General features: G+C 30.7%; 54 protein-coding genes and 1 CRISPR repeat array (1 of these 55 running past the window's edge). Of the genes, 2 read left to right on the top strand and 52 right to left on the bottom strand.

Going from position 1 to position 57,671, the window contains the following annotated elements:
• A CRISPR array of direct repeats spans positions 1 to 1,375; the repeat unit is 32 nt; unit sequence ATTTCAATCCACACTCCCATATAGGGAGCGAC (it extends 7,705 nt beyond the left edge of the window).
• A 167-nt stretch (positions 1,376 to 1,542) separates the two neighbouring features.
• From cas2 to ppk1, 45 genes are all read right to left on the bottom strand, one after another.
• Positions 1,543 to 1,833 carry a CRISPR-associated endonuclease Cas2 gene (gene cas2, locus CLVI_RS08070; protein WP_106059613.1) on the bottom strand — a complete coding sequence of 97 codons (291 nt, stop codon included), beginning with the start codon at positions 1,831 to 1,833 and terminating at the stop codon, positions 1,543 to 1,545.
• A gap of 8 nt (positions 1,834 to 1,841) precedes the next feature.
• Complete coding sequence (cas1c, locus tag CLVI_RS08065) at positions 1,842 to 2,873, bottom strand: type I-C CRISPR-associated endonuclease Cas1c (RefSeq protein ID WP_106059612.1); 1,032 nt, start codon at positions 2,871 to 2,873, stop codon at positions 1,842 to 1,844.
• Positions 2,870 to 3,535 carry a CRISPR-associated protein Cas4 gene (gene cas4, locus CLVI_RS08060; RefSeq protein ID WP_106059624.1) on the bottom strand — a complete coding sequence of 222 codons (666 nt, stop codon included), beginning with the start codon at positions 3,533 to 3,535 and terminating at the stop codon, positions 2,870 to 2,872. The genes cas1c and cas4 overlap by 4 nt, the downstream gene beginning before the upstream one ends.
• Entirely contained in the window at positions 3,525 to 4,382 is an 858-nt protein-coding gene (gene cas7c, locus CLVI_RS08055) for a type I-C CRISPR-associated protein Cas7/Csd2 (protein ID WP_106059611.1), read from the bottom strand. The genes cas4 and cas7c overlap by 11 nt, the downstream gene beginning before the upstream one ends.
• 1 nt (position 4,383) lies before the next feature.
• Positions 4,384 to 6,291: a type I-C CRISPR-associated protein Cas8c/Csd1 gene (cas8c, locus tag CLVI_RS08050; RefSeq protein ID WP_106059610.1), complete on the bottom strand. Its 1,908-nt coding sequence runs from the start codon at positions 6,289 to 6,291 to the stop codon at positions 4,384 to 4,386.
• A complete protein-coding gene (gene cas5c, locus CLVI_RS08045; protein ID WP_106059609.1) occupies positions 6,275 to 7,006 on the bottom strand; it encodes a type I-C CRISPR-associated protein Cas5c in 732 nt (243 codons plus the stop codon). The genes cas8c and cas5c overlap by 17 nt, the downstream gene beginning before the upstream one ends.
• Positions 7,007 to 7,020: 14 nt before the next feature.
• Positions 7,021 to 9,438 (bottom strand): CRISPR-associated helicase/endonuclease Cas3, encoded by a 2,418-nt coding sequence (locus CLVI_RS08040; protein WP_106059608.1) that lies wholly within the window; start codon positions 9,436 to 9,438, stop codon positions 7,021 to 7,023.
• 163 nt (positions 9,439 to 9,601) lie between these two features.
• On the bottom strand, positions 9,602 to 10,546 hold the full coding sequence (locus tag CLVI_RS08035; protein ID WP_106059607.1) for a helix-turn-helix transcriptional regulator: 945 nt from the start codon (positions 10,544 to 10,546) through the stop codon (positions 9,602 to 9,604).
• 379 nt (positions 10,547 to 10,925) lie between these two features.
• The gene (locus CLVI_RS08030; protein ID WP_106059606.1) at positions 10,926 to 11,099 is read right to left on the bottom strand and encodes a hypothetical protein; all 174 of its coding nucleotides are present in this window, start codon (positions 11,097 to 11,099) and stop codon (positions 10,926 to 10,928) included.
• A 238-nt stretch (positions 11,100 to 11,337) separates the two neighbouring features.
• The gene (locus tag CLVI_RS08025) at positions 11,338 to 11,505 is read right to left on the bottom strand and encodes a family 10 glycosylhydrolase (RefSeq protein ID WP_207655343.1); all 168 of its coding nucleotides are present in this window, start codon (positions 11,503 to 11,505) and stop codon (positions 11,338 to 11,340) included.
• A gap of 603 nt (positions 11,506 to 12,108) precedes the next feature.
• A complete protein-coding gene (locus CLVI_RS08020) occupies positions 12,109 to 12,414 on the bottom strand; it encodes a hypothetical protein (RefSeq protein ID WP_106059604.1) in 306 nt (101 codons plus the stop codon).
• Positions 12,415 to 12,615: 201 nt separating this feature from the next.
• Positions 12,616 to 12,906, bottom strand: coding sequence for a cytochrome b5 domain-containing protein (locus CLVI_RS08015; protein ID WP_106059603.1), 291 nt, complete (start codon positions 12,904 to 12,906; stop codon positions 12,616 to 12,618).
• 38 nt (positions 12,907 to 12,944) lie between these two features.
• Complete coding sequence (locus CLVI_RS08010) at positions 12,945 to 13,847, bottom strand: SPL family radical SAM protein (protein WP_106059602.1); 903 nt, start codon at positions 13,845 to 13,847, stop codon at positions 12,945 to 12,947.
• A gap of 77 nt (positions 13,848 to 13,924) precedes the next feature.
• Positions 13,925 to 14,257: a TfoX/Sxy family protein gene (locus tag CLVI_RS08005; RefSeq protein ID WP_106059601.1), complete on the bottom strand. Its 333-nt coding sequence runs from the start codon at positions 14,255 to 14,257 to the stop codon at positions 13,925 to 13,927.
• 54 nt (positions 14,258 to 14,311) lie between these two features.
• Complete coding sequence (locus CLVI_RS17835) at positions 14,312 to 14,950, bottom strand: hypothetical protein (protein WP_106059600.1); 639 nt, start codon at positions 14,948 to 14,950, stop codon at positions 14,312 to 14,314.
• Between the two features lie 214 nt (positions 14,951 to 15,164).
• Positions 15,165 to 15,503 (bottom strand): hypothetical protein, encoded by a 339-nt coding sequence (locus tag CLVI_RS07995; protein WP_106059599.1) that lies wholly within the window; start codon positions 15,501 to 15,503, stop codon positions 15,165 to 15,167.
• Positions 15,504 to 15,613: 110 nt separating this feature from the next.
• Positions 15,614 to 16,630, bottom strand: a complete 1,017-nt coding sequence (locus CLVI_RS07990; RefSeq protein ID WP_146127313.1) for a metallophosphoesterase family protein — start codon at positions 16,628 to 16,630, stop codon at positions 15,614 to 15,616.
• Positions 16,631 to 16,749: 119 nt separating this feature from the next.
• The gene (gene ltrA / locus CLVI_RS07980; protein WP_242980621.1) at positions 16,750 to 18,564 is read right to left on the bottom strand and encodes a group II intron reverse transcriptase/maturase; all 1,815 of its coding nucleotides are present in this window, start codon (positions 18,562 to 18,564) and stop codon (positions 16,750 to 16,752) included.
• 692 nt (positions 18,565 to 19,256) lie between these two features.
• The gene (locus CLVI_RS17660) at positions 19,257 to 19,925 is read right to left on the bottom strand and encodes an Ig-like domain-containing domain (RefSeq protein WP_106059597.1); all 669 of its coding nucleotides are present in this window, start codon (positions 19,923 to 19,925) and stop codon (positions 19,257 to 19,259) included.
• Between the two features lie 198 nt (positions 19,926 to 20,123).
• A complete protein-coding gene (locus CLVI_RS07970; RefSeq protein WP_106059596.1) occupies positions 20,124 to 20,537 on the bottom strand; it encodes a rhodanese-like domain-containing protein in 414 nt (137 codons plus the stop codon).
• A 29-nt stretch (positions 20,538 to 20,566) separates the two neighbouring features.
• The gene (locus CLVI_RS07965) at positions 20,567 to 23,044 is read right to left on the bottom strand and encodes a CoA-disulfide reductase (RefSeq protein WP_106059595.1); all 2,478 of its coding nucleotides are present in this window, start codon (positions 23,042 to 23,044) and stop codon (positions 20,567 to 20,569) included.
• 236 nt (positions 23,045 to 23,280) lie between these two features.
• Positions 23,281 to 23,568: a DUF503 domain-containing protein gene (locus CLVI_RS07960; protein ID WP_106059594.1), complete on the bottom strand. Its 288-nt coding sequence runs from the start codon at positions 23,566 to 23,568 to the stop codon at positions 23,281 to 23,283.
• Between the two features lie 219 nt (positions 23,569 to 23,787).
• Entirely contained in the window at positions 23,788 to 24,660 is an 873-nt protein-coding gene (locus CLVI_RS07955; protein WP_106059593.1) for a DUF6734 family protein, read from the bottom strand.
• Positions 24,661 to 24,677: 17 nt separating this feature from the next.
• Entirely contained in the window at positions 24,678 to 24,842 is a 165-nt protein-coding gene (locus CLVI_RS17420) for a hypothetical protein (protein WP_170065621.1), read from the bottom strand.
• Positions 24,843 to 25,081: 239 nt separating this feature from the next.
• A complete protein-coding gene (locus CLVI_RS07950; RefSeq protein ID WP_106059592.1) occupies positions 25,082 to 25,846 on the bottom strand; it encodes a TIGR03943 family putative permease subunit in 765 nt (254 codons plus the stop codon).
• Positions 25,847 to 25,860: 14 nt separating this feature from the next.
• Positions 25,861 to 27,426 (bottom strand): permease, encoded by a 1,566-nt coding sequence (locus CLVI_RS07945; RefSeq protein WP_106059591.1) that lies wholly within the window; start codon positions 27,424 to 27,426, stop codon positions 25,861 to 25,863.
• A gap of 29 nt (positions 27,427 to 27,455) precedes the next feature.
• Positions 27,456 to 28,403 (bottom strand): CobW family GTP-binding protein, encoded by a 948-nt coding sequence (locus CLVI_RS07940; RefSeq protein WP_170065620.1) that lies wholly within the window; start codon positions 28,401 to 28,403, stop codon positions 27,456 to 27,458.
• A gap of 127 nt (positions 28,404 to 28,530) precedes the next feature.
• Positions 28,531 to 29,289 carry a TIGR03943 family putative permease subunit gene (locus CLVI_RS07935; RefSeq protein WP_106059589.1) on the bottom strand — a complete coding sequence of 253 codons (759 nt, stop codon included), beginning with the start codon at positions 29,287 to 29,289 and terminating at the stop codon, positions 28,531 to 28,533.
• A gap of 22 nt (positions 29,290 to 29,311) precedes the next feature.
• A complete protein-coding gene (locus CLVI_RS07930; RefSeq protein WP_106059588.1) occupies positions 29,312 to 30,856 on the bottom strand; it encodes a permease in 1,545 nt (514 codons plus the stop codon).
• 23 nt (positions 30,857 to 30,879) lie between these two features.
• Entirely contained in the window at positions 30,880 to 31,830 is a 951-nt protein-coding gene (locus CLVI_RS07925) for a CobW family GTP-binding protein (protein ID WP_106059587.1), read from the bottom strand.
• 24 nt (positions 31,831 to 31,854) lie between these two features.
• Positions 31,855 to 32,694, bottom strand: a complete 840-nt coding sequence (locus CLVI_RS07920; RefSeq protein ID WP_106059586.1) for a metal ABC transporter permease — start codon at positions 32,692 to 32,694, stop codon at positions 31,855 to 31,857.
• 17 nt (positions 32,695 to 32,711) lie between these two features.
• The gene (locus CLVI_RS07915) at positions 32,712 to 33,485 is read right to left on the bottom strand and encodes a metal ABC transporter ATP-binding protein (RefSeq protein ID WP_242980618.1); all 774 of its coding nucleotides are present in this window, start codon (positions 33,483 to 33,485) and stop codon (positions 32,712 to 32,714) included.
• A complete protein-coding gene (locus CLVI_RS07910) occupies positions 33,482 to 34,390 on the bottom strand; it encodes a metal ABC transporter substrate-binding protein (protein WP_242980624.1) in 909 nt (302 codons plus the stop codon). Before CLVI_RS07910 ends, CLVI_RS07915 begins: the two co-directional genes overlap by 4 nt.
• A 150-nt stretch (positions 34,391 to 34,540) precedes the next feature.
• Positions 34,541 to 35,329 carry an ABC transporter permease gene (locus CLVI_RS07905; RefSeq protein ID WP_106059584.1) on the bottom strand — a complete coding sequence of 263 codons (789 nt, stop codon included), beginning with the start codon at positions 35,327 to 35,329 and terminating at the stop codon, positions 34,541 to 34,543.
• Positions 35,323 to 36,024, bottom strand: a complete 702-nt coding sequence (locus CLVI_RS07900; protein ID WP_106059583.1) for an ABC transporter ATP-binding protein — start codon at positions 36,022 to 36,024, stop codon at positions 35,323 to 35,325. Before CLVI_RS07900 ends, CLVI_RS07905 begins: the two co-directional genes overlap by 7 nt.
• A complete protein-coding gene (locus tag CLVI_RS07895; RefSeq protein WP_106059582.1) occupies positions 36,024 to 36,392 on the bottom strand; it encodes a GntR family transcriptional regulator in 369 nt (122 codons plus the stop codon). The genes CLVI_RS07900 and CLVI_RS07895 overlap by 1 nt, the downstream gene beginning before the upstream one ends.
• Before the next feature lie 105 nt (positions 36,393 to 36,497).
• A complete protein-coding gene (locus CLVI_RS07890; RefSeq protein ID WP_106059581.1) occupies positions 36,498 to 37,982 on the bottom strand; it encodes a PH domain-containing protein in 1,485 nt (494 codons plus the stop codon).
• Between the two features lie 15 nt (positions 37,983 to 37,997).
• Entirely contained in the window at positions 37,998 to 38,462 is a 465-nt protein-coding gene (locus CLVI_RS07885; protein WP_106059580.1) for a PH domain-containing protein, read from the bottom strand.
• Between the two features lie 257 nt (positions 38,463 to 38,719).
• Positions 38,720 to 40,162 carry an MFS transporter gene (locus CLVI_RS07880; RefSeq protein ID WP_106059579.1) on the bottom strand — a complete coding sequence of 481 codons (1,443 nt, stop codon included), beginning with the start codon at positions 40,160 to 40,162 and terminating at the stop codon, positions 38,720 to 38,722.
• A gap of 97 nt (positions 40,163 to 40,259) precedes the next feature.
• Positions 40,260 to 41,057 (bottom strand): hypothetical protein, encoded by a 798-nt coding sequence (locus tag CLVI_RS07875; RefSeq protein WP_106059578.1) that lies wholly within the window; start codon positions 41,055 to 41,057, stop codon positions 40,260 to 40,262.
• Positions 41,050 to 41,610, bottom strand: a complete 561-nt coding sequence (locus tag CLVI_RS07870) for a hypothetical protein (RefSeq protein ID WP_106059577.1) — start codon at positions 41,608 to 41,610, stop codon at positions 41,050 to 41,052. The genes CLVI_RS07875 and CLVI_RS07870 overlap by 8 nt, the downstream gene beginning before the upstream one ends.
• Before the next feature lie 208 nt (positions 41,611 to 41,818).
• Complete coding sequence (locus CLVI_RS07865) at positions 41,819 to 42,949, bottom strand: GGDEF domain-containing protein (protein ID WP_106059576.1); 1,131 nt, start codon at positions 42,947 to 42,949, stop codon at positions 41,819 to 41,821.
• A 170-nt stretch (positions 42,950 to 43,119) separates the two neighbouring features.
• Positions 43,120 to 43,509 (bottom strand): bacteriohemerythrin, encoded by a 390-nt coding sequence (locus tag CLVI_RS07860; RefSeq protein ID WP_106059575.1) that lies wholly within the window; start codon positions 43,507 to 43,509, stop codon positions 43,120 to 43,122.
• Positions 43,510 to 43,761: 252 nt separating this feature from the next.
• The gene (locus CLVI_RS07855; protein ID WP_106059574.1) at positions 43,762 to 44,082 is read right to left on the bottom strand and encodes a hypothetical protein; all 321 of its coding nucleotides are present in this window, start codon (positions 44,080 to 44,082) and stop codon (positions 43,762 to 43,764) included.
• A 149-nt stretch (positions 44,083 to 44,231) separates the two neighbouring features.
• On the bottom strand, positions 44,232 to 46,274 hold the full coding sequence (gene ppk1, locus CLVI_RS07850) for a polyphosphate kinase 1 (protein WP_106059573.1): 2,043 nt from the start codon (positions 46,272 to 46,274) through the stop codon (positions 44,232 to 44,234).
• Positions 46,275 to 46,422: 148 nt separating this feature from the next.
• Here ppk1 and ppx point away from each other — a divergent pair, with 148 nt between their 5' ends.
• Together ppx and CLVI_RS07840 are read left to right on the top strand one after the other, a co-directional pair.
• Positions 46,423 to 47,910 carry an exopolyphosphatase gene (gene ppx / locus CLVI_RS07845; RefSeq protein WP_106059572.1) on the top strand — a complete coding sequence of 496 codons (1,488 nt, stop codon included), beginning with the start codon at positions 46,423 to 46,425 and terminating at the stop codon, positions 47,908 to 47,910.
• Between the two features lie 22 nt (positions 47,911 to 47,932).
• Positions 47,933 to 48,508, top strand: a complete 576-nt coding sequence (locus tag CLVI_RS07840; RefSeq protein WP_106059571.1) for an HD domain-containing protein — start codon at positions 47,933 to 47,935, stop codon at positions 48,506 to 48,508.
• A gap of 51 nt (positions 48,509 to 48,559) precedes the next feature.
• On the opposite strand, the gene aspS is transcribed toward CLVI_RS07840, so the two are convergent.
• The 7 genes from aspS to CLVI_RS07805 form a co-directional block, all read right to left on the bottom strand.
• Positions 48,560 to 50,347, bottom strand: coding sequence for an aspartate--tRNA ligase (aspS, locus tag CLVI_RS07835; RefSeq protein WP_106059570.1), 1,788 nt, complete (start codon positions 50,345 to 50,347; stop codon positions 48,560 to 48,562).
• 17 nt (positions 50,348 to 50,364) lie between these two features.
• Positions 50,365 to 51,615, bottom strand: coding sequence for a histidine--tRNA ligase (gene hisS / locus CLVI_RS07830; protein WP_106059569.1), 1,251 nt, complete (start codon positions 51,613 to 51,615; stop codon positions 50,365 to 50,367).
• A gap of 11 nt (positions 51,616 to 51,626) precedes the next feature.
• A complete protein-coding gene (locus CLVI_RS07825; RefSeq protein ID WP_106059568.1) occupies positions 51,627 to 53,057 on the bottom strand; it encodes a coproporphyrinogen III oxidase in 1,431 nt (476 codons plus the stop codon).
• Positions 53,058 to 53,065: 8 nt separating this feature from the next.
• Positions 53,066 to 53,665: an MBL fold metallo-hydrolase gene (locus CLVI_RS07820; RefSeq protein ID WP_106059567.1), complete on the bottom strand. Its 600-nt coding sequence runs from the start codon at positions 53,663 to 53,665 to the stop codon at positions 53,066 to 53,068.
• A 26-nt stretch (positions 53,666 to 53,691) separates the two neighbouring features.
• Positions 53,692 to 55,884 carry a RelA/SpoT family protein gene (locus CLVI_RS07815; protein WP_106059566.1) on the bottom strand — a complete coding sequence of 731 codons (2,193 nt, stop codon included), beginning with the start codon at positions 55,882 to 55,884 and terminating at the stop codon, positions 53,692 to 53,694.
• Positions 55,885 to 56,056: 172 nt separating this feature from the next.
• Entirely contained in the window at positions 56,057 to 56,575 is a 519-nt protein-coding gene (locus tag CLVI_RS07810) for an adenine phosphoribosyltransferase (protein ID WP_106059565.1), read from the bottom strand.
• Positions 56,576 to 56,609: 34 nt separating this feature from the next.
• The gene (locus tag CLVI_RS07805) at positions 56,610 to 57,467 is read right to left on the bottom strand and encodes a DHH family phosphoesterase (RefSeq protein WP_106059564.1); all 858 of its coding nucleotides are present in this window, start codon (positions 57,465 to 57,467) and stop codon (positions 56,610 to 56,612) included.
• Between the last annotated feature and the right edge of the window lie 204 nt (positions 57,468 to 57,671).

The following is a 57,671-nucleotide window of genomic DNA, read 5'->3' as shown; positions in this document are numbered from 1 at the left end:
GCTGACTGACATTTCAATCCACACTCCCATATAGGGAGCGACTTCAAAATAACGTCAATATTTGCAAAGGACAAAAGATTTCAATCCACACTCCCATATAGGGAGCGACAAAATAATGTTATGTTGGATGGTAATGGAGTTGGTATTTCAATCCACACTCCCATATAGGGAGCGACATGGAGTTCCTACCAATTATTATGCTTATAGTATATTTCAATCCACACTCCCATATAGGGAGCGACTTAATAACAATTTGCGTATTTGTTATTATTACTTAATTTCAATCCACACTCCCATATAGGGAGCGACCAGTAATTTCAAGTAACGAATATCTATCACTTGAAATTTCAATCCACACTCCCATATAGGGAGCGACCGTACAATTTTGTAATGGTATCAAATAATGAAGATTTCAATCCACACTCCCATATAGGGAGCGACAAAACTTCCTCGTCAGCGAATCCAGTCGTATTCACATTTCAATCCACACTCCCATATAGGGAGCGACAGGAGGGATTTGTTAAAACATATAGATGATATATCATTTCAATCCACACTCCCATATAGGGAGCGACTTAACCCTTAAAAACCACAGACCAATTTATGAGGATTTCAATCCACACTCCCATATAGGGAGCGACAACACCGATAATGGTTGCTTGTTCTGAACAACAACATTTCAATCCACACTCCCATATAGGGAGCGACTTTGATGCTCTAGTATCATTTTGCTATAATCTAGATTTCAATCCACACTCCCATATAGGGAGCGACTTCAGTTTTGATTGTGTATCTAGTGTGACTGCTGTATTTCAATCCACACTCCCATATAGGGAGCGACTTCACTTTTAGTCATTTGTCTACTTATAATGTTTTATTTCAATCCACACTCCCATATAGGGAGCGACCAAAGTACAAAGTTGTGACCATAGGAGTAAAAGAAATTTCAATCCACACTCCCATATAGGGAGCGACGTTATTAAAATAAAATGACAGTAATTTCAAGTAACATTTCAATCCACACTCCCATATAGGGAGCGACTTTCAAAAAATGAGCGTGAAAGCTCAATTTGCACATTTCAATCCACACTCCCATATAGGGAGCGACTTCATCAAAAATATACTCTATTCTTTCTTGTGATATTTCAATCCACACTCCCATATAGGGAGCGACTCCCCCTGCCTAAATTGTAGCAAAATGATACTAGAATTTCAATCCACACTCCCATATAGGGAGCGACAGATTCCGTTGGCATAGGAGATCCATTAAGTAGCAATTTCAATCCACACTCCCATATAGGGAGCGACTATACCACTATTATTTAAAGTATCCTTTCTAACATATTTCAATCCACACTCCCATATAGGGAGCGACAGCAAAAATGCCAAAAATCTGTTCAATTTACGAGACTTTTTGGTCATTTTTTACATTTTTATTCTTAAACTACATCACTCCTATAATATATTTCGCTTTTTACAAGAAATTTTCATTGTATTTATGGTGCGAAGGATCTATAAATTTCTGTTCTCTAAATATTCGCACTAAATTATAAGTGTACCCTCAACATCAATCGAATCTTTTGTACCTATATGCACAACCTTGCTTTTATAATTATTACCTAAATAATAAAACCTCAAGCTATCTTTATCCTTATCAATAATTTGTTCAAGTTTATATTGGATCTCACGGCATTTAGCTGCATCCAATACACACTCAAACACTGAGTTTTGAACACGTTGACCATAATTTATACATTGCTTTGCTACCTGACGCAAGCGTTTCCTCCCTAGTGGAGTTTGAGTATTTACATCATAGGTTATCAATACTAACATTTTATCACCTACTTCCACATAAATGTTGGGTATCCATCCAGGTCACCACGAATAAACCTTGCCAATAACATTGCTTGTGCATATGGGACAAGTCCCCATTCTAATTTTTCTTGCAAAAACGGATGTGTAATTATCTCCTGCTTCTTACTCTGCCACGCTTTCAAGATGGTTTTTCTTGTATCGTCATCCATAATAACTGCACCATTTTCCTTTTGAGTAAAACCTTTTGCATTTACTTCTCTTTTATTAATTAATGAAATTACAAACCGATCTGCGTAAACTGAGCGTAACTCTTCCATCATGTCAAGAGCAAGTGAAATCCTACCAGGTCTATCTCGATGCAAAAATCCCACATAAGGATCAAGTCCGACGGTTTCCAATGCCGCTGCAACATCATGTGCCAAGATTGTATACACATATGATAACATTGCGTTAACATTATCAAGAGGTGGGCGTTTATTTCGACAATGAAAATAAAAGAATTCTTTTTGTTGAAGAATTAAATCGTCAAATACGCTAAAATATTGTGATGCTGCTTCCCCCTCGAAACCTCTAAGTTGTTCTAAATCCTCACTTTGTTCAACTGATTTTAGAGAATTTGCAAGAACTTTAGAAACACCTTTTAACTTATTAACATCAAGTCGTATTGAGTAGTCGCGAGTTGCACGCTCAATCACCCAACGAGCATTATAAATCTTTCCCAAAATAAAGTTTCTAGCAATTTTATTGCTTTCCTCTATGTTGTCTGAAAGTCTATATTGTGTTTTTCTTAAAGTAACATTACCTCTAACCTCACCAACTACCCTTGCCAGAAATTTGCCGCTTTGTTTCATAAAACTTAATGCAATATTACGTTTTGCACATGCACCCATTAATGCTGGACTTGCGCCAGTGTAGCCAAAAGCAACAATACCTTCAAGATTATGTAATGGAATTCTTGAGATTTCTATTTGTTCTTTTAAAATCACAATATTTTCTCCATCAAGGGATAAATAAGTGTTTGGAGAAGTTACATATAGTGTATTTAGTAGCTTTCTCATTCTTCCACCTCCAGAATATTTTTTTTGATGTAATTAATAGCGGAGGGATTTTTACATAACTTTGGCATACAAACCTCAGTAAGTGAGCATGCTTTACAACTTTTAGATAGCTTGACTTTGGGCGTATATCTCCTATCATATAATTCATGCATTTCTTTAACAATTGTTTTTACTCGCTGACGTAACTCATCATCAAGAATAATTTTAAGCCTACGTTTTGTTTCTCCATAGAACAAAAAGCCTTCAGAAATTTCGCATAATAGCATCTCTTCAAGACACATAGCCTGTGCGCATAATTGCATAACATCTGATTCATCTTCTTTTGGTTTTCCACGTTTATATTCTACCGGAATTGGCTTGTAAGTTCCATCTCTACCAAATATATCTACCCCATCAGAAGCCTTATGTAGTTCAACAACATCACAGGCTCCAGTTATTCCTAGGGTACGTGAGAATATTGCCATTCCACGGGAAACAATTAAATCCCCACGTTTTTCTTTTATGGTGGTATCATGTGTTTTCTCATGAAGAATTTCGCCCTCAATTGTGCGAAGGTTTTCTTGCCATTGCTGTTCAATGTGTATTAATGCCCATTGACGTTTACAAAAGGAAAAATGCTGTATCCCAGACAATAGCAAAAAGTCTTCTTCCTTATATTCCATCATATATTTCTGGAGTTAACCCGTCTAATGTTTCATTAGAAATATTGTAATCATCAATACTTTTTGGTATATCTACAATTGGTACAATCTGCAGGCTTCTGTGTACCTTTGCAGAAGAATACTGACCCATCTGTGCATTATGTTTCCACCAATACAACTTACAAACTTCCATGCTACCATCAGGACGAGCTGAGGAGCAATCATTTTCAAAAAGTGTTCTAAGTGATTCTTTAATAAGATCGCTATCTTCTTGACTAAATCCTGTTTTTGTTGCAAGTTGAGTATTAATACTTCCATAAATCACATAAACTCCAAATTCAACCCTATGCTTCATACCCATAGTATCCGAAGCTTTTTTATCAGGATTTTTCTGAGTTTCACCATTAACACTTTTTGTAATCTGCATACTTGATATCTCAATTGGTGAAACACTTACTGCACAGTGGATTGAAACTGGTCCTCTTATGCCTATTGAAACAGAGTTATCATCCCCAGCTTTAAATGCAAATACTTGTCCAAAGCTTCTAACATCAATCCATTTTTCACAAGCTATTTTTGCGTAGTTTTCCTTATCTTTATTTGATTTTTTAAGCTCTACACAGCCCTCTGCTCTATCTTTTAAACTTCTAAAGCCATCCACACGTCTCTCATCAGATTGAACAAATATTGCTTGTCCCACATCTTGCAAGCGGTTACGTATTTTTCTTTTGATGCAAACATCAGAAATTTCTCCAAACCCATCGTAATTTTCTCTAGGTCTATTTCCGTTTAATGGATCACCATTTGGGTTTGCATTTTTTGTGGAAATAACAACTGCAAAATCAATCTTGTTTATAAAATTACTCATATTAATTCTCCCCTTTTATTGTTTTTTCTAATTTCTTTTTTTGATTTTCTTCAATTCTTTGATTTTTCTCATCAATAAAAACTTGCCTTTGACAATAATATCCTAAAATATAACTATCCTCTAATTTCTTTTGGCTTGTAAACTCATCATAAGGCATCGTAGAATTAACTTTGGTCATTAGTTCAGTTAATTTTGAGCATTTCGAACCTAATCTTGAAATATAGGGCTTAAGTTTATCCGTAATAATACCCCATGTTTTATAAGGATGAATTTTAAATTGATGCATTAATCTTTCTGCATTAGTATCTCTTTTCTCCCCTACTGTATATAATGCAAATTCCTCAATTTGTTGTGCAATTGCCAGTAGTCTTCCATAAGTATAACTTCTATCCTTCTGATTTTCATCAAGTGACATTTCCCATTCCTCCTTAAATTTATCGTATCTATATTTTTTAATTAATGCACAATTTATAGTTAATGCTTTTTTCCATTCCCAATTCTCCATTGAGATTGGATTTGAAACACGATTCACAACTGAATTAACTAGGTCATAAGGTAGTCGAGCACCATCAATAATACATGGTAATAGCTTCTCAACTGTTGCTTTCTTTAACTTATCACTTACTTTATCTCCATAAGCTGCTAGAGTTATATCTTTAGGAGAAGGAGATCCAATAAAAGTAATCCGTTTAAATTTTGGTTTTCCCTTCTCATCAACTCCATCAGGTACGTTTTTATATGAATGTTTCCAAATACAAGTTTTATGCCAATTTTCAATCCTATTTAAAAAATCAGAGCCGTTAAGTTCACGATAATAGGTTATGGATAATCGTCCTATTGTTGCTGCATCCAATCCCATTATTATAATTTCAGACTTTGTATCTATATCAGAGCTGTAACCTGAAATAGCTTTATTCAGCCTTTTAGCAAATTCCTTTTCTGTTGAAATAGTAAGAATCTCTTCCTCACCAAACATAGAATCCTGGGTATCTTCAAGAATTGGTGGTAACTCCTGATTTTTAGTTCCCCAAGCTACTATCACTTGGTCTCCATTTTTATAACCCTGTTTATCAATAAGCCAGCGTAATACATTATGGGCCTTTTGGGAAGTCTCATACCCAATACTTACAGCTTGGCTTTTATCTGTGAATCGTCCTCTATAAGTAAATCCACTTTCATCATTTGCTGAGATTAACTTTGCCTTATCGCCGGTATGCCTAACCTTTGCTGGATGTTTTTCTGAACAAGGAATTTCTTTTCCTTTTACATAACACAACTTTACTTCGTCTTGAAGACTTAAATAATAATTTATATGACTTTCATATACCGCCGGATCAAGCCATACAGATGATTCAATCTCTCCTTCAATTTCTACTTTAAATCTTATAAAAGCATCACTTTGTTCACTAGCTCCCATCTTCACACTTTTAGAAAGAAGGCCTTTATCATCACATAGTAGTATCTTTTGACCTATTAAATCTGCAATAAGCTGTTTCTTTTTTAAATATCTTAAAATTGCAGAAACTTTTCTATTACAGTAGTCAGAATTACCCCAACCCTCAAGTTTCTTTATATATTCATTATAAAATCCCTCTGCATTTTTCTTCTCTACGTAAATTGCATAATCCCCAGCAACATATTGTAATTTATCACATAATGGATGTGGTAATACACCATTTCCTCTTGATGCTGAATCTTCCGTTACAGGAATAATTGTAACAGTCTCCTCTTTACCAAGTGTTCTTGCACTTACTAAATTTCCTTCTCCATTAATAACAACTTCTATTTGTGCATTTTGGGTTGAATGTCCAATAGGAAGAAGTGGAGTTTTTCTCTCATCTGCCCCTACAACCCCTACTTCACTTTTGCAATTTTCATAGGTATCATAAAGTTTATGTATCCAGCTCAATAATTTCTCCCTCCTTTTCAAACTCTGCATATCCACTGAAGTTAGTTTCATCAAAAACCTTAGGTTTCATTGATGATAGCTCACGTTTTATGGTGCATTCTTCAGGTTTCAAAAATTTTATATAACCATTGTCCATTACTGGTGTCCAAAGCCTAGCTGTTAGCTTATCTTTTCCAGTTTCATCAGGATAATCAAAGCCATGAAACATAAGTCCAAAAGAAAGTGACCCATAATTGTCATAAGCTCCTTCTCCTTCTCCAAATTTACATGGTTCCACATAACCTTGACACTCCCTTGTTCCTAAGAAAATATCACGTCTACCACCACATTTAATCATTCTTTTAGCTATAATATAATGCTTGTTCTCATTTCTATCCTGCTCTAGATTTGGACGGTTATAATTCCACTCAAAATGAGCTTTTACTTGGTATTCAGCATTTGCCAAATACGTATATATGGACAGTGTGTTTCCTTCTTTACCGAAATTAATTGGGCGAATACCTTGTGATTGAGTTTTAATTAAATTCATAACCCTTACCTCATCAATTATCCAAATCAGAGTGGGTTTCCAATAAACACTCTCAAGAATTCCCTTTAATGCTTGATATGTAGGTACTTGATATGAGAACTTTTCTCCCCCAATTCTATTAATAGGATCACTAAATAGTGCATATCGCCCACTAACTTTAAATTCAACTATATTTTTGTATTCCAATAGACTCAACCTCCTCAAAAATTACAAAATTCCATTGGTGAATTATCAAAAGTAACACCAACATCATCCCCATAAAATTCCTTCCTTAAAGCAATTACCGTATTATTTTTCAAGCCAATAAATGCTCCCATTTCTTCTAGTTTCCTTTTATCCTGTTCAAATAAATTCACTGAAAATTGTTGTGACCTCTTTAAATACTGTTTTAATTGGCCCAAACTACAGTCCCCATTTATAAGAGTTATAAGCTCCTCGCCCTCCCCATATGGAACAATTATTCCTGTTGTATTTTGATCTATTACTTGAAATTCATTTCCTGCAGTTTTAAAGGCTTGCTTTAACATTAATTTTGATTTATAACCATTTCTGCTATTAAACTCATTAGCCGCCTCATTATTTCCTGACAATATATCATACATTGACTTATCACTATTTTCCTTTGATAAGGTGTAATTCATTTGATTCCTTCTCTCATGAAAATAGTACTTATAATACCTTTCCATCGCCTTTTGTGATAGCAAATCCTTATCAAACATATCTGGATTTTCTTTAAAATCACGAAGCACTCGTTCTGTACACTGTTGGCCTGCTTTAATATCCACAAGTTTACTCACATTTTCGCCTTCAATATTAACTATATAAACCTCACTATAATCCTCATTTTCCCCATGCCGATTGCATCTCCCTGCGGCCTGTGCAATATTATCAAGTCCAGCAAGAGAACGAAGGACACAGCCAAAGGAAATATTAACACCAGCCTCAATTAATTGCGTACTAATGCAAATAACCCTCTCATGCCCTAATTTCATCCTCATATTCCTTAAAATTTTCATTCTATGAGAGGGACACATATTAGTGCTTAAATGAAAAATAATGTATTGTTTTTCTTTTGGTAATTCCTGATTTGCTTGTAGCAACTCATTAAAAACTCCCTTAGCTGAATTTTTAGTATTTAAAATCACCAACAAACTTTTCACATGATCCATCTTGTCCAAAATAAAATTCTTTAGTGAATTTGCACTATAACCTCCAACAACCATTTTATCCACCAAATTTACACGTTTAAATTGTTCAAATTTCTCATGTACATCAGAAATTATATTAGGATTTTCACTTAGCTTTATAGGCATTTCGGTTTTTTCTAAAAGCGGTTGTGTTGCTGTGCAGAGTATAATTGTTGCATTACAGATATTTGATAGAAAATTCATAGCACTATTGAACATATTAATGCACTTAATAGGGATTGCTTGAATTTCGTCAAATATTATAACTGAATTCGCAAGGTTATGAATCCGCCTAGCGCCTTGAGTTCCTCCACTAAATAAAGTATCAAGGAACTGCACCATTGTGGTAAGAATAATAGGACTATCCCATCGCTCAGTTAAAAGCTTATAAACTTCAAGGTCATCATCATTATCCTTAGAATAATCAATAATAAGATTTGAATGATGTTCTAAAATCATATCCTCATGGCCTAAAATATCCTTTATTTCCTTAGCATTTTGATCAATTATAGTAGTAAAGGGTATAATATAAAAAATTCTATCCTTCTTAAACTTCTTTGCATGGGCTAAAGCATATCTCAAACTTGAAAGCGTCTTCCCCCCACCCGTTGGCACTGAAAGCTGATATATTCCAGGACTATTTACCGCAAAATTCTTACAGGATAAGGAAACCTCTTCTCTCAATAAATCTATCTTAGTCTTTTTTGGATAGCCTTTTAGTTTAATTTCTAACAAATCAGAAAGCTCATTCCATAAACCAGATCTATCAATATTGGAATTCTGTTCTTTGCCTTCCATAAAGGTGTAGGTATCATATCTATCTGCATCAATAACACAACTAAAAAGATATTTTTCTAGCATTCCAGCTGCAAATCGTCCAAATTTTGCAGTGCTATCGATCTTGTTAATTTTAATAAACATAACTTTTATCTCTTCCATTGCTTTATTGAACAATTCTTTAATTTGTGCTATTTCAAAACATTCTTCCTTAAAATAATTCAGTGCTTCTTCATATAAAATATCCTTATCTGTATTCATTCTATCTGTGAACTTATCCATGCCCTTAAGGTCTAAACAATCAATAAGCCCACCATGATGAGAACAAATTGCCAGTGAAATAATTTGAGCTGTAAATTTTTGATATTGATCCGTAGTATTATAAAAATTATCATAAATAAACTTCGCACCAGCTGTGGAATGGTTGATTGTCCCCTTAAGAGATTTATCCTTAGGGTGCTTACAAGAATATCGTATATAAGAATCAAATCTCTTTGTTCCCTTGCCCATATCATGAAGAATACCAATTAGTTTCCCTGTAGCTTCAAGGGAAATTTTCGCACCATATTCCATAGACATTTTAGAAACATTATATAAGTGCTCCTTAACACTCTGTTCCTTTAAAGTTATTGGATTAATGTGAGCGCAAACCATATACTCACTCCTTTGTTTGTTTTTTAGTATTAATAAATGAATAACTATATAAATTATTTTATTTTTTAATAATATCCCATTACTTTCTTTTATTACTCTAGGTGGAAGTATTTTTAATAAGTCCACTTAAATACATATTAACAACCATTGTAGACATTATATGTCATAAATTTAATTTTTCTAACATTCTTTCTATTTTTTTCTTAACTTTTTCTTTTATATTCTCTGGTGAAAGAATAGTCACACTTTCTCCTAGACTCATTATCCATGATAATAATTCAGGACTTTCACTAATAGTTGCCCTAAATAAAATAATTCCTTTATCCATTTGAACAATTTCTTGATCTTCAACCCACACTCTTTCTTTTATTGTATTAGCCATTGGTGGAGCTATCTCCAGCTCTATCTTAATAAGTTCTCCAGCATATATTCCAATACTGCTTTTTTTACACTTATCAAGGTAATTATCTATATCAAATTTTCTTACAAAATTTATACCTGTGATAATATACTCCTTAATTCTAACTAATTTGAAAAACCGTATCTCATTTCTCAAAAGGCAAAATGCAACTAGGTAATGTTCCCCTTTATACTTTAAATATTTATATGGTTGCACTCTCCTTTCCGATATAACGCTTTGATTATCCAAATATGTTACAATGACTTCTTTATTTTCTCTTATAGCTTTATATATATCATCATGAATCTTATTAATATGTTGTATAGACGTATTTGGTTTCGAATATGGAATTATTTCTTCACTAAATAATGTTTCTTCATTTTTACTTGATATTCCAAAGTTTAGTTTATCTATTATCTGAGATAATTCTTCTGAATTCTCATAACTTAAAGAGGCAATAATCATTTGTATTTTATCCACTTCTGAAGGTGTTAGCCTTCCCTTATATGAAAAAAAATTACCTTTCAACTCATATCCTCCATCAGGACCTGTAATAGATCTTATATCAAAGTATTCATCTAGTTCTGTTTTATATCTTCCTACTTGTCTTTCAGTTACCCCTAACTCTTGTGATAGATATTTAACTTTCACTTTTCTTTTGCTACTTAATATAGATATCATTCTTAAAATCTTTGGCAAACTGCTCATACCTGCTCCTTTTAACGATGTAATCCACCATTTATAAAATATATTAATTATTATTAATGATTCTAAATTACATATGCAACTAATTATTTCATATTTTGATTAATCTATACAAGTTGCAATTAATAACTAAATTTTATTAAATCACTTTAAAATAATAGTATTATTATCTAGAATTATATCATTATATAGGATTTATTGCAAAAACTTACATGGAATTATATTCTATGTAAATTCTCCTTAAATCTATAATCTACAGACTATTTACATTTCAACAATATTCACTCGATGTTAAATAGCTAGTTCTATAGGAAAGCCTTTATTATTTTTACTAAAACAAAATCTCCCCCAGATTATCCATCAAGAGGAGAAAAATATACTATTATTTCTTAACTATTCTAATTCTAATTCTAATTCTAATTCTAATAGCTTCCATTCTTTTAGATTGTCCTGTTGTTCCAGCAATCTCACCATCTTTTACCCAACTTTGCCACCATACATCCTGTACATGTGCTTGATATTTTACCATAAACGGTGAAATTCCCTTCCATGGCATATAAGGGACATTAGCCCCTTGCCTGTATAAGTCAGTTGATAATCTATTCTTTACTCCAAGGGGATTTGCTAGTATATCCTTTGTATTAAAAAAACAACTTCCTTTTATTGAAAAATAGTTCCTATTTAACTTAATCTGATTTGGTATTTCCTCTGGATTATTCCAAGCTGCTCCATAGGTTTCAAACTCTTTTCGATCTGGAAATTCCGCATTATTTCTTGGATAAGGATAAAAATAGTCATCTAAATGGATTAAACCCTACATGAAATTCCATATTCTTTTGATGCGTATAATCTAAAGCAAAGCTTAAAGGATCATACCCAGGGTTACTTCCTAATGTTCCTGTAATATATTTTGACCATGGTGCATATTTAGATGGATAAACCACTTCTAGATGCCCAATCAATGTTATAGCTTGTCGCTATTCATGAACCTCTAAACCCTTCAAATGGACTACTCTCTCCATAACTGTCAACCGCCTTTACTATTTGGCTAATTGAACTCAGAATATTCTCTTCTCCTTCTTAAATATATTTAAAAAATAAATTCACTTCCATATTATTATAGATACCTCTATTAAATTTAGGAATTATTTCAAAAAATTTAAGTATGAAGACCGCACTTCCAAAAGCAGCTAATTATACTCAAAATATCAACTCTAAACCAATCCAACTACCCTCAAACCCTGCTGTTTCCTATAACTTCTTAACTTCTTAACTTCTTAACTTCTTATATTCTTATATTCTTATATTCTTATATTCCTATATTCTTAACTCTAATATTCTCCTAAAAAGCCCCAACTCTCAACTTTCAACTCTCAATTCGCTACGCAGTGAGTAGCGATTGTTAAGGGTATAACTAAAAAAGAAGCCATCCAAAAATAAGTGCTCCCCACTCATTTCAGATAACTCCAATCATATTTACTTAACTAATCCATACTCCTATGCATTTATCCTATTAACAAGTCTAGTATATTCCAACCATCACTAGTTTTAGACTTATACATTTCCTATATATTTTTGTTTTGATTTGAAAGTTTATTTACAAACCCTAAACTCACCCCAAGTACTAAACCACTCATTATAGAATATAAATTATCAGAAATATCTATTACATATATACCTATAATGCCTAAAATTAACATAAACAAAAAATAGCAACTTATTACTACACAAGGTTTCCATTTCTTATCCACATTTATTTTATAACTTATTTTGTCTGTTATTAGATACTCTTTATCAAATTTAAAATAAGTTACCATACTTAATGACATTGGTACAATCATAAATAATGACTTAAATAATGAATTCAACATATTATTACCCCATTTTCTACAGTCAAAACAGAAATAATCTTCAAAAGGTTCCCAATTAGAGCACTTGCTGCTACAATTACTGCCATTACACTTGCCCTCTCTTTCAATATGCGTATATCACGTAACTCTTCTTATAGTATATTGCTTTTATTATAACACAAGCCAATTATGCTTTTTATATTCTGGCAATACTACCATTATTTACTGCAAGTAACCAACTTTAAGTAGATTATTAGTAATTTGAGACATTCCATGACAAGATTTGAACTGAACTGTTAAATCTTTACCTGCTGTAAGATTAAAATGTGTCCCTCCAGCCCAAGTTGATTCTTTGCTCAAATCATAAACTATACCTTCTATTGCTACATAAGCAGGTTTTCCGTTACTTCCATCATACTGTGATAATTCCTCTAAAGTAAATTCTTTTTGTTCTCTATAATAATTATCTCCTATAAGTTCTCTAATAGTTTTTAAGTCAAAATAAATAGACATAGATACCTCTCAAATATTTCTATCTATAAAGTGTATGTTTATTTATCAAATAGTGATAACTGAATATCTTTCGATTGATTTAATTTATCTTTCATTGGTTTTGTATAACTACTTGAAAGATTGTATTTATCTTTTAATTCGTTTACCATTAAATATAATTTATCTTTATATTCCTTGCCTGCTCCACCGGTTTTATACAAAGATTGTAATGGATCATACAAATGTGGAAATTCTTTTTTTATAAAGTTTAAAAATACCGCTCTCGTATTTCCTCTTAAATATAATGTTCCTGGCAGTACATAATCCACTTTACAATCCTTTGCAATTTTATACATACTATTAAAATTCTCATAACTATCTGTAATGTATGGAATTATTGGCATGACATGTAGACCCGTACTTGCATTAGTTTTTCTAAATTGCCTTAAGACATCAAATCTCTCTAAGCTTGTTGCACCAAATGGCTCAATCTTTTTTCTAATATCTTCATCCATAGTAGTTATTGTTTCTGCAATATTAACATAAGTAATTTTTGACAACTCGTCTATCAAATCATAGTCCCTTAATATAAGTTTTGACTTAGTAGAAATAATAGCAGGTGTTTTATACTTGATAAGGAGCTTTAGTATTTCTGGCATAAGTTGATATTTAGCCTCTGCGGGTTGATAACTGTCTGTTACACCACCAATATTTATGATATCTCTTTTCCAACTATTCTTTCTAAGTTCCTTTTCAAGTTCATCTACTATATTAGTTTTTATATGAATATCTCTAAAAAAATCAGATGAATCTAAGTATTTATGAGAATACATAGCATAACAATACTTACACCCGTGCTGACATCCTCTATAAATATTCAAATCCCATCCATAGGGTATCTTTCTTTTTAATTCTGTTAAGGCAGTCTTACAAATCTCCTCTTTGAATGCTATCTCATCCATCTCAATATTCCTTTCATAATATTCAGTATTAATATTCAACTCTATTATTTAACTAATCAACCTTTAATTAATTACTATCATACTTTTTCACTTTTTTTCTTTCTCGTCTTTTGCATTGGTAGTTCCTCATAGCTTTTTTCAATAAAATTACTTAAAAAGTCTCTATCTCCTGAACAATCAATAACAAAGTGAGGTTTTGCATTTGTGTAAGGTGGCGCTTCTTCTATTGGATTTAATAAAGTTTCACCTATTTTTGTTTTCTTTACAAAAAATTGATTATCGCATATAAGACCTATAATTTTGCCATTGCAATAAATACCATATTCACCAAACATTTTTTTATATGTGATATCTCCTGCACCATTGATTTGCTCACATACGTATTCTACGAATTCTACTGTTGAAGCCATATAATCCTCCTTATTTTAAACCCCATTTTTTACATTGTTCAATACGTTAATAAATTACTTCAACTCAGTTCCACCCCATTCAACAACTGTAAATCCTTCTCTTATGAATGGTTCTAGCTTCTGCTCTTCTATTTTCATATCTTTATTTAAGGGCTTAAAAACCATCATTATTCTTAAAATAGAATCTGGCTGTGGGTTTATCTCAAGCTTAGCTGTATCTTCATACTCTTCTCCAGCAAAAGTTATAAGATTATAATTATTTTCTTTCATAGTAGGAAGCCAATATACTATAAATTCGTTATACTCTTTTGGTGTTAATCCTAAATACTCAAGTTTTTCTTGAAGAAATTTCTCTGTATTATTTCCTTTTACTACAAATCCCTTTGACATATCCCATTTAGTACTGGAAACTCCTTCCCAATACAAATATGAATATTCTCTATTATCAGCAAGATTAGTTAATGTACCATCTGGCTGAGCTTTTACTTCCCAACCATTATTATATTCTGGATAAGTACAAGTAAGCTCACCTTTATACTCTAATTTTACGCTAACAGTCTGTTCTGAAGTTGGATACAGATAAATTACAGGTTTCTTAACTTCGTCCTCAGGTTCAGGCGATTTACAACCAGTTAGTAACAACAAAGTAAATGACAAAATCAGGATAAGGATCTTTGATCTATATGTTTTCATTCTTAACCCTCCTAAATATTTATTTTTATATGTAAATTCAAACTTATGAAATTGATATGTCTTTAGTATACTATAAATTTTATCATTTTATCTTTATTTTACTATAATGCATCTAAATTTAAGCATAAGAAAACCTCGACCAATTAATCGGTCGAGGGGCTGTTTGCATTAATCATAAAGCTAAGGAATAATGCAAATATTTATCAAATATTCCTTAATAATAATAAGGATATGGAGATTGAGTAATGTAAGGTAATAAGGCTAATGTAGCTAAAGCTCCAAGGGGGAAATTTCTACGTCTAAATCGTCTGTATCTTCTTCTAGGACGACGATAAGGAGCGTATTGCTGTTCTTCATTAGATTGCTCTTCGCTTTCGTCCTCCATTACATTTTCGCCAACTAGTACTGTAATCATATCCCTATCTACACTTTCAATAATCCCATCAAACGTACTTCCATCTGTCATTGTTAAAGTAGTATGATAGTACACGTACTTATTACATTTATCCTGTAAAGTACTTAAGTCTCTATAATTTTCATTTTCTAAAACCATTTTTTAACATCTCCCTTCGAAACCAGTATATTCATCTATAAGGAGAATCGTACCAAAAAGCAGATGCCGCTATGACATCTGCCTTTACTTTATGATATATGTCTATAACATCAGTTTGTGATTGCTTGGGCTTCCTCCCATTGTGTTATTGTTTTGTCTGCCGAATATTTATAAAGATTTACAGTTTCAATAGCTGAACCAGATTTCGGCGGAGTTATTACAACAAAAGTCATTGTAGGATAACCCTGTGCATTATCTATCCAAGTTCCAGAATTCGCATATATAGTTTTTTTATTTTTCATATTAGAAGATGGCACTATACGTGCAACATGAGAATGTCCAAATACCACTATTCTCTTAGAATCATCACGATCAAAGAATTGTTTTTTTGCCTGAGCATCCGTAAACCTTGCGTCTGATGCTCCTGTAATTGCTTTACTTACAGGCATCTTAACTTTCACACCATTAAGGGTTTGCCTTTCTTCCCAGGTATCTTGTATTCCTTTGTACAGATTCACATCAAGAATTCCATCCGTTAGATTAGGAATTAAATCACCTATGGCATAATCCTGTGTATATCCATCAATATTTGTTTTTATCACCTTGTCCGTTAATTTTTCTTTTACAGGTAATGCAGTCACCATAGATTTCCAACTCTCACGATACAAAAAATAACCATTTTGGCTCTCATCCTTTGAATTAGCAGTTACATCAGGCAAAGTATTATTTGATGCTGGATGACCTTCCGTAACTGAAGATGTTGCCATTCTTGTGAAAAAATATCCTGGTGGTAGTACGGAAGAATTGTTATTTGTTATATCTCTGTTTGAAATTTGATCTGGTGCACAGAAAAAATTGTATCTATGTCCATGTTCAATGATTATTTCCGAATTGGCTCCTGTAATATATGAGCCTAATCCCTGAACATTATCTCTTGCCTGGTTTATATCTGGCAAAATCCTCTGGACGTCTGCTTCAGTCATCAATAGATCATGATTTCCTGGTACATAAGTTACTTTAATGTCACCAGCATTAATTATATCGTTAAATGCATCTATTACATCTTGATTGTTTTCAGCTACTAAATCAAAAAAAGTCGACTGAGACTCCGGCATTACATAATCCATGGGTAAAAACCATTATAGCAATAGGTAAGACTTTGAAATTATCTCCATCTTTTCCCCTGCTTCACACCGTACGTGAGACTTTTACCTCATACGGCGTTCCAACAATTGTTAATCTCTAATTAAATAACTGAATTTCCTACTAACTTTCTTAAAGAATTAACTCGTTTTAGTCCTTTTTCATCAAGGGACAATAAACCTAAATACTTATTAATAGTTTCTAGTTTACTAGAATGAATAAGCTTGTGTGCTTCTCCATCTACCCAAACTAGATTTTTATATTCATCGGTACCACCATCACATTTCTGCTTTTTGTGGTGACATTTCATATTACCTATTTCTAAATCTAATCCTGTTATATAACATTTGCCCTGTTGTCCGGCAATCAAAGATATTTTATTATCATCAAACTCGGCAGTATTATTCTCATTTACTGTTCTTAGAAGATACTTAATTAAATGCTTATATCCTCTAAGATTTTTATGGATTTTCTCTCTCCCAAGCTTTGTATAATTGCATATATCTTGACTAAAGTTCATGGGTGGTTTTGTTCTGCAACCATAGATAGGGAATATTGTAATATTATAAATTGTTCTGATTTTACCCTTGTAATTTCCATAAAACCGTTCATAGGTCTCAGAACATTTAGGATTATTTGATATCCATTGCTTTAAGCGTATTTTCAAGGTTTTTGTGACTAAGAAATTTATTTTATTAAAGTCTAATGATATATAGGTTGCACTATTATAATAATTGTGACTTCCTAATATCATTGAGTTTAATCTTGATACTTCATTACTATTTCCTTGCTTCTGGATTTTCTTTATTTGTTCCTTTAGCTTGTTAATAGTATTCTTTTTAGCTTTATCACACATTCTACTTTGGCATACATATTTCTTTCTCTTAGGTTTAACCATAAGTTTAAATCCTAAAAATTCTGTGTAATTCCTTCTCAAATTAGTTATTTTAGATTTTTCAGGACTTATATCTAAATCCAATCGTTCCTTTAACCATAACCTTGTAGCATTATAGATTTTTTGTGCTGTTTTATAATCTCTGCAAAAAATTTTAAAGTCATCTGCATATCTTACAAGCCACATTTCTTTTAAATTTGTTTTCTTTTGAGCGACATAGCGATAATCTGATTTAGAATACTGATACTTTGTTTTGAAAGTTTCCCATTGAGAGCTAATCCACCAATCAAGTTCATTAAGAACTATATTTGATAATAGTGGACTAATTACTCCGCCTTGTGGAGTCCCTTTTGTTGGTATTCCTATTCCTTGTATTTCAGACTTTAAAATTTTTTCAATTATGCTAATTAAGTTTTTGTCTTGGATACCTAAATTCCACATTTGCTTTTTGAGTTTGCTATGATTAACATTATCAAAGAAGCCTTTAATGTCTATATCTACTACATAATGAAGTTTACCTTGATTCATTAAAGTCATACATCTTGCTATTGCATGTTTTGTTGACCTGTGAGGTCTAAAACCGTAATTATGTTTATGAAATTTAGCTTCACATACTGGTTCTAAGACTTGCTTAATACACTGTTGAATAATTCTATCCTCAATACATGGTATTCCCAGTGGTCTAGTTTTACCATTTGGCTTAGGAATTTCAACGCGTCTTATGCTTTTGGGTATGTAGTTCGCAATTTTATTCTGTATACGTTCCACAAACTTATCTGTTTCCATATCCTTAAAGAAACTTATATCAAGATTGTCAGTTCCACTTGTTGTTGAACCTTTATTTTTCTTGATATTTCTATATGCTAACAAAATATTATTTTTAGAAGTTATATACTCCACTAATTTGTTGAGTTTTTTGTTGTTAGAAGATTGATTATACAAATTATCAAATATGCTTTGCATTGTGTAATATTCATTATTTCTTAGTGACTGTCTTTTCTCTAATTTTAAGCTTTCCTCCAAGTCTGCTGTTTCCTCCTTTGTATAAATACAAATTTAGTTTCACATCTCTTAAATCATACTCGAACCTTGAAATCATTCAGTTATTTAATTATCAAAGAACTATTGTCTAGTGGCTATTGCTCCGTTTCCATTACAGAAGCTTTCATAGCTTTATGCCACCACTCTCACTTAGATTAAGATAAGTTATAGATTAATCTTTTCCTTATCAATATTTCATAGGTAGTAAAACCTCCATATTCTAAGCTTTCCTTGTTCCGTTATCACTATCTTTGCATATATCCGTAGGTCATTGGTATAAGCCTGTAAGCTTGATAGTGCCTGTAACACTATATGGATTTTCATATCGAGGAATTTTACTTATCCACACTCACTACACTTTATGTGTTATATTCATTTCTAAATATTTATGTTCAAGACCTGTACATTCCCAATTTCGTCAGTCTAAGTAGACATACTAACCATAGATATTTTGTAGACACCCGGCCTATCACCACTCAACTATCTCTAGTTTGCATTTCGTAGTGTATTCCTACACCTTACGGTGGTTCTCAGCCGACTTCGCCGAGCTTCTAACCCTTTGGTATTTACTTACCAAAACGCTAATCGGAGGATTAGTGGAAACCCTTTGAGACGTTACTCTCTCATTTGATTTCTCGCAATAACAGTTCTAATTTCTGAATTTAATCAGCTAATTAGGCTATTCTTTTCAAATAGCAACAAGTCGCACCATCAAACATATCCCCCGCTATAACAAGTTCTTTTACATTTGGTGAATTTTCAATTTGATTCAAGAAATCCACAAGTGCTTGTCTATTCGCTTTAGTCTCTGCAAAAGCATCATCTACGCCTAAATGCAAATCACTTATAACAACTGTTTGTGTCCTAGTGTTGTTTAAATCAGCGACACCAGAAAGACTTGATGTATAATTAGCAGCAAAATATCCTACAAAATCTTTTTTCAGTGCTAAGCCTGTTGTTGATTTTACATTACTACTTATTACAAGTTTATATTCTTCACCCTCAGTAAATTTTTCAACTTTCTTGTTGTTTATATTCATAGTTGTAGAACTGCCTGGGTCAATTTTTACTATACATGGTTCTTCTATAGGATTTCCACCGGAATCCATTTTATATAGTTTTACATTGCCCGAAATAGTATTTGAATCCAGCGGCTCACTGAACTTCAGGTTTATTGTTTGTATGGAATTATTAACAGGTGGATTATCTTCTTCATCTAACATTGAAATGTTTGATTCTAAAGTCATTACCTTTACAGATGAATATTTCACTAATAAGCACCCAACTAAGATTAAAAGCCCTATTGATAGAAATAAAATAATTACAAACTTATTTTTTTTCATAAATTTATCCCCCTATTTACTTCGTTATACTCATATGCCAATCATTTTATTACAGATTGTCTACTTGCATTATATCAGTCTATGTTTGTTCTCTCTAAAATATTTATATTATCTATCTAGAATTTTTACCTCTAAACTTAAAAAAGGAGCTATCCAAAACAAGTGCTTTCCACTCATCTCAGATAACTCCAATTCCATCTACTTAACTAATTCATACTTCCAAGAATTAATACCACCAAAGTCATAAACATTAGTATATCCCATTTCATTTAATGTCTTTCCAGCTGTATTACTTCTATTCCCAGTTCTACAATAAACTAAAATCTTCTGATCCTTGTCCTTAAGAATTTCCTCAGCATTATCCTCTAAATCATCAACAGAGATTAAAATACTATTTTCTATATGTCCTGAATTGTATTCATCTTCAGTTCTTACATCTAATATAACTATATTTTTATCCTCATCCATAATCTTTTTTGCATCCTCAGAGCTGATTTTAGTCACAGTCACTTTTTCTGTGGTAACAACTTCACTTTTACCACAGCTAATTAATGATAACATTCCTATTAATACCATAATTAGTAATATAGCTCTTTTACCTAACTTTTTCATAGTGATCCTCCATATACAAAACTACTAATTTATATAAATAGATTTAATCCAGAATCCTCTGTAGCCCCTAAGTAAGAAGCAACGCCCCCAATTTCAACACCTTCAATAAATTCTTCCTTCTTAATTCCCATTAAGTCCATGCTCATTGCACAGGCAACAACCTTAACTCCCATTCCAATTGCATTTTTTATTAAAGTTTCTAAACTATCCACATTGTGCTTTTTCATTATCTTCTTAATCATAACAGGTCCCATTCCCCCCATGTTCATCTGAGATAAGGGTAACTTTCCTGGATGAGCTGGAAGCATAATATCAAACATTTTCTCCATTGTATCCTTAGCTACCTTTGGTCTATCCTCACTCTTTAGAATATTTAATCCCCAGAATGTGAAGAACATTGTAACTTCTTTTCCCATTGATGCAGCACCTGTTGCTATTATAAATGATGCTATAGCCTTATCAAGGTCTCCGCTAAATACGACCAAGGTTGCTCCATTTTTACTGGCAACTGCTGAAGTCGTAGTACTAGCTACCTTATTTGTTCCCTTTCTTATATGGGCTACAAATGCTTTTTTATCCTTATCGAATTCCGCTTTTAATAATGTATTCCCTGTTGTATCACACCATGCTTGAATATCCTTACTAAAACCTGGATCACTTGCCCTTACTTCTAAAACCTCATCATTTTCCATCTTCTTTATTTCTTCAAAAACTCTCTTTATTGGTCCAGGGCATTGAAGACCACAGGCATCTAATGTAACCTTTGCATTTATTTCTGTTATATCTAAATCCTCTAACTTCATTGTTGCCACCTCTTCCTTTACACCCTTATTTTCATATTGCTTAGCAATACTCGCCTTAGCCCTCTTTACATATAAATAGGTTTTAATTCCACCATCAATATTTTTAGACTTAATTCCATTACCCTCAAGAAGCTTACATGCAACATACCCTCTTAATCCAACTTGGCAGGTAACATATATTTTCTTATCCTTTGGAATTTCATTTAATCTATCTCTTAATTCTCCCAGTGGAATCTGAATGGAATTGTCTAGACTTCCTGTACTTAATTCAAAGTCTTCTCGTACATCCAAAATTATTGAATCATCTTTATTTAATTTATCTATATCATCCCACTGAATTATATCTACAAGACCTTCCATAATGTTTGATGCATAATATCCAAGCATATTAACAGGATCCTTTGCTGAATTATATGGTGGAGCATAACATGGTTCTATATCTTGCAGATCAAGAACAGTAAGATTACCTTTAATTGCTGTAGCTAATATATCTATACGTTTTTCAACCCCATCTATGCCAATGCCTTGAGCTCCAAATATCTTTCCACTCTTAGGATCAAATAACATTTTAAATGCTATAGGAAAGGACCCTGGATAATAGCCTGCATGAGAACCGGGATGAATATGAATAGCTTTATAATCTATTCCTAATCTCTTTAATGTCTTTTCATTATTTCCAGTTGATGCTACTGTATAGTCAAATACCTTAGCTACTGATGAACCAAGAGTTCCTTTGTATTCTACATTTTTGCCACAAATATTATCTGCTACTATTCTTCCCTGTCTATTAGCAGGCCAAGCTAGCGCAATCATTGTAGGTTCTTTATTTACGAAATCCATTATTTCAACTGCATCCCCTAGAGCAAAAATACTCTCATCTGATGTTTTCATATACTTATCAACTACAATAGCGCCTCTCTGGTTTAATTTAAGACTAGCCTCTTTAGCTATTGTAGTTTCTGGCCTAACCCCAATTGATAATATTATCATATCAGTTTGAATTTCTCGGCCACTACATAAAACTACTACTTTACCATTATTTTTAAATGATTGTACACCATCTTGTAATATTAGCTCCACATTTTTATCAATCAAATGATCATGAATAATACTAACCATTTCTATATCAAGAGGTGCCATTACTTGTTCACTCGCCTCAACTAAGGTAATATTTATTCCCCTAGCATGAAGATTTTCAGCCATTTCAAGACCAATAAAACCTCCCCCTATGACAACTGCATGTTTTGGTTTTTCATTATCCACAAAGGCTTTTATCTTATCTGTATCTGGTATATTTCTAAGGGTAAATAAATTTTTGCATTCATTTATGCCATCAATTGGTGGCTTTATTGGATTTGCTCCTGGTGATAAGACAAGATTATCATAACTTTCCTCATATACCTCATCTGTTTTAAGATTCTTAATTGTAACTATTTTTTCTTCCTTATTAATTTTTATTACTTCATTTAAATTTCTTATATCTAGATGAAAGTTTTTACTCATCACCTCTACTGTTTGTACTATTAACTTTTCTCTCTCATTAATAACTTCTCCAATATAATAAGGGAGTCCACAATTAGCAAAGGATATATATTCACCCTTTTCAACCATAATTATTTCTGCATTTTCATCTAATCTTCTAAGCCTTGCTGCAGTTGACGCGCCTCCAGCAACTCCACCAACGATAATAATTTTTTTACCCATGATTTGCCTCCCTTTAAACTTAACTTAATATTTTAAGTACATTATAAATATTCCCACAAAAAGCTTTATTTATAGTTAAATTTTTAACATATTACTTCATAATTTTTATATCTTAATTATATTTGAAATTTAAAAATACTTCTGTGACTTTATCACATTATTTATTAAATTCTTTTTAATATGCATTATGCTTTGTAGAGTTGCAAAAAAAGAAAGCTATTAAACATAATAGCTTTCTAAAAATCTTCTTCTTCGCTTTCTATCTTAATTATTTCAGCATCAGTAATATCCTCAATAAATTTAATAATATTCTCAATTGTGGAGTCTACTTGTGCACTACTTCCACATACTCCTGTAATACCTATTACTATAGTCTGATGTATGTCCTGCTCCCCTACTTCACCAACAGAAATATTAAATTTATTCTTTAACCTCTGTATTACGCTCTTTACTACCATTCTTTTTTCCTTTAATGAATGAACCCAGGTCGCCCTTAATGTAATACGCATAAGTAATATTTTCATGCTATATCCTCCCTCTTATCTTCATTAAATATTTCTTCAATTGTTAATTGTTGAATCCTAATACTATATTATTTAATATATCATAAAATTTTATTCAGTTTATATTTTGATACACAAAAAAATAAGCTGCCTTAAAATAGAAATAAATTTCTATTTTAAAACAGCCATATAAAAGCTCCAAGGAGAAAGTTCGAAGTACAAAATATAAAATTTTGATTCTCACTTATATTGCTTATAAAAGTATGCTAATTGCTTCATATTAGCTATTACTTCTTCGTATTCAGGAAAATCTTCAATTATACGTTTTATACATCTTATGCAGAATTCACTTCTTTGAGCAAAATTCTTTTTCATCTCACTCTTGAATCCCCATATATGAGTGAAATTAGTTTGCTCATTTTTAAAAAGCGAATCTAAATTAGTCAATTCATCTACTGGAATTCCCATCTTTTTAGCACACATTGAAATCAATCGTTGCTCAGCAAAAACCATGTTTGTAAGTCTATCATCACTTGAAATGGCGTTTTTCATAAAATCTATAGCTGAATCAACATAATAATTTTTAAGCTCTTCATCTGCTATATAAGTAAATGCAGTATTACACGGATTTTCAGTCCAATCCCAGTCCTCATCGAATTTATAATTATTTTTCATATTAAAATACTTTTTACGTGGATATACTTTCTCAGAAATAGTTTCTTTATGTATTATACATACTTTTGAATCCACAATTATCTCTTCTATAGGTTTCCATACAATAAAATCAGTATCAATCATAGCACAGGGGGTTTGTTGCTTTTTAAGAGAATATATTTTCCCCGCTGCCCAAAACATTTTAGGATCAATATCTTTATGGATGCAGTTATCTAAAGACACATCTACACCTAGATTCCATATGGACTCAATTCCTAAAGTTTTATAATGCTCTGCCCCTCTCTCATCAGTAACCATTTTTATCCCGCCATTATTTTCTCTCCATTTCAAAGCCGATAAGATTGTTGTCAGGATTTCAAAATCCTCCATATAATAATGTTTATCGTAGCTTCCTTGAAAAGAAGGGATTGTCCAATTTAAATGAAATGCTTTTATCATTTTAACTCATTCCCCCTTTATATAAGTTCTATTCCGTATCCACCTAAACCGAAGTTAGAACTGGATCCAGAAAATTTATATAATGATGAACAGTAACTTATATTGTCCGCCTTTATAATTGATCTTTTATTAATCTTTATTATATTTGCCTCTATTAATTGAAATTTAATCTTGTTATTCATAAACCAACCCCCCATTTATTCTACTACTTTAATAATATCATTTTATTCGCTAATTTTACATAAATAGATAAAATAAACATACATTAAAATAATAATATAATATCTATAATTTTCTTTTCATAAATTTATGATAAATCTACTTTCAAACCTAAAGGTAGTATACTACATAATGGTATTATATGGCAATTAATTATATTTTAAAAGGCATGTACTTTATTAAGTACATGCCCTCTAATTTATTAATATGGATATACATATTCATTCTTAGGTTTATTTAATATTTCTAAGGATTTTATATTTAACGTAACTCCATCTAAAGATGCCTTTTCCTCAATGACTCCAACTACCTTAACCCAATTATCATTATTAAGTTTTGAAGTCCCCTCGTAATTACACATAAGTCCAACTATCTGAGTATCAGCACTACAACAAACCATCATGACCCTTAGGAGGGCTAATTCATCTTTTTTCAAACTATCATCCTTATATATAAATCCTGTTATCTCAATTTCCTTACCTAAATACTCATCATAATCATTGTATGCCTCATTCAGAAAAAACATATAGTTTTCATCTTCCACGACTATTTTTTTATTGGTAGTATCTAATTCATCAGTTCCCTCATGACTTTCACTGCTGTGGTCATGTCCACTATGGTCTATCTCTTTATTTTTTAAGGATATTTCCGCTCTTATATCAAAATTTGATTTTGCCAAAAGACTAGGGGTGATAGCATCACTACCCATGCCTAGAGTCATAATAAGAGGAATCAAAAATATTGCATAGCTCATTTTTTTCTTTTTTATAAGACTTCCCTTAAACATACTTAAAATAAGAAATAATGATATCACAACTGTAAATCCAATGCTAATTTTTATGAAGGGTAGAATTCTAGGATGAACATACAAATTTACCACACCACTTACTAGAAGGATATAGTAAAATGCACTAAGACCTAAGAACACCATAAGTTTTATTATTGTTTCAATATTTATTTTTCTCATATTTCTCAACACCTTTATAAGTAAATAACCATCAATAAGATAAATGAAATTATAGTTATGCAACTTAGAAGTTTTACTACAAAAGTCTTTTTAAAACTACCTAAAAGCATCATTGTATTTTTAATATCTATCATTGGTCCTACTACTAAGAATCCCATAACAGATCCTATAGGGAAATTATTTAAAAAGCTCTTTCCAATAAATGCATCCGAGGTGGAACACACAGAAAATACGAAGGCAAATGCCATCATTATAAGTAGAGAAATTATTTTATTCTCTGAGGTTAAGTCTATTATATTTTGTGACATGGCCACTTGCATGATACTGGAGAAAAAAGCTCCTAGAATCATATATTTACCAACAGTTATAAATTCATCTCCTGCTAAAAGAAAAACTCCCTTAATTTTTTTAAATATGTTTTTTGTATTAGCATATTCACCACTACATAATTCACATTGACAGTTAATTATATTTTCTGTTACTACATCCTTAGCTGAGTATCTACTCATTATAAGACCCACAGTAATTGCAATTATCATACCAAGGGCAACTCTATACACAACAACTTCTTTCATGTCAGCAAAGGCATACATTGTAGAAATAATAGCTATTGGATTAACTATAGGTGCAGCTAACATAAAGGTTACTGCTACGGATAATGGTAAACCCTTTTTTAAGAAGCCCCTAGCTACAGGAATAGTTCCACAATCACAAATAGGGAATATAATGCCAATAACAGATGCTACAATACATGATAAAAATACATTCTTAGGAAATATCCTAGCAATTGCATCCTCTGAAATAAATATCTGTATTATAGCTGATATAAAACCTCCAATTATTATGAAGGGGATTGTTTCAATAAAAATGCCCATGAAAATTCTATTAAATTCCTTAAGATAGCTTGTACCGATACCTAAATTTATAAATCCCTTTGCTGATGCAAAAAGCATACTAATTAATAGGACTAAACATAAAGAAAGAATTATATAAAAAGCATTATTGTCACTAGTATCTTCCATTATATTTATCTTATTTTTTGAAAAAGCCTTCTCTTGATTCTTAAGGGTTGAAAAGAGATAAACCTTTGCTATCTCATTAACTCCCTTAATATTTCTTTTTATACTAGCAACCTGTTTTCTATTCATAGTACTAGAATTATTTAGGAATATAATATCACTATTTAAAATATGTTCTCTAATTTTATCTGACATATTAAGGAAATAGATGTTAGCTTTTTTCATATCTATTGTAGTAATTATTTTATTAATCTTGCAGATTTTATCAAGGTATGAACTATTAATAAGTTCATTAACATTATCCATACCATTAAGTTCAATAATAATTCTATCAGGCGCAAATTTACTAATAACCTCTTTAATTATATTCTCATCAATTGATTCGCTACTTTTTTTCTCTACAATAATAACCTGATTATCTATTATTTTAACTGTTCCTATTTCCTGCTGAATTATTACAATTGATTCATCCTTAAGTTTATTACTATTTAAAATAGAGTTTATTAATGTAGTTTTCCCAGAACCAAGAAACCCTAGGATTATATCAATCTTAACCTTCATAATTCTCCCCTTATATTAGCCTATCTCTCTTACGCAAATAATCTATTTAATTTATTTTTATCAATTTTTTCACCTATAATAGCTATCTTTCCAATACCTTGGGTTGTTGTAGGATTGATTTTAAACCTTCCAGGTGTATAGTGAAATTCTATCCATTCTCCATTGTTAGTCTTTACTATTCCTTTTCCCCTTATTATATTTCCATATTCATCACTTTTCATTATTTCATCAAATATATCCCTTAACTTAAACATTGAAAAATCCTTTGAAGTTTCAACTCCCCAAGTATTAAAAATGTTATCAGCATTATGCGCATGGCGAACCCTACTTACCGACATTGAATTAAAGGATTTTTTAAATTCAATATAGTTTTCAGATATCATCTCTAAATCTTTTTTTGCAATAGCTAATATATCCTTTGAATCTATTTCCTTCAGTGGAGCTGTAATAATACTACACTTCTTATTAATCTTCCTTATTGCCTGGGATATACTCACAATAAGTTTATCCTCATCACTTTTTCTTTCACTTAGAATTATAGTTTTTGCATTAATTATTTGATCCTTATAAAACTCTCCAAAATTGTCTAAATGGCTTTTGAAATTCAAAGCATCAATTACGGTAAATATATTATTAACTTCAATTCCATCAATACTTTTGCAGGATTTTATTATATCTGAAAGCTTAGATACTCCTGATGGCTCTATTAATATTCTGGTTGGGTGATAAATCTTTATTATTTCCTTAATTGCCTCCTTAAAGTCACCTTCAAGTGAGCAGCATATACAACCAGAGCTTATCTCCTTAATATCAATATTAGTCCCCTTTAGCAGATCACCATCAATTGATACTTCCCCAAATTCATTTTCTATTATAGCTAGCCTTTCTTTTTTTAATTCACCTTCTAAAAGCTTTTTTAATAAAGTAGTTTTTCCAGCTCCAAGAAAGCCTGATATAATATCTATTTTTATATTCATATTTTCTCCAAATACTATTGTTATATAAATGTATACTCTTTGAATTTGCATATAATTCCTTTTATCCTTGTTATAATAAAAAAAAGTGTAACAACCTTAACTAAGTTGTTACACTTTTGAAAATTTACTAATATGGATAAACATAATTTTTATCAGGATTATCATCTATCTCTATGGATTCTACAGCTATTACTATCTCTTGATCCCCTGAATAAACTCCAGTTTCTAATTTTCCCTTAACCTTTACCCAGGTATCATTGCTAAAGTTTTTTGCCCCGGGATATTCAGCTAATAATCCTGCGATTTGAGTATCTGCAGCGCAACATACCATCATAAGTCTACCTATAACAAATTGATTTTCGTTAATAGTATCATCTTTATAAACAAAACCATCTATTTCGATATTTTTATCTGCATATTGGTTAGGATTATTTAAGATTTCCTCAAGAGAAGAAACATAATTATCTATAGTTATTTTAATAATATCATTCTCAATTTTTATTGACTTTTCACTAGTATTTCCTTGAATTTCATATAAATCAGTATTATCTTCTATAACATCAGTAAGCTTAGGACTAGTAATTTCAATGCTTTTAACTGAAGTAGAATCAATCTCTACAAAATTTATAAAAGCCCCTAAAACTATTGGGATAAGATAAATTCCATAGCTATATAATTTAACTTTCTTCCTATTATTATTATTCCCTTCCTTAATTGAACATAAGGCTATAATAGGCATAGCTATCATAGCTAATATAATAAAAGGTTTAATCCTTGGGTGAACATATAATAATACCTTGCCATTTATAATTATTGTAAAATAAAAAAGTGTAAAACAAATTAATATTATTATCCGTAAAATAATTTCCTTATTAAATTTTTTCATAATAATCCTCTTTTCTCTTTTACTAAGTTATAACCATTAAAACTACAGATGAAACTACAAAAATAATTGCTATTAATTTTATAACAAAAGCTCTTTTAAAGTTTCCAAAAAGCATAATTGTATTCTTAATGTCTATCATTGGTCCTACTACTAAAAATCCCATTACTGAACCAATAGAAAATTCATCAAGAAATCCCTTTGCAATAAATGCATCTGAGGTTGAACATACAGAAAATATAAAAGCAAATGCCATCATAATTAATAAAGAAGCAAATTTACCACTTGGAACATTTATGTTGTCTAGAGTAATTACATTTTGTATAACACTCGATATCAATGCTCCAAAAATCATATATTTTAAAACAGCAAAAAACTCATCCCCTGCATGAATGAAAACGCCGCTTATTTTTATCTTTAGACCAGTACCTTTAAGATATTCTTCAGTACAATAACCACATTCACAATCAACTATATCCTCCTGATTTTTCAATATAATCTCATCCTTTTTAGTTATAAGGTTAACTATAAGACCTACAATAATCGCTATAATTATCCCAGCCAAAACCCTAGTAATAACTATAGATTTTGTCTGTGGAAAAGCATATATAGTTGAAATAACAGCTATTGGGTTAACTAAAGGGGCTGCTAGCATAAATGTTATCCCAGTAGATATGGATAGCCCTTTCTTAATAAGTCCTCGTACAACTGGTATAGTTCCACAGTCACAAATAGGTAAAAACACCCCTGCAACAGAGGCAACAAGACAGGATAAGAATACATTTTTCGGGATAAAGTTCATCATCTTCTCTCTTGGTATACATACTTGAATTATAGAAGATACAAAACTTCCAATAAGTATAAAAGGTATACCTTCAATCAGTATACTCATAAACTGGGTATAGAATTTTTTAAATGCTCCCGGTTCTATTGCTGTCCTTGACATAAAATAAGTAACACCAAATAAGGCTAAGGCAAATAAAAAAATTTTAAAGATATTGGTGTCTTTAAAATTTTCCACATTTACATATTCCTCTTTATCTAAATCATATTTAAGAATATTTATTGTTTTATTTAAATTGTTAATATCTCCAATAATTTTGTCTAACTCATCTTTAGAAATGTCTTCAGTATTATTTAATATTACCGTTTTACTATTTAAAGTATTTTCATTAATAATACTACCCATATTTTTCAGATACAACCTAAAGGTCTTTCCATCTATTAATGTTACAATATCATCAATTGAACATGATTTCTTTGCAACTCTATCTTCAAAAATTTCAATTATACTATTTACACTCTTCATTCCATTACACTCGATAAATATTCTATCAGGGAAATATTTAGTGATAATCTCCTGGATAAAAGAGAATTTAATATTCTCATCTATATCATTCTTTATAACTATAACTTTATTTTCTACTGTATTTATTTCACTTTCCCCAAATTCATCTTGTATAACTACGATAGTTTCTTCCTCGAGATCTCTATCATCTATAATTGAATTTATAAATTTTGTCTTTCCTGATTCAAGTAATCCTGTAACTATTTCGATTTCTACTTTCATATTTAACCCTCACAAAAAACTATTTAAAGGAATAAACTCTGAAGCTTATCCTTATTTATTCCTTTTCCTATAACACATACCTTACTTGAGCTTTGAACTTTGGCCAAACTCATATTAAGTTCCATAGGCACATAGTGGAATTCTATCCATTTTTCATTTTTTCCTTTAACTATACCTTTTGCCCTTAAAATAATGCCATACTCATCTTTATCTTCGATTTTTTCAAAAATACTTTCTAACTCTTTTTCAGTAAATATTTTTAGACTTTCTCCTCCCCAGCTACTAAAGATATTATCTGCACTATGCTTTTTCTCTCTGCGTGCTTTAGGATAACTCTTTAAATTAAGTCTATGTACTAGCTTAAAGGTTTCAGCACTCTTTTTTTCTTTAATATATTCTATGTTATTGAAATTAATCTCATCTATGGATTCTTTTATAATTGTAGCTTCAGAATTAATAAATTTTATAGAATTTATTATTTCCTCTAGCCTATCTGATTCAAGTCTTTGCGTTCTAGTTAAAACAATAATTTTCCCATTCCTAATCTGATCCTTATAAAATTCTCCGAAATTTTTTAGATACATCTTTGCCTTCCATGCATCTACAACTGTAATTACCATATTAATATTGTCTCCTAGATCATTATCAATTCCTCTGCATGCCTTTATTACATCAGAAAGTTTTGCAACTCCAGAGGGTTCAATGATTATTCTATCAGGATTATAATTATCTACAATTTCTTTAATTGCTTCTTTAAAATCTCCCACTAGAGAGCAGCATATACATCCTGAATTTATCTCCTTTATATCAACATTTTTCGCTTCTAAAATAGCTCCATCTATTGATATTTCTCCAAATTCATTTTCAATTATAGCTATTTTCTCATCCTTAAATTCATTATCCATAAGTTTCTTTATTAAAGTTGTTTTTCCTGATCCAAGAAATCCAGAAATTATATCTATTTTTGTTTTCATAAATATATCCTTTCTTTTAAAGTATTATTTAATCTTTTCCTTAATTAAAAAAGTAACTCCAAAAAATATTGAAGAAACAAGTACCATGGTAGCTCCAGACGCAGATCCTAAAAAATAAGATATAATTAGGCCGCTTAACCCTGATACTAGAGCTATTATTACAGAATAAATAGTATATTCGCGTACATTACGAGCAATATTTCTTGCTGCTGCTGCTGGTAGTACAAGCATTGAACTTATAATAAGTACTCCTACCCATTGGATTGATATTGTTACTATAACTGCCACAATTATAGTAAACATATATTCATATAACCTTACATTAATCCCCTTACTCCTAGCAAAAGAATGATTTATGCTTACTAAAAGTAGCTTATTAAAAATTTTCATCCATATAATTAACACCACTATCAACACGAAAAAAAGTATAATTAAATCTTTTGGTGTAATACTTAATAAATCCCCAATAAGATAGGTTGAATACTTAGTAAAACCGCCTCTAAAGGATAGTATTACAATACCAAGTGCTACAGCCGCTGAAGAAAAGACTCCTATTATAGTATCCGTCGAGGCTGTATTTGCACTTTTAACCTTAACTATTGTTACCGAAAGTATTACAGAAAATCCCAGCATCGCCCATATAGGATTGCTTACACCTAATATTACTCCAATAGCTATTCCGGTAAGTGCCGAATGTCCTAATGCATCTGAAAAGAAAGCCATTTTATTATTTACTACCATAGTTCCAAGAAGTCCAAACATAGGGGTAACTAGCAATACACCTATTAATGCATTTTTCATAAATGTATAACTAGTCCATTCAAATGGCAATAAAAATTCTATAATATCATACCAAAAAGACATTCTCTATTCCCCTCCCCTTAACAATCGCAAACTCTTCCAAACACTTCAATTACCTTAGTATTATTAAAGATTTCCTCTACTGTTCCTAGACATTCAATAGTTTTATTATTAATAAATGCTATTTTATCAGCTTTTTCTTTAACTATCTTTAAATCATGAGATACTAAAATAATTGCTAAATTATTATTTTTCCTTAAGTCTAAAACTGTTTCATAGAACAACTTAAGTCCATTTTGATCTATTCCAGATACAGGCTCATCTAATAATAAAATATCTGGCATTGGTTCAAGTGCTAATGCTAGAAGAACCCTTTGAAGTTCTCCTCCAGATAATACTCCAAGCTGTCTATCAATAAGATCCGTAGCTTTAACCCTATTAAGGCACTCTTCCACCCTTTTTTTCATCTGCTTATTTCTAGGGAAAAATACAGGTCTATCCCTTAACAAGGCAGAAAAAATATCCAAAACACTTATTGGAGAACTATAATCAAAATCTAACTTTTGTGGTACATAACCTATTACTGGCTTTTTAGATAACTTATTATTTGCATCAATAAAAGAAATAGCACCAGAATATGCTATTTCTCCAAGTAATGCCTTTAAAAGTGTACTCTTGCCTGCTCCATTTGTTCCTATTAAAGCTAATAATTCTCCACACTTAATACTAATATTTATATCTTTTAGTATTTGGGATTTGCCAAGAGTAACTCCAAGGTCTTTTATTATAATAGACGATAATGAGTTATTGCTTTCACAATTCTCATTACAATCTATAGTTCTGCTATTTATCAACTTAACGCTTCCTTTAGTACTTTTAAGTTATTTTCCATAATAGTAATATATGCATCCTTATCCATAGTACCTGTAACTGCTGGATCTAGAGTATATACTGTTGTACCTGTCTCTGTTGCAATACTTTCTGCCGACTTAGCGGGATACTGCGGTTCTGCAAATAAAGCTTTCACCTTTAATTCTTTTACTTTTTCAATAGTTTCTTGTAATTCTTTTGCATCAGGTTCTGAACCTGGTTCTCTTTCAATTACACCTACTATATTTAAATTAAACTCTCTTGCAAAATACGGAAATGCTTCATGGAAGGTAATAATATCTTTATTTTTAATATTATCTAATTCTTCATGCATCTTATCTTTTTGTATATTAAGTTTTTCAATATACTCATCTGCATTTTCCTTGTATTTATCTCCGTTATCTGGATCTATTTCAACTAACTGATCCCTCATATTTTCAACTTGCTTTATATTTTCAGATATACTTACCCAAACATGAGGATTATCACCCTCTTCTCCATCACCCTTGATTAGTTCTATCCCCTCACTTGCTTCTACAATCTTAAGGTCTGTTATTTCTGTTGTTACTTTCTCCATAAAAGATTCCATTCCTGCACCATTTATTACAAATACATCAGCATCTTCTAGAGTCTTCATATTTTCAGTAGTAACGGAATAATCATGTAAACAGCCTGTTGTCTGCTCAGTCATATTTTTCACTTCAACATTCTCAATTCCATCTGCAATATTTAGTAAAGAAATATACATTGGATAGAATGAAGAAACAATAGTTAACTTATCATCCTTAGGCGTTTCCTCAACCTTTTTGTCTGTAGCACAACCTGTAAATATTAATGCACTTGCTAGTACTATACCTAGCATTTTAGTAGTTAGTTTTTTCAAAATCATCTTCCCCCTAATTTGATGCAAATCATTTGCATCTATCATTAATTTATATTGTACTCTTTCAATGAAATTATTTCAACATATTTTTATTGAATAATTAAAAAGGGATGTTCAAAATATTTTGAACATCCCTTTTCTTGTATATTATTTATTTTATTCTAAATTCAATTTATTCTTAAGAATATAATTACTAGTTGCAAAGAATCCTGCTGTTAATACTATAGTAATTATTGTCATAATTAATACTTCAGTTTGTATACTAGATATTGAAATGTCATTCATTTCAAATACGAAGCTAGAAGTAAACATCCCACTAATTGCGCTGGAAATCATATTTAATACTATAAAAGCACCAAATGAACATAGTATTTTTCTTTTATTTGCTAAATGTCCTAAGGAAATAGATGTATAAATAATTATTATACCTGAAACTGCTTGAACTAATGTAGCTATAATAAATTCAATAATTATTAAATTTATACCTGATCCAAATTCATTATATGCCAATGTATAGATTTCTTTAATTCCTGAATTTATATCATTCATTATTCCTGAATGATAAGCTAAAATAAATATGGATAACAATGCTACTGCTCCGCTGATCACATTCCATATGAAAGCAACTGCAAGCTTACTTGTGATATTTTTCCAAACACTTATTGGAAGAGTATTCATTAAATAACCTTCATCACAAAGCAAGTTTTTATAAAATCTTTGTATAATTATTATTAATGTAACTACCATCGTTGCCACCATGGTAATCCCATAGGCAGCCATAGTTATCATAAAGGGTATTCCATTTAAAAATTCAACATTCTCTATTTCAAACCCATTCCCAATAAATAATTTATTAATAATAGCAAATCCTATTAGTGCACAATAAAGAGGTATTAATAACCTAGCTGTTGCCTTAAACTCATATTTTATTAATTTTCCTAACATCTAAATACCTCCCTAAATAATGCATCTACACTTTTTCCTTCTTGTTCTCTAATTTCATCTACACTCTTAAATAAGCTTATTTGTCCATTAGATAAAAATATTACATCATCCAATATTTTCTCAATATCTATAATTATATGAGTAGAAATAACTACTGTAGCATTCTCATTATAATTGCTGATTATTGTATTTAAAATATAATCTCTTGCAGCTGGGTCAACCCCTGCTATTGGTTCATCTAAGAAATATATATCCGCTTCTCTACTCATAACTAATATAAGTTGAACCTTTTCTTTAGTTCCCTTTGACATAGTCTTAAGTTTATCATTAGCATCAATATTTAAGTTTTTTACCATATCATAAGCTTTCTCTTTATTGAAATCACTATAGAAATCACAGAAAAAATTAATAATATCTGAAACTTTCATCCAATCATTTAAATAGGTTTTCTCAGGAAGATAAGAAACTATCTTTTTTGTTTCTACTCCTGGTTTTTTACCATCTATTAGTATCTCTCCTCGTGTAGGTGTTAAAAGTGCTGCTGCAAGCTTAATAAATGTACTTTTACCACTTCCATTAGGTCCTAGGAGTCCAACTATTCTTCCCCTCTTTAAAGTTAAATTTATTCCATTTAAAACTCTTTTCCCACCATAACTTTTAAATAACTCTTTGCACTCTAAAATATTTTCGCTCATTATTCCATCTCCTTAGCAAGCTTTTCCATAATTGAAATGCTTTCTTTTTTATCAAATCCTATTTTTTTCATGCCAAGCAGAAAATTTTCTACTTGTTCCTTTGCAAGATCTTTTTTCATATCTTTTATCATATCCAGATCTTCTGTAATGAATCTACCAGCAGTCCTTTGAGAATAAACTAGGCCTCTTCTCTCAAGTTCAGTAAGGGCTTTTTGCATTGTATTTGGATTCACTGATGCTTCCTTTGCCATATCCCGTACAGAGGGAAGTTTTTCTCCTATTGGATATACTCTAGATATAATCCTTAATTGTATTTGGTCTATAAGTTGAATATAAATAGGTGCAAAATCATTAAACTCCCATGTCATATAATCACTTCCTTTTGTATTATTGTATTAAGTCGTTAATACAATACTATTTTTATTTTGTCAAGCCTTCCAAAATTATACTTTCAAAGAAATTTTTATATGCCTTTATGTTAATAACAGTTCTAATTCATCTCGTAGTTCTAAACTTAAATTTTTAATTTTTATAGCTGTACCCAAGTTATTTCCTTGTATAGATACTTCTAGATTAAATAACATCTTTCTTTTTTGAAAATAATTATTTTCTGTAACTATGGATTGTATTTTATTTATCGGGATTATTGATGTTACTTTGGTAAAACTGTTATTACTTATACATAACAAATCCGAGCTTTTACCTATTGCAGAATTCTTGTATTGTAGGTAACCAAGTAAAGTGAAAAATGGCACAGATAAAAAACATATATACCCGTATTTAAAGTTTATTGTTAGTACAATAGAGATAATAAATGTAACTATAAATTTCATGCTTAAAAATCTTCCTAATGCTCTTTTTGGTACTTTTGTCATCATTTCATCAAATTTATATTCAGGAAGAAGTCCTTGTATTAGTTCACTATACTTTGAGCCAATAGTTAGCGGATAAAGTATGGAACTTTCCCCTTTTTCATTACCATAACCAACAGTTTCAATATGAATGGCTCTAAACTTAAACATTTGTTTTATTATATTTTGCTTTAAGTAAATTGCACTAATTTTTTTTATTGGCATAATATAATTCTTCTTTTCAAGTAATCCATAGTTAATTATTAAATTATCATTTTCTCTTTTAACAGAGAAACCATGAAATTTTATAATAGTAGTTATAATAGCTATTATTAATGAAACTACTATACATATAACCAATATTAAAATAATCCATAATACTATAGACCCCACACTCATCTCATCAAAATTTATGTTTTCAATAAAAAAACTAGCTTTACTAAAGGTATTATCTAAAAAATCTTTTAAATAATCATCTATAAAAGGAAAGGCTGAAGCTAAAAATAAAACGCCTGTAAAAACAGCATTTGAGGTTATTGCACTTAAAATTAATTCTCTAGTAGATACCTTAAATTCCTTTGCCTGAACTATGTGCTTGTCCGTTTTATAGCTTTCTTCATTTTCAACTTTTACTTCATCACTGGATAATGTTTGAGTATTTCTATTATTAGTATTAAAAATATTTTCTTTCAAATTTTCTGCTTCAATTTTTTTTAGAAGAAAACTTAATTCTTCCTTTTTAAGACTGCTATTGCCTGTATCCACCTTAACCTGCGCTAATCCAAATATTCTATGTTTTATTCCTTGAGAAATATCAACTGTTTGAATTTTATTAAAGGGAATCTCTTTGCGTTTAATAAAAATAATTCCCTCTTTTATCATTATTACATTATCATGTATACAGTATAAATTTTTATACCATTTGATTACTTGATAAATTACTATTAGTAAAAATATGCCTAGCATGATAAGTAATTTTTGAAAAACATTTATTGACTGTAAGTTTTTTGAAAAGAACATTATAGCTAAAGGCAAAATACTTTTCAAAAAGCTAGATAGAGTTTTATCTATTATCATGATAAAATTATTTCTATGAAAATCCTCCATTTTTTATGCCCCCTACTATTCCCCTATTTCACTTATTAATATACTTTTGTTTAAACTTTCAACTATTTGATCTGCCTCGGCAGTTAATATTGCCTCTATTTTATGTGATGCCCCTGCTGTATAAATTTCTATGGATGATAGGTGAAAAAGTTTTTGTATAGGACCTTGTATTATTTCTAGATGTTGTATCTTTGAGATTGGTATAATGTTTTTCGACTTATAATAAACACCATGAGTAAATTCTACTCTATCTTCTGCAATACAATATTTCCACTGTTTATATTCAATAAAAGGATGTACAAAAATTGATAAAAAACTTAATAATCCGCCTATTGCTAGAGGCCAATAGCTAACATATATATTAGCAAAATGGTAAATTGCATAAGCTATACCCATTGTAAATAAAGAAGAAATAATTCCATTTATAATCCATAGCTTTATAGCAGATGGATTCACTTTTTTATATACTCTTTCAGTCATAATTATAATCGCCTCCTTGTATTATTGTATTAAGTTGTTAATACAATAATATAATGCTATTTTTATTTTGTCAATCTTTCCAAAATTATGATCAATTAATAAGTATTATCCAAAATATTCACAAGTAGGAATCTATAATGTTAATTATTCGAAAAAATTTAAGGACAGTTCTCAAAATTTAAATATTTGAGGACTGTCCCTTTTAAGTTTATAAGAAATATCACTGTAATAGAACTACTTATTATTAATAAATTTTATTATTCAGTAATGACTTCTAATTTAACTTTAGGCTTAAATAATCTTAAAGATGTTAGAACCGCTCCAATCATACATATAATAGCTGCAGTTATATATACAGTTTTCATTCCATAAATAAAAACATCGTTTCTTCCCACAACGTAATTTGTTACATGATACCCAATTTTATAACTCATCCTGCTATACAAAATAGTAGTTGCTAGAGCTATTCCGCATACCATGCCTAAATTTCTTACCAGGGCATTCACACTTCCTGCAATACCTAATTTATCTTTTGGTACTGTAGACATTACCAATGAATTATTAGGTGATTGAAATAGCCCATTTCCGATAGACATAACTACTATAAAAGATACCATGCTTGTCATTGAAGATTGCTCATCTAAAGTTGACATTAGTAATAATCCCAAACTTGTAAGCACGAGTCCAATAAAAGTTAATATCTCAGAACCTAATTTATCTGACATATGCCCACTAAAGGGAGCCACCACAGACAAGACTAGCGGATACACCATAAGTACTAATCCAGTAGATGCAGGTGAAAATTCCAATACATCCTGAAGATAAAATGGTTGAATAATAATTGAACAAAATATGGCTACAAATGATATAAATCCGCAAAATATGCTCAGTGAAAATAATTTATTTTTGAAAATATCTAGCTGCAATAAAGGATGTTCACGTTTCTTTTCTACCATAATAAATGTAATGAAAGAAATAATTGATACTAAGAAACATATCAAAATCATTGGCTGAGTAAATCCAACTTCTTGTCCTTTTCCTAGTGCTACAAATAGAGGAACTATAGCAACCATAAATAATACTGCTCCCAGTCCATCTAATTTCCCCTTTCCTGTTATTTGACCTTTAGGAAGCAGCTTAAAAGCAAAAATCAATGTTATTATACCTATTGGTACATTTATTAAAAATATGTATTCCCAGCTTAGTCCATCTACTATAAATCCACCAACTGGGGGGCCTACTAAAGCCCCAAGAGCTACGAAGGTTCCTGTAATTCCTAAAGCTTTCCCTCTTTCTTTTGTGGGAAACACTTCAGTTATAATACCTTGGGTATTAGCCATAAATCCAGCTGCACCAATAGCTTGTATAACCCTTGCTAAAACTAAAATAGGTAGGGATTCTGTTATTCCACATAATAAAGAACCTAGTGTAAACACAGCTAATCCAAACTTAAATACCTTTGTTTTACCAAGTATATCCCCCAATCTTCCAAAAATTAATATTGTTGCTGAAATTATAATTAAATAACTTGTTACTACTAATTGAACACCAACAGATGTTACGTTTAATACTTTAGCCATTACAGGTAAAGCCACACTTACAATACTACTGTCTAGTGTAGCCATAAAGGTTACCATTACAACGATAAGTAAAATTACCCATCTATTTTTATTACTACTATTATTATTTGCTGAATCCATTCATATTCTCCTTTTATCATATAGTTAGACTTTCTTTATATTATTCGCAATTTTATACAATGAATTCATTGTAATAACCTTCACTTGTGTTAATTCATTAATAATCACTTATAGAAGTATTAACATCTATAGTAACATTTACTAGACGGCCAATTTTACTGCCATTTATATAAACTCTGCTTTTGTCAAAAGCTAGACTTCCCTCATAGGTTTGTGAATTACTAATTGAATTATAGGCAGCTTGTACAGAACTTTTTACACTATCACCATTTATTGAAGGATTATATATTTTAAGGATATCAGTTACTGTGGAATCTACAATTATTCCTCCAGTTGCTTTTAACTCTTGCAATTCTATTTTCAAAGTACTAGTCTGATACTTCTGATCTTCTGGGTCATACTCATGTGAAGTAGTAACTTTTAAGATGGACGACTGATTTGAATTTATGGCATCCCAGTTTTTACCTACAGTTATATAATAATTACTTGCTTTTTCATTATCTGTCATTGTCCATTCTTCATTAAGTAATTCTGATATCATGTCATCTCTTGAGTACTCAGCATCAAGTTCTATTTGAGTAAATGCCATTGGTTTAATATCCGAGCTTTCTGGTGTAATTACTTTAGGTTCTTCATATGAATACCCACTCATTGTTGCTATTTTGCCTATTATAAGCAACAAAATAAAGGGTATTACTACTATGTAGATGAACCCATTGCGTATTTTCTTTAATATGCTTGTCTTCTTTTTCTCCTTACATATAAAAGCTCTTTTTTCTGAATTCATATGCTCCGCTGCATTTTGCGGAGTATTTCTAACTATAATAAAATCCGCTGTCTCATATCCAGATATTCTTCCTTTAATCTTTGATTTTACACCTTTCCCTCTAGCCACGCATACTCACCTCACTATTTTCAAATACTTTTATAGCGAAATTAAAATCTTCAATATCCTTAATTTCACTAAATGTATCACCACCGATTTCCGAATAATAATATGATATATACTTTTTCTTGCCTAAGCTTAATACCACGAAAAACTCCTTATATTCTATATCTTCAATTATAGCTAATACCTTATAGGTTGCTGAGCTTCTTAATTTATTACTTTTTAATTGAAATGTCTTATCTGAAAAATGGTATACTGTTGCTATTTTATTATCACACTGAGATACCATTCCGCCAGGTTCACACCTATTACAGCCTTCTGCACTACACTCTTTATCGCAATTAAAGCATTTACATTTTTGACAATTGCTTAGTTGTGCCAATATTTCCTTATTATTTTTAAAATTTATTTTATCCTTGTTCTCAGAGCATTCTTTAACAATGTTTAAATACCGTATGTACTTTCTTCTATTTAAAGTTTCCTTGCTTACAAAGCCATTTAATGATTCCATTGCAAATATTATATCGGAGTACAGCTTTTTAGTATTAAAATCATTCATATTGCCACCACCTATCTGCTTATATTTTTTTACTTTATATTGAACAAATATATATTTAATCTTGTAATTATTTAAATCGAACCAGGCTAAAGCAGTCCAATTATAGTATAATTCATATTTTTCTAATATTCTACAAAAAGCTATTATTCTTACAATAAAAATTCCCCCAGATTAATCTCTGGAGGAAGTTTAAATACACTATTAATTTTTATATCTTACTCTTTTTATTTTGTTTTTGCTCATACATGGATTTATCCGCACATTCTAAAAGTTGACATATATTTTTCACAGGTTTTGTATAACATGATCTGCCATAACTAAAACTAAGTCTATAGGGTTTTTCTCCTCTATTATTATAGTCCTCAAAATTTTGTACTAAACTTTCTATATAAGCTGTAACATTTTCTGTTGGTTGATTTTCTATTATAATTAGGAACTCATCTCCACCTAGACGTATTAGTTTTTTTTGTCTTAGTTGAAAACTCTCACGGAGTAAATAAGCAAATACCTTAATTGCTTCATCTCCTTCACAATGACCATATCTGTCGTTAATAGCCTTGAAATCGTCTATATCTATATAAACTATATTAAGTTTCTTAAGCTTTTTTTGAGATATATTTTGAGAATAATGATCATAGGCTAAACGATTTTGTAATCCCGTCAAAGTATCCCGATATGCCTGATCATTGAGTATAAATATATAAGAAATAACTATAATTATTGCTGCACTATTCCAAGCTGTTAAATAAATAGAATATCTTAACTGAATACTAGTAAATATTGCAGGTACAATGTACAATAAACTTAATGTACAAAATTCCGAATAAGTAAGCTTTTCGCGATGCTTATATATAATATATAAGTTATATGAAAAAAATATATAGGTTACACAGGGCGTAATAAAAAACAATGGTCCTCTTTCGTATAAATTCTGACTAGTTACATGAAAAACTCCATTTTTATTGTAACTTATCAATGCTGCTACTCCATTAATAATTAATGGAATTAGAAGTATCTTGTTTACTACTAATTTCTCTTTCTGATACCTATTAATCCATTCCTTATTAAATATAGATCCTATAAATAGAATAACTGGCGCCATCATAAACCCAATTATATTGACTAGTTTATGTAATACCACAAACTGCTTTAAATCTTCATTATTTAACAGTATACTAACTGTTTCTAACAGCAAAGAAAAGCATACTAATCCCATAATACAAATAATCAATTTATTTGTAACTTTTTTTCTATTTATATTAAAATAAGCATGTATAAGTAAAATGCTTAATAAAATTGATAAAACAATATTTATTTGAGTTTGTAATAATACTATCATTTTTACTATACTCCATTTCAATACTATAATGTATTATATTATAGTACATCAAATTTAGTTATAGACTTGCTACGAATTTTACAATATCTAGTTTAAAAATCTACTTAGAACTTAAAATAGTGTCTATGTAATTAAAGAACCCTGTTTTACCAAAGTTCTTTTAAAATTAATTATTTTCCTATAAGCATGTCCTTTTCTAATATATGCTCTACTAGCCAATCATTTAAGAATTGTAATATTTTCATTATAGCTTCATCTTGATTCTGATCTATTTTCGTTAAATCTACATCCTTCAACTCTTTAACAAAGGCCATATGCTCAATTTTTTGTGTGAACATCCTTTTATAACCTATGCTCTCCATATATTCTTCTTCTGTCTTAAAGTGAAATTCGGTATAATCTCTTAGTTCATCTACTAAATGTACAATCTTATCATATTTGTCTACTGTAAAATCATTTTTTAATAACTGGTAAGTGCTCTCTGCTAACTCAAAAAGTTTTTTATGCTGCTCATCAATAATCTTTATTCCTGTTTTATATTCATCTTTCATTTCATACATAACTTTATCCCTCCTATAAATATGCCTCATTATGGTATATTGTTCATATTTAATATATTACAGAAAAATGTAATAAAGTCAATATATTTTAAAAGTCAACTTAATCATCAAATCATAATACTATATGTATATTGTGCTATTCATTAGCTTGTCTTTAATTTTACTTGCTGTAAAATAGTATTATTAAAAGGTAGTTTTAAAAAAAACAAACTACCTTTTTATCTATACTTCTATATTCTAAGCTTTTATCTCTTATTCATCCTTTGGGGTTTCGCTATCATCATGTGCTAATATCTCCTTTAATAAAGGATTTTGTACTAATTTCTCTTCTACAAGTCTTTCTAGTTCCTTATTTTCTTCAATTTTCTTACTTAAGCTTGAAGATACTATAACCCCTTCTTTATCCTCTAGGTTGATTTCTCTTTTAGCTTCTTCATACTTTTCTTTGAAACTTGAGCCATCATCATGCTTTTTTAAATCTGTTTTAATAAATGAAATTTTATTAGTCTTACTTATTTTTCTTCTTTCTATTTCTAGTTCCCTTGCAACTGAAAATCTAATCCTCTCGTACATAGTAGTTCCCCCCCCTTTTTTTATGAATTCATAAATTATATGCTTAATTATCGAAGATATTTATCATATCTTAAGCTATATAGTATAAAAAAGAAGCCTGTCTTTATTCAACAGACTTCTTGCAATTTCGCGTCTACTAATATTGTTAATTAATCTTTATTGTATTTTTCCGATATATCAAACAACATATCTTGGGCACTTACTCTTTCTCCATTTATATCTGCCCGTACATAAGAACCATTTGGGAGTAAAACTCTTCCCTTAACATTATCTCTCATATAAACATCTAAGATATCCTTAAGTTCTTCTTTAATATTATTATCTTCTACCTGTGTCATAGTCTCTACTCTTTTATCTAAATTCCTATACATCCAGTCAGCACTTGAAATGTAGAATTCCTCATTTCCTTTATTATAGAAATAGTGTATTCTACTATGTTCTAAATACCTTCCTACAATGCTTATAACTCTAATATTTTCACTAAGCCCTAGCTCTCCTGGCACTAAACAACATATCCCTCTAACAATTAAGTCAATTTTCACGCCTTCCTTGGATGCCATATATAATGAAGTAATTAACTTTCTATCAACTAGTGAATTCATCTTTGCAATTATTCTCGCCTGTTTACCTCTTTTTGCGTTTTCAGTTTCCCTATCTATTAAAAATTCTAGTTTATTTCTAAGGTTCATTGGAGCTATTGTTATTTTACTCATTTTTTCAGGTTTAAAATAACCTGATAGCATATTAAATATGGTAGTTGCATCTTCTCCATATTCAGGTCTTGCTGTTAATATTCCAATGTCAGTATAAAATCTTGCCGTAACATCATTATAGTTACCACTTCCTAAATGTACATACCTTTTTATACCATTTCTTTCTTTCCGAACAATAAGTAAAATTTTACTATGAATCTTAAGTCCTATAACTCCATATATAACATGACAGCCTGCTTTTTCAAGTTCCCTTGCCCAAAATATATTATTTTTTTCATCGAATCTTGCTTTTAGTTCTACTAGTACAGTTACTTGTTTTCCATTCTCAGCGGCTTTTGCTAAAGCTGATATTATAGGAGAATGTCCACTTACTCTATATAATGCTTGTTTTATTGCAAGCACCTTAGGATCAATTGCTGCTTGTTCCACCAATTTAACAATTGAAGAAAAGCTTTCAAAAGGATGATGAAGAAATATATCTCTTTTACTTATAGCTTGAAACATATCTTCATTATCCAATTCTTTTATACTTATAGATTTTTTCTTCTCAAACCTTAAAGAATCAAATCCATTAATTCCATATAAATTATTCAAAAAAGTTAAATCAATAGGTCCAGTGATTAAGAAAATTTGCTCCTCATCTATTTCAAATTCTTTCTTCAATCTTTTTACTACCCTTAAATCATTGGAATCTTCTATCTCAAGCCTTACTGACATTCCCCATTTTCTTTGTTTAAGAGACGCTTCTATAGTTTCTAGTAGATCCTCCGCTCCTTCTTCATCTAAAGTTAAATCTGCATTTTTTGTTATTCTATAAAAAATACTTGATAGAATTTTAAATCCAAATAATTCATCTAGATTACTCTTTATAACTTCCTCTAGCAAAATAAAGTTTTCTCCCTCTCCTCCAGGAATAGCTACCAATCTGTCTAAAACTGATGGCACTTGAATTGTACCTAATATCTCTTCTCCACGGAGTCCTTCTAAAATTATTCCAATATTCAAAGTTTTACTATGTAAAAGTGGAAAAGGTCTTCCTGAATCTATTACCATAGGAGTTAATACTAGATAAATCACTTTTTTATAATACTCCTTAACAAATTTCAATTGCTCTTCATTTAACATATCATATGTAAATATCCTTATGTTTCTAGCTCCTAGATGATCGTATAAATGATTATATGTACTATATTGATCTCCCACCATTACCCTTACTTTTTCAAATATTTTTTTAATTTGGTCTTTAGGCGTTAATCCCGAAAAATCTTTTTTCCCAAATCCTGCATTTATCTGATCATAAATAGTTCCTACTCTAACCATAAAAAACTCGTCTAAATTAGATGTGGATATAGATAAAAACTTAAGCCGCTCTAAAAGAGGATTACTATTATCCTTAGCCTCATCAATTACTCTTTGATTAAATTCTAGCCAACTTAGCTCTCTATTAAAATAATTATCATTGATCATTATTTCATTCATATCTTTAGTTTTTCACTTCCTTTTGTCTTCTTTATATATTATTGACAATATTTTACTTTTACATTCTACTATGGTACTGTATTATTAATTATACATCATATTTTATGTGTAGATGTAAAATTCATGTTAAAAGGATTGGAGGATTTTTATGAATAATATTGCTATTATAGATATTGGTTCAAACTCAATGAGAGTAGTTATATATGAATTATCTAACAATAATTCATTTAAAATAATTGATGAAGAAAAAAGAATGGTTAGACTCGGAGAATATATAGATAAAGATGATTATTTATCTGAAGAGGGAATAAACAAATTAATTATATCCCTTGAATTTTTTAAAGTTATTTGCAGAAATAATGATGTAGAAGAATACATAGTTGTCGCAACTGAAGCCATTAGACGTTCTAAAAATCAAAAAGCAATCTTAGATCTAGTGAAAGAAAAACTTGGTTTAGATATTAGAATTTTATCAGGCGAAGAAGAATCCATATATGGTTATATGGCTGTTAAATGCACAATTGATTTTGATAACGCTTTGCTTATTGACATCGGAGGATCTAGTATGGAAATTTCACTAATTAAAGATGGAAATCCAGAAAATGTTATTTCACTACCTTATGGATCCATCCCTTTAACAAAAAAATTCCCTTTTAAATCAGCTGCGACTAATGAAGAAAAGCTAGAATTAAAAGAATTTTTATATAAACAATTTGATAAATTACCTTGGCTTAAAAAGGGAATGCATCTTCCTGTAATTGGAATTGGCGGTGCATCCCGTGCAATAGGTAAAATTCAAAAAAAATCTATTGATTATCCCTTTGATGTATTGCATAATTATTCTCTTTCTAAGGATGATGTTGAAGATGTATTTGAAAAAGTCACATCTTTAAACTTATCCGACAAATATAAGGTTAAAGGGTTGCCTCGTGAAAGAGCTGATATTTTTACCGCTCCACTTGGGGCTATAAATAGTCTCATGAGCTATTGTAAATCAAAAGACTTCATAATAAGTCAATACGGTTTACGTGAAGGGGTAATCTACGAAAGAGTTCTTGGAAGAGATATTAAGAATCTTGATATTTTAGATTATTCTATTAAAAGAATAATTACTAATCAAGGTTTAAATAAAGAACATTCAGATAAAATATGGAGATTATGTACTCTTTTATCAAATAAATTAGAACTTACTAATTGGGAAGAAAAATTATTAAAAGCAGCTTCAAAACTACATGATATAGGAGTAAATGTATCAATTAAACACAACTACAAACATTCCTTTTATATGATATTAAATTCGGAAATCTGTGGATTAACTCACATTGAAATTTTAATGGTTTCCTATATTATAGGACTTAGTGGAAAGCTTGACATGAAATTATCCTCTGACTACAAATCTTTAATATCTAAGGATAACTTCTTAATATGCAAAAAGCTCTCTCTACTGTTAGTTATAAGCAATAACTTAGATAGATATTTTTATGATAATCTCAAAGATATTGAGATTTCAAATGATTCTAATAGTCTAACAATTATGCTGCCCTCCTCGTCAGTTAAATATATTGAGGATTACAGCGGTAGTGATGTAAAAACTAACTTCAAAAAATCCTTTGACAAGGACTTTATAATCACATAAATTAATGGAGGTTTAAATTTAATTGAGTTATCTAGATACTTCTAAGGTTTTAGCCTTAAGTAAAAATTTTTCTGAAGAAAAAGTGTTATCTCATGAAATCAGAGTAAGTTATTTTGCTAATCTACTTTTTGATTCTTTAATTAACAATAAAGAACTAGATGATATAGATAAAGAACTTTTAATTTCTTCTGCCCTTTTACATGATATAGGAAAATCAAAGGATAAAAGACTTCACAATAGAAGTTCTATGGATATCATTATGGATGATTTAAGCTTTAAGGAAACTTTAAAGGGTCTTCAGGAACCTATCGCTATAATTGCATATTCCCATAGACGAGAACTGCATGGGGACTTGTACTTTTTTAACAAGGACATTTCATCAAGATTGCTTATTATTATTTCATTACTTAGATTAGCTGATGTATTAGACTTTTATAAAGATCCTAATTATAAAATAAATAAAATAACCTCAGGTTCACATAATATTATTATTAAGACAAATATCCCTTATTCTTTTAGCTTTGAGAAAAGCTTAAATAATAAAAAACTTCTATTCGAAGAAAGATTTAGAAAATCTCTTAAAATTACTTTTAAATAAAACAAAAAGCTATTTCCCAATAATTTTGGGAAATAGCTTTTTTGTTATGGCTTATTTATCTTCTTTTACCTTTATGTTAATTCCAAGTTCTTCAAGCTGCTTTTCATCAGCAATATTTGGAGCTTCACTTAAATAGCAATAAGCATTTTGATTTTTAGGGAAGGCAATAACATCCCTAATATTATCAGTTCCGGCTATAAACATAATAATTCTATCTAGTCCAAAGGCTAATCCGCCATGAGGTGGTGGCCCGAACTTAAATGCTTCTAGTAAGAATCCAAATCTTGCCCAAGCCTCTTCTTCTGTAAAACCAAGAGCTTTAAACATTCTTTGCTGTAATTCCATATCATGAATTCTAATAGATCCTCCACCTAATTCTTCTCCATTTAAAACTAAATCATAAGCTTTAGATCTAACTTTACCTGGATCTGTTTCTATCATATCTAAATCTTCATCCATTGGTGCTGTGAACGGATGATGACATGCTGTATATCTCTCTTCTTCTTCACTGTATTCAAATAATGGGAATTCAGTAATCCAGCAGAAATTAAATTCACTTTTATCCTTTATTAATTCAAACTTCTTGGCAAGGTCCATTCTCAAAGCACCTAAGCTTTGGAATACAACTGAATTCTTATCTGCAACAATAAGTATTAAGTCACCAGTTTCAGCGCTCATTTTAGATATGATACTAGTCATATCATCTTCACTTAAAAATTTAGCTATTGGTGATTTTATTCCCTCTTCTTTAAGTTGAATATAAGCTAATCCCTTAGCTTTATAAGTTTTAACAAACTCACCTAATCTATCTATATCTTTTCTTCCCATAGAAGCTCCACCCTTTAAGCAAAGAGCTCTAACTGAGCCTCCATTTTCAAGTGCTCCCTTAAATACTACAAAGTCTATATCTTTTACTTCTTCACTTAAATCAGTAATTTCCATACCAAACCTTATATCAGGTTTATCTGAGCCATATTTCTCCATAGCATCTTTGAAAGTCATTCTAGCTATTGGAAGCTTTACTTCATGTCCAAGTACTTCTCTGAATATAGTAGATATTAATCTTTCATTTACCTCAATAACATCCTCTTCTTCAACAAAACTCATTTCTAAGTCGATTTGAGTAAACTCAGGTTGTCTATTTGCTCTTAAATCTTCATCTCTAAAACATTTAGCAATTTGATAGTATTTATCAAAACCTGATATCATTAATAATTGCTTAAATATTTGTGGTGATTGAGGCAGTGCATAAAACATTCCTGGATAGTTTCTTGAAGGAACTAAATAATCTCTTGCACCTTCTGGAGTTGATTTTGTAAGTATTGGTGTCTCAATATCTAAAAATCCATTATTATCTAAGAAATCTCTTGCTACCTTAGTAACTTTATTTCTTAAAATAAATATTTTTTGCATATCTGGTCTTCTTAAATCAAGATATCTATTTTTCAATCTTACTTGTTCTGAAGCATCCAATCCTTCTTTTATGTATATTGGAGGCGTTTGTGATTCTGAAAGAATTTTTATCATGTCACACTTTAACTCTACCATACCAGTAGGCATTTTATCATTTGTGGCTTCACGTTTTACAACTTCACCAGTTACAGCTATGCAGTATTCTGGCTTAACAGTATTAGCTTTTTCAAAAGCATCTTTATTTATCTCTTCACCAAAAACTAATTGCATTATTCCTTCTCTATCTCTTAAATCGATAAAATCAAGCCCACCTAATTTCCTATTTCTTTGAACCCATCCCATAAGGGTGATTTTTTTACCAATATCACTCTCTCTTGGCTCCCCACAGTACATACTTCTCTTTAGTCCACCTAAGGCTTCTCCCATTGTAATGTCACTCCTTCTTATTTAACTATTTCAATTATCTTTTCTATATCTAAAAGAGATCCTGAAAATATCTCTCCATCCCTCATTCGCTTAAGTTTAATCTGCTTATTTTCAAGTTCATCATCGCCTAAAATAGTAGTAAATCTTGCACCTATCTTGTTAGCATACTTCATTTCCGCCTTAAGGCTTCTTCCCATATGATTTATTTCTACCTTAGTTCCTTTGCTTCTCAACTCATTTGCAAATTTGAAAGATGCTTTATAAGCCGCATCTCCCATGGAACCAATGTAAAGAGCAATTTCAGCCTCCTTTGGTATTTCAAAACCTTCGTTCTCAAGGGTCATTATCATTCTTTCTATTCCCATACCAAATCCTATAGCTGGCATATTAGGGCCACCAAGTTCTTCAATCATCTTATCATATCTTCCTCCACCGCAAACAGTGAAGTCATCATTTAATATTTCAAATATAGTTTTAGTGTAATAATCTAATCCACGAACAATACCTGGATCTATTGCATAAGGAATTTCTAGTATATCTAAGTATTCTTTAACTTTTTCGAAATGAGTTTCACATTCTTCACAAACATAATCAATAATTTGTGGAGCATTCTTTGTTATTTCTTTGCACTTTCTTTCCTTACAATCAAGAATTCTCATAGGATTCTTTTCAAATCTCTCCTTGCATGTTGGACAAAGATTATCATAGTTTTCTTGTAAAAACTTTTTAAGGGCCTCATTATAGTTAGGTCTACAATTTGGGCACCCTAAATTATTTATATTTAGACTTAAGCTCTTAAGTCCTAATTTCTTTAAAACTTCCATGGCAAAAGCAATAACCTCACCATCTATTGAAGGTTCCTTTGATCCGAACATCTCGATTCCACATTGGTGAAATTGTCTAAGTCTTCCCTTTTGAACATTTTCATATCTAAAACATGGTGTTACATAAAAAAGCTTTGTAGGTTGAGCTTCACTAAATAATCTATTCTCTATAAATGCTCTAACAGCTGGAGCTGTCCCCTCTGGCTTTAATGTAAGACTTCTATTTCCTTTGTCATTAAAAGTATACATTTCCTTTTGTACTATATCTGTTGTGTCTCCAACTCCCCTTAAAAATAATTCTGTATATTCAAAAATTGGAGTCCTCATTTCTCTCATAGCATAAGTATTTGCAACAGCTTTAAATGTATTTTCAACATAGTTCCACTTATAATCATCTTGAGGTAACATGTCCTTAGTGCCCTTAGGTCTTTTTATTTCTTCCATCTTAAACCTCCTTATTTATATAAGGTATCAAGTAATTTTTTCTTACCCACTACCATCTCTTCAATTCTTTTTATATATTCTCTAACATCTTTAACATTTCCAAAACGTTCTATTCTATTCTCTTCTAAGAATACAACCTTTGTAATAGCATCTGCCCCAATTGCAATAATGGTCTGCTTATCTTCTATCATTTGAATATTATAAAGACATTCTTTCCCCTTTTTAGTAAAACCTATATTTTCCATATCTCCCACCATGTTTTTTTGTCTGTACATATAATACGGTGTTAATCCTAACTCCTTTGAAAGTTTCTTGCTTTCTTCATACATTTCCATGATTTCATCTTGATTCTTTAATCCTAAGCCCTTCTTTAAAAGAAAGTTTTCATGCATTATAGAACCTCTCTTTACAGATAATCCATGAACAGTTAAGCTATCAGGACAAAGTTTCTTAATCTCTTCAGTAGTATGTTTAGATTCCTCTATGCCTTCTCCAGGAAGCCCTATTATCATATCCATATTAATATCATCAAAGCCCAATTCTCTAGCTATCTTGAATTTTTCTATTATATCCTGTGAACTATGATTTCTACCTATACGTTTCAATGTATCATCATTCATAGTTTGAGGATTAATGCTAATTCTAGTTACATCATATTTTTTCATAGACTCTAGCTTTTTTACTGTTATAGAATCTGGCCTACCAGACTCTACAGTAAATTCCTTAAGATCCCTATTCACTACAAATGATTTATAAATCTTATTCATAAGCTTTTCAAATTCCACATCATTTATTGAGGTCGGGGTTCCCCCTCCAAAATATACAGTTTCAATTTTAAGCTTTTTATCATCAATATACTTTCTAATTTCATCTATTTCATAATTCAGTTTTTCCAGGTACTCCTGCACAATCTTTTTATTCCCAGCTATAGGATTAGATGCAAAGGAGCAATAAAGGCATCTGGTAGGACAAAATGCCATACCAATATATATTCCGATAGTTTTTTCATCCTTATTTACAAGTTTATCCTCAAATTCTGCAACATCTATGCAAAGCTGTGCTTTTTCTGGGGAAGTAAAATGTTTTTCATAGAAAACTTCTTTAACCTCATCCTTTGATTTACCTTCTCTTAATAACTTTAAGGCAATTTTAGACGGTCGTATTCCTATTAATGTTCCCCAAGGATAATTTTGCCCAGTAAGTTCTTTAAGAGCTTTAAATATCACCTTTTTCACTGTCTCTTTTATCTTCTCATCCTCTGCTTTTTCATCTTCTCTGTGACAATCTTTATAGTCAAAAACAGCCTTATCTGAAAATATCTCTACATGATAATCTCCCTCTACCTCTGAAAATTTAATTTCTTGTAAAGGGAAATATATATTAAAGATATGATATACGTCGTATCTATATTTAAAGTCATTTAACCTTATATTTACTTCCATTTTTTCTCCTATTCTAAAAAGGGATTATTCTCCTTCTCAAACGCTATTGTAGAACTTGGTCCATGTCCTGGATAAACCTGTACATTGTCACCAAGAGGTAATAGCTTAGTCTTAATACTGTTTATTATTTCTTTAAAATCTCCACCTAGAAAATCTGTTCTTCCAATTGATCCTTGGAATAAGGTGTCACCTGTAAAGCACTTATCATCTATTAAAAAGCATACTCCGCCTTTTGTATGACCTGGTGTATAGAATACTTTTATAGTTTTATTTCCAAAAGCTAATAAATCTCCTTCTTGAAGATATCCATCTGCCTTTCTAATAGATCCATAAACAGAATCATCCTTTTCCATTAATTCCTCATCAATTTTATTAATGTAAAAAGGAACCTTATATTTATCAGCTAAGTACTCTACTGCTCCTACATGGTCAAAATGCCCATGGGTAAGTAATATATATTTAACTTTAGCACCCATATCATCTATTATCTTTTCAAGCTTTGGACCGTCTCCACCTGGATCTAAGACAACAGCTTCTTTGTTTTCTTTATCCATTATAATATAGCAGTTTGCGTCATACATTCCTGCCATAACAGCTTTTATTATCATAAAAAGACCCCCTTATTAAAATCTATTTAGCTATTCATTCTATATACGTCCATAGCTCCATCAAGTTTCTTTATCTTTTTCATTAACTCCTTAAGTTGTTCTACTGAATCTATTTTAACTTTTATAGAAATAATAGCTTCATTACCCTTTGATGAATTTGCATTTAGTGAGTTTAGATAAAGGTTAGCATCTGTAATTACCCTAGTTATATCTAAAAGTATTCCTTTTCTGTCCTCAGCCTTAACTCTAATTTCTGCAATATAGGATGCTCCCTTAGCAGTTCCCCAAGAAACTTCTACAACCTTATCTCCCTCATATTCAACAAGTGATTTCAAGTTACTACAATCTATCCTATGGACTGAAACTCCTCTTCCTCTAGTTATATAACCCATTATTCCATCTCCAGGAACTGGATTACAACATTTTGCAAATCTGACCATTAAATTACTTTCACCCTTAACAGTAATTCCATATTTACTAGTATCTGTATTGACTCTTTCACTTTTTGCAATTTGTTCTTCGATTAATTTATTTTCAGCCTCAGGAGAGTTTTTTTCTTTTTCTATTACATTTTCTTCTTTAAGTCTTACAACAATTCCTGATGCAGACACTAAACCAAGCCCTATGCTGGCATAAATATCCTCTACATTATGTATATTATATCTCTTTTGTATTTTTTCATAAGCATCGCCTTTAGCAATTTCGGACCAAAGAACAGACTGCTTCTTTAATTCTTTTTCTAATAATTCTTTACCTCTATTAACATTTTCTTCTTTTTTAGCTTTTTTAAACCAAGCTCTTATTTTACTCTTCGCTTGATTACTTGTTGCAATACTAAGCCAATTCATACTTGGTCCTTTAATCGCCGCAGATGTCATTATTTCAACAATATCTCCAGTTTTAAGCTTATAATCTAATGGCACAATTTTACCATTGGCTTTAGCTCCTGCACATCTATTACCTACATCAGTATGAATTCTATAAGCGAAATCTATAGGGGTAGCTCCATTTGATAAATTTATTACAATTCCTTTTGGAGTGAAAACAAATATTTCATCAGAAAAAAGGTCTATTTTAAACCCTTCCATGAATTCCTCTGCATCAGATGTTTCCTTTTGCCACTCCAACATATCTCTAAGCCAGACAAGCTTTTGTTCAAACGTCTTTTCCTTATTATCATCAGTTGACTCGTCACCTTCTTTATATTTCCAATGAGCTGCTATACCATATTCAGCAGTTTTATGCATATCAAAGGTCCTTATCTGAATTTCAAAGGTTTTGCCTTCAGAGCCTATAACAGTTGTATGAAGCGACTGATACATATTAGGCTTAGGCATAGCAATATAGTCCTTAAACCGTCCTGGAATAGGTTTGTATATTGTATGAATAATCCCAAGGACTCCATAGCAATCCTTAACTGAATTTACCAGAACTCTTATAGCTGTTAAATCGAATATTTGTTCTAAGCTCTTACTTTTGCTTACCATTTTCCTATAAATGCTATAAAAATGTTTTGGTCTTCCATCTATATCTGAATCTATGCCTGAATCATCCAGATTATTTTGTATTTCTCCAATAATTTTCGTAGTATAAGCCTCTCTCTCTCCTCTTTTCTCTGCTATATCACGAACTAATTCGTAATATTCTTCCTCATGCAAATATCTAAAAGCTAAATCCTCAAGTTCCCATTTAATTTTGGACATACCAAGTCTATGAGCAAGAGGAGCATAAATATCAAGGGTTTCTTTAGCTTTTAACTTTTGCTTTTCCTTTGGCATAAATTTTAAAGTTCTCATATTATGTAATCTGTCTGCAAGTTTAATTATTATTACTCTTATGTCCTTAGCCATAGCAAGCAACATTTTTCTTACATTATCTGATTGTTGTTCTTCCTTAGTCTTATACTCGATTTGACCAAGTTTAGTAACGCCATCTACTAAAGCAGCTATTTCAGCATTGAAAATTTCAGCCATTTCCTTGAAGCTACAGTTAGTATCCTCTAGAACGTCATGAAGTAATCCAGCTACAATACTGCTTGTATCCATACCAAGTTCAGCTAATATTTCTGCTACATCCACAGGATGAATTATATACGGCTCTCCAGATTCGCGTCTTTGAGACTTATGAGCATCATCCGCAAAGTAATAGGCCTTCTTCACCATATCTATATCAACATTTATGCAGTTATCTTCAATTTTTTTAAGCAAGGTATCAATCATAAAGAAAATCTCTCCTAAATATATATTTATAAAATCAAAGGCTGGTTAATCAACCAGCCGACATATAGTTTATTATATATTATTATATGAACTTTTTCAACATTTACCCCCTGTAGATACTATCTAAAATGCAAAAAAAGAAGGCTACTATAATAAGTAGCCTTTCCACAAATTAAAATTCATATTTAACAAGAGATAAAACATCAAATCTTTCTAAATTTTCTCTACCATTTAATCCTGTAAGTTCAATTACAAAATCCATAGAAGCAACTTCTCCGCCTACACTTTCTATAAGCTGAGCAACAGCATTTATAGTTCCACCTGTAGCTAGTAAATCATCAACTACTGCGACTCTTTGTCCTTTTTTTATAGCATCTTTATGAATCTCTAAAGTATCTGTACCATATTCTAATCCATATTCTACTCCAACTATCTCTCTAGGAAGTTTTCCTTTTTTTCTTATAGGTACAAATCCTATTCCCAAAGCGTAAGCAACTGGAACACCAAAAATAAATCCTCTAGCTTCAGGTCCTACTATTAAATCAATTTTTTTATCCCTTAAGTATTCTACTATTGTATCAATAGTAAATTTTAAAGCTTCCCCATCCCCTATTAATGTTGTTATGTCTTTAAAACTAATCCCTTCTTTAGGAAAGTTTTCAACCACTTTGATTTTATTCTTTAAATCCATAATACCCCTCCAACATAAATATATTACTCTGCAACTAACTTTTAGGTTTTTTAAATTTATGTAAATATTTCGCTATTTGTTTAGCTCTATCTTTGTCTCCAGTAGTTAACAATTCAAGTGCTATACGCGCGTTATTAACAACACCCACCGTGCTTACCGTTGGTGTAATAAGGTCTATGATATCTATAATATCATCATCATTTAATTCTACTATCTCGTCTAATTTCATTATTGCCTTTAATCCATTATTATTTGTATTAACTAAAAACTTCTTTCCAGCTTTAAGTATAACTCCATTTTCGCCCCTTAGAGTTACTTTTGCCCACCGTCCACCAATTAATATTAAATCAACATATTTATTAATATTCTTTACATTATAATATATTGCAATAGCCTGCATTAATTTAAAAGTTAACGCACTTAATGACAAGTTCTTATACTTGTACTTGCACCCCTTTTGCCTCGGATTTATATAAATATAATTTCTTTCTCTAACTGTCCTTTTATTTTCTAAAACAATTAAATCTACGTTTAACTCCTCGCAAAGCTTTACTTCATCTTGCGATTTTAAATCTACACCTAACGTTATTAGCAAATCCGCTCCAAGAAAATCGATGGTTTCCTTTATATCTGTATTATTTACTGATTTACGATTTTCTCCCCCTTCATGTATAAGATATTCAACATCTGCATTTAAATACCTTAATATCAAGCTTAATGATGCAACAGAACATATTCCATCAACTGTGGAGCTTCCATAAATAACAATTTTCTTTCTATTGTTTATTGCGTAGACTAGCTTTTCAATAGCTTCATTCATATATCTAAGTAAAAAGGGATTATATCCAGTTATGTAATTTGGACAATAAATACTCTCCCAAAATTTGCGCATGCATAATCCTCCATAAATAAGAAAACAACTATATTATAATTTATATTTACTATAATAGCAAACCCTTTTATAACAAAGATTGAGTCAAGTAAAAGTGGGCAACTATTTTATTATCCATTATTTTACAGTATATATTTATAACTTCCCTTAAGCATTTTTACTCTTAATTGTAACTAATATCTCCAAATCCTTTTAATCCACATA

The organism is Clostridium vincentii, from assembly GCF_002995745.1.
Taxonomy (GTDB): domain Bacteria; phylum Bacillota; class Clostridia; order Clostridiales; family Clostridiaceae; genus Clostridium; species Clostridium vincentii.
Note: the sequence above shows the minus strand (reverse complement) of the source record. Positions and strands in the feature narration are given on the sequence as shown.

Coding starts and splice junctions, on each gene's coding strand:
- CLVI_RS08035 (WP_106059607.1), bottom strand. CDS start 10,546: ATGAGCAGTTTGCCAAAGATTTTAAGAATGATATCTATATTAAGTAGC.
- CLVI_RS17835 (WP_106059600.1), bottom strand. CDS start 14,950: ATGAAAACATATAGATCAAAGATCCTTATCCTGATTTTGTCATTTACT.
- hisS (WP_106059569.1), bottom strand. CDS start 51,615: ATGGAAGAAATAAAAAGACCTAAGGGCACTAAGGACATGTTACCTCAA.
- CLVI_RS07945 (WP_106059591.1), bottom strand. CDS start 27,426: ATGAAGGTTAAGATTGATATAATCCTAGGGTTTCTTGGTTCTGGGAAA.
- CLVI_RS07895 (WP_106059582.1), bottom strand. CDS start 36,392: ATGACATGGGAGTTTAATGATTTTGCACCTATTTATATTCAACTTATA.
- CLVI_RS08015 (WP_106059603.1), bottom strand. CDS start 12,906: ATGTCTATTTATTTTGACTTAAAAACTATTAGAGAACTTATAGGAGAT.
- CLVI_RS07870 (WP_106059577.1), bottom strand. CDS start 41,610: ATGAATGATTTTAATACTAAAAAGCTGTACTCCGATATAATATTTGCA.
- CLVI_RS07995 (WP_106059599.1), bottom strand. CDS start 15,503: ATGGTTTTAGAAAATGAAAATTATAGAGACTTAAGTACTTTACAGGAT.
- CLVI_RS07900 (WP_106059583.1), bottom strand. CDS start 36,024: ATGAGCGAAAATATTTTAGAGTGCAAAGAGTTATTTAAAAGTTATGGT.
- CLVI_RS07815 (WP_106059566.1), bottom strand. CDS start 55,884: ATGATTGATACCTTGCTTAAAAAAATTGAAGATAACTGCATAAATGTT.
- CLVI_RS07885 (WP_106059580.1), bottom strand. CDS start 38,462: ATGACTGAAAGAGTATATAAAAAAGTGAATCCATCTGCTATAAAGCTA.
- CLVI_RS08040 (WP_106059608.1), bottom strand. CDS start 9,438: ATGGTTTGCGCTCACATTAATCCAATAACTTTAAAGGAACAGAGTGTT.
- CLVI_RS07960 (WP_106059594.1), bottom strand. CDS start 23,568: ATGAAAATATTACTTATGCGTATTACATTAAGGGCGACCTGGGTTCAT.
- ppx (WP_106059572.1), top strand. CDS start 46,423: ATGAATAATATTGCTATTATAGATATTGGTTCAAACTCAATGAGAGTA.
- cas1c (WP_106059612.1), bottom strand. CDS start 2,873: ATGAGAAAGCTACTAAATACACTATATGTAACTTCTCCAAACACTTAT.
- cas4 (WP_106059624.1), bottom strand. CDS start 3,535: ATGGAATATAAGGAAGAAGACTTTTTGCTATTGTCTGGGATACAGCAT.
- CLVI_RS07925 (WP_106059587.1), bottom strand. CDS start 31,830: ATGAAAACAAAAATAGATATAATTTCTGGATTTCTTGGATCAGGAAAA.
- CLVI_RS07805 (WP_106059564.1), bottom strand. CDS start 57,467: ATGCGCAAATTTTGGGAGAGTATTTATTGTCCAAATTACATAACTGGA.
- CLVI_RS07940 (WP_170065620.1), bottom strand. CDS start 28,403: ATGAATATAAAAATAGATATTATATCAGGCTTTCTTGGAGCTGGAAAA.
- CLVI_RS07810 (WP_106059565.1), bottom strand. CDS start 56,575: ATGGATTTAAAGAATAAAATCAAAGTGGTTGAAAACTTTCCTAAAGAA.
- cas2 (WP_106059613.1), bottom strand. CDS start 1,833: ATGTTAGTATTGATAACCTATGATGTAAATACTCAAACTCCACTAGGG.
- CLVI_RS08010 (WP_106059602.1), bottom strand. CDS start 13,847: ATGGATGAGATAGCATTCAAAGAGGAGATTTGTAAGACTGCCTTAACA.
- CLVI_RS17660 (WP_106059597.1), bottom strand. CDS start 19,925: ATGAAAAAAAATAAGTTTGTAATTATTTTATTTCTATCAATAGGGCTT.
- CLVI_RS07930 (WP_106059588.1), bottom strand. CDS start 30,856: ATGAAAGTAGAAATCGAAATAGTTACAGGATTACTTGAATCAGGAAAG.
- CLVI_RS07950 (WP_106059592.1), bottom strand. CDS start 25,846: ATGAGAAAAATAAATATTGAAACAATAATAAAACTTATGGTGTTCTTA.
- CLVI_RS07865 (WP_106059576.1), bottom strand. CDS start 42,949: ATGATAGTATTATTACAAACTCAAATAAATATTGTTTTATCAATTTTA.
- CLVI_RS07990 (WP_146127313.1), bottom strand. CDS start 16,630: ATGGATTATGTAATGCCGGAGTCTCAGTCGACTTTTTTTGATTTAGTA.
- CLVI_RS17420 (WP_170065621.1), bottom strand. CDS start 24,842: ATGAATAACAAGATTAAATTTCAATTAATAGAGGCAAATATAATAAAG.
- CLVI_RS07890 (WP_106059581.1), bottom strand. CDS start 37,982: ATGGAGGATTTTCATAGAAATAATTTTATCATGATAATAGATAAAACT.
- aspS (WP_106059570.1), bottom strand. CDS start 50,347: ATGGGAGAAGCCTTAGGTGGACTAAAGAGAAGTATGTACTGTGGGGAG.
- CLVI_RS07905 (WP_106059584.1), bottom strand. CDS start 35,329: ATGTTAGGAAAATTAATAAAATATGAGTTTAAGGCAACAGCTAGGTTA.
- cas7c (WP_106059611.1), bottom strand. CDS start 4,382: ATGAGTAATTTTATAAACAAGATTGATTTTGCAGTTGTTATTTCCACA.
- CLVI_RS07970 (WP_106059596.1), bottom strand. CDS start 20,537: ATGAAAAAGTTAGGTAAAAGAGCTATATTACTAATTATGGTATTAATA.
- CLVI_RS08020 (WP_106059604.1), bottom strand. CDS start 12,414: ATGTTGAATTCATTATTTAAGTCATTATTTATGATTGTACCAATGTCA.
- CLVI_RS07825 (WP_106059568.1), bottom strand. CDS start 53,057: ATGGAAGTAAATATAAGGTTAAATGACTTTAAATATAGATACGACGTA.
- CLVI_RS07935 (WP_106059589.1), bottom strand. CDS start 29,289: ATGAAAAAATTTAATAAGGAAATTATTTTACGGATAATAATATTAATT.
- CLVI_RS08005 (WP_106059601.1), bottom strand. CDS start 14,257: ATGGCTTCAACAGTAGAATTCGTAGAATACGTATGTGAGCAAATCAAT.
- CLVI_RS07910 (WP_242980624.1), bottom strand. CDS start 34,390: ATGATTTTGAAAAAACTAACTACTAAAATGCTAGGTATAGTACTAGCA.
- CLVI_RS07955 (WP_106059593.1), bottom strand. CDS start 24,660: ATGATAAAAGCATTTCATTTAAATTGGACAATCCCTTCTTTTCAAGGA.
- ppk1 (WP_106059573.1), bottom strand. CDS start 46,274: ATGAATGAAATAATGATCAATGATAATTATTTTAATAGAGAGCTAAGT.
- CLVI_RS07880 (WP_106059579.1), bottom strand. CDS start 40,162: ATGGATTCAGCAAATAATAATAGTAGTAATAAAAATAGATGGGTAATT.
- CLVI_RS07965 (WP_106059595.1), bottom strand. CDS start 23,044: ATGGGTAAAAAAATTATTATCGTTGGTGGAGTTGCTGGAGGCGCGTCA.
- CLVI_RS07820 (WP_106059567.1), bottom strand. CDS start 53,665: ATGATAATAAAAGCTGTTATGGCAGGAATGTATGACGCAAACTGCTAT.
- CLVI_RS08030 (WP_106059606.1), bottom strand. CDS start 11,099: ATGCCATGGAAGGGAATTTCACCGTTTATGGTAAAATATCAAGCACAT.
- CLVI_RS07855 (WP_106059574.1), bottom strand. CDS start 44,082: ATGTACGAGAGGATTAGATTTTCAGTTGCAAGGGAACTAGAAATAGAA.
- CLVI_RS07920 (WP_106059586.1), bottom strand. CDS start 32,694: ATGTCTTTTTGGTATGATATTATAGAATTTTTATTGCCATTTGAATGG.
- CLVI_RS07860 (WP_106059575.1), bottom strand. CDS start 43,509: ATGTATGAAATGAAAGATGAATATAAAACAGGAATAAAGATTATTGAT.